The following is a 57,671-nucleotide window of genomic DNA, read 5'->3' as shown; positions in this document are numbered from 1 at the left end:
GTCCACAGGATCGATAACTGTAGCACCTTGCTCACGCAGAACATTAATGGCGAATTCCATGATGGAAAGTCTTTCTTTATCCAAAGACCGATAGTAATGTCTAGGAATCCCAATTCGAGTTTTACACAGAAAGTCTCGGTCTAGATAAGTTGTGTAGTCATGAAAAGTACGATGTGTGCTAGTCCAAGTTGCCTTATCGTTTTCGTCAATCCCGACGATTGCCCCAAGTAGAATCGCTGCATCAGTGACTGTCTTTGAAATCGGTCCTGGCGTATCCTGACTTATAGAGATTGGGATAATTCCGCTGCGACTCGCAAGCCCTACAGTAGGTTTTATTCCGACGAGAAAGTGTTGGCTGGCCGGCCCAATAATCGAACCTGCGGTTTCTGTTCCGATCGCTGCTGCTGTCAGGTTCGCCGCTACGGCTGCAGCCGATCCTGAACTTGATCCGCTGACGAAGATCTTGCCAGGTCCATATGGATTCAACACATATCCTCCTCTGGAACTGTATCCAGCTGGCATACGATTGGACATAAAGTTCGACCACTCGGTCATATTGGCCTTACCTAGAAGAACAGCGCCAGCAGCCCGGAGCTTTGCGGCTACGAACGCATCTTCAGGAGCAAACGACTCAGCCAATGCGATTGAACCAGCGCTCGTATGCATCCGGTCGTACGTATCGATGTTATCCTTTAGCAGGATTGGAATTCCGTGCAGCGGCCCCCTACTACCTGTTGTATTTCGCTCAAGGTCAAGATTCCTTGCTATTTCAAGAGCATCTGGATTGATCTCTAATACGGCATTGATCAGAGGATTATACCTATGAATGCGTTCGATATATGCAAGGACGAGGGCTTCGGATGTACATTCACCCGAAGACATTGCCTTTTTCATGCTCACCAAATCGGCTTCCTGAATCCAATCTTGTAAGTTAATGCTCATATATTAAAATACCCCCGGTACTGGTAAATTTTCGGACAACAGTAATATGGTAACATGCTGCCTTGCCAAGGGTATAGGTAAAGTTTTGATTAGATAAGAATGTATCGGTTGGGCATCGCAGTAGAGCTTGTATTTTCCCGAAGGTTAATGTTGTATCTAAAGTAATCTGCTCTTGTCCCCCGACAGCATCTTATACGATTCTGCAGATCACCGGGGATCCCTTCCCGCTGCCGGTCAAAATCGTGCTGCCGTAGGTATAGCTGCAGCACAAAAGGCCCCTCTTTCCGCTCTGAAGAATGAACTTCAGGCGGCAAGAGAGGCCTCTTTTACCAATTTAATTGCTTGAGGAAAGATAGTATGTCTTCATGAATTAATTTCTGGTCACTTCCTAGTGTCATCAAATGCTCAGAATTAGGATAACCGTGAATTGATTTATTATTTGTAGACACTCTATCATGTATATAATGTGCACTTTCTTTATACAAAGATTCGTCTAACTCTCCGTACAAGATCCTTATTGGTTGATTAATTCTATCTAACTCTTTCATGGTCTTGTCAATATAACTTTTAAAATGGATTAAACATGGAGTTGAAGACTTTTCCAATTCGTCCACTTCTCTGGATATTTCTTTTTCATCTTTTCCTTCAAATTGCTTAAAAGCTCTTGCGTATTTGATTAGCCGATCTTTTAACGAACTCATTTCTTTTTTATATGGTACAGACATGGTTACGATACCATTAACATTGAATGTTTTTCCTACGTCTAAAGCAAGTATTCCCCCTAAAGATATACCTATAACCGCAATTTGCGCATGACCCTCCTTGATCAAGAAGTGATACCCTTTTTCTACACTCCTCCACCATTCCAACGGACTGGTGGAAATTAATTCTTCAGGAGTTAAACCATGACCTTCATAAACAGGGGCATAACATGAAAAATCATGAAGGTTTAAGAATTTCCCCAGTTCTTTTACATCACGAGTATTGCTTGTAAAAGAATGTAATAATAATACCGCTTGATCTCCTCCTTTTAGGAAGAAGGACTTGGGTTGAACTATCTTCATCACGGTCTTGTCACATCCAATATCTCATGGTTTACCTCTATCTTACCACTTACCATACCTCTTGGCGGCCATCTTTATTAATTATATACTAGTCGATCCAAAAGTCCCTGACAAGGGGGCACGGTTCAACTTAATATATGGAATGACTGATTTATAATTTAACTGAACTGGAAAACTGCTCATGGTTTTTTTATTCTTCTGTAAGGGATGTGTCGATAGATGATAACCTTTAGAGACAAAACATATCGCTGCACCTCGGAAATTATACTAGGCTTAGTTAGCGGTAAAAATTACGCTATCCTGCCAAGTTCTTGTCCCTCGACTCGGGACAAGAACTTGTACCGATAAAACAAAAAAGTCGCTAAATTAGCGACTTTCAATGGGACTATGTTCTTGTCCCCCGACACATCGCTTGGAATGTTGATTCCCGCGGCTATTAAATCCAATACAAAAAGCTCAATGGAACAGTTGTAGTGTTCTTCCGCTGTTCCATTGAGCTTTTTTGTGATTTCCTGTCTCCTCCTACTCAATGAGCTCAGGCTTCACATTGAGGACGATCCCCATCAAACCAGGGAATAGTTGTTCTAGCTCCTCCATACGGATCGAATAGAAATGTTGTGTCCCATCGATCCTCAGTTTAGTCACACCTGCCTCCCGAAGGATTTTGAGATGATGAGTTAATGTGGATTTTGGCATTAAATCTTTAAAAACTGCACAGTTCTGCTCGCCGAGATCATTTAGCGTTAAAACCATTTGTATACGCCGAGGGTCACTTAGCGCATTCAAGACCGGCAACAATCGAATATCGCTCACATTAGGTTGATAAGGTTTTCTCATAGACAAATCATATCACAGGAAGATCTTATTATCAATATCCTAAAAGATTAGTACAATAGTTTTTTGTTGACAACAAGCATGCCATTATGTTTTATTTCTATTGTACTAATATATTGGTACATAAATACAAAACATAGGAGTGGGAACATGTCTCGTTACAAATCATTTATTATCTTCATTCTTGCATTCGGTGTATTTGGTATCATTAACACCGAAATGGGCTTTATTGGTATTCTGCCTCAGCTGGCTAACCGTTTTGACATTCCATTATCGCAAGCGGGATTACTCGTCAGCTTATTTGCTCTGGCGGTGGCGATTTCCGGACTGTTTATGCCTTTGCTTCTCTCGGGAATAAACAGCAAAACGTCCATGTTACTCGTCATGGGACTATTTTCAATTGCTGGGTTTGTTTCCGTTTATGCACCGACCTTCGAGGTGCTCCTCATCGCGAGAATTATCCCGGCTTTTTTGCACCCCGTATTCTTCTCTGTTGCTTTCGTTGCTGCGGCTAATTCCGTAAGCAAAGAGTACGTTACGCGCGCAAACTCCAGAATATTCATGGGTGTCACTGCCGGAATGGTCATCGGATCTCCCATCGCTACTTTGCTCGCGGACGTTCTAACACTGCAAGCATCCCTTTATTTCTTTGCCATCATTAATGCGATTACGTTTATTGCCATACTGATCTTTATTCCGTCTATGCCTGTAAAAGAAAAACTGACGTATGGTTCTCAATTAGGGGTATTACGTAAACCTGTTGTATGGATCAGTATCATCACCATGATTATATTAAATGCCGGAATGTACGCGACTTTCAGCTTTTTTGCAGAGTTTCTAGACGGAATCACTGGCATGTCCGGAAAACAAATCAGCCTTATGCTGCTGGTTTTTGGAGCAACGGGATTCATTGGAAATATATTATCGGGCGTCTTGCTGCACAAACGCGCGATGCTAACGGCATTGGTTTACCCGATTATCTTCGGGATCCTCTACCTGCTGATCTATGTGTTAGGAGATTACTCTATCCCAATGACCCTATTGATTGCCGTATGGGGAATGTTGTATACGCTGGGGCTCAACCTCTGCCAGAATTCGATTACTACCGCAGCATACGAAGCGCCCACATTTGCGAACGGCCTCTTCATAGCGTTCGGGAATCTTGGAATATCTTTCGGTACTTTTGTTGGCGCGGCATTCATCAACGATTTCGGGACGAGATCGATTATCTGGGCAGGTATCTTGTTCATGGTTCTAAGTTTTGTGTTTATCGCTGTCCGTGCAGTTCGTTACAGCCCAAAGAAAGCACAGGCCTAGATGTTATTCAATGATTCTGCAATCCGCGAAGGAGGAGTAAGTCGATGAGCGTATTCCATGAGGGTGAACGTATGGTTCAGCAAAGAATTGGTGTGCAGGCGACCGCCGATTCGATTGGGAGAATGGTTCAACCTTTTATTCCTCAAGGATTCGATTTGTTTTTGGAGCAGCAATCTATTGTGGTTATAGCGTCAACGGACTCGACAGGTTCATTGTGGGCGTCTCTGATCACTGGATACCCGGGCATGATCCAAGTGAAGGATCCGAAGACGATAGAGATTTGTACCCAATTTGTGCTCCAAGATCCATTTATCTCAAACATTAAACACAATGGCAATGTAGGTCTCATCGTTATTGACTTTGAACACCAAATTCGGGTTCGAGTTAACGGGAATGCCGAGTTTACGGATGAAAATGCTCTACGAGTTGATGTCGAACAAATTTATGGAAATTGTCCGAAACATATTCAAATGAGGAGCCTGACACCGATTGATCGTCGACTCGGACCTGTGCAAACATTCGGAAGACTGGGGATACTGACCCCGGAACAAAACCGATGGATTCGCGAAGCAGATACGTTTTTTATTGCCAGCAGCGGCCCCGAAGGAAAAACGGATGCTTCGCATCGCGGGGGCAATCCGGGCTTTATAAAAATGTTGGATGATGACGCATTGGTTTTTCCCGACTACAGAGGGAACATGTTGTTCAATACGCTTGGCAATATTCAGATTAATCCCAATACAGGAATCTTGTTTCTCGATTTCAATATGGGCAGAACGCTCCAACTTACTGGACGATCATCAATTGTTTGGGAGGTTAGTGGGGAAGAAAAGTTGAGATTTCCTGGAGCACAGCGTCTGGTCGAATTTCGAATTAATGGCGTGATCCAAACTGAAAATGTCATTCCTTTTGACTGGAACTTCTTAGGCTACTCTCCCTACAACCCAAGCAGCCCCATCATATAGACAGCAAAAAGCCTATCAAGAAATAAATCGAATGCTGTGCTGTACCACGGTAATTACAATTAAAAAAGCCTGCTTACATCGGTTGGGGACTGACCCCCAATTGTGAGACAGGGATCAAATCACCTTTCAAATTAGGTAGCCAGTCGCCGGAAACCAATCGACGACTGGTGATTTAGGTTCGTTTGTGTGTCTTGTTCCCTCTACAATGACAGGATCAGCACAAAGTACAATCTAGACAATGTTTTCAATTCGCCATCCTCTGTGCTTATTGACGAGCTTATTTTATCCATTTCAAATGGACTACAGTTCCAGTTGATATACTTCCGAGTAGTGAAGCTGGTTTTTTTGATCATAATCCACATTCTGTCCGCTATAAATTGCCCGTTAGTTGAGTAAAGCCTGCCAGTCAAAGTGATCGGCTGGCTTCTTGTTTTTATTGAGCTATCGTATCCCGTTAGCGTAGTGATAATCTGGCATTACATCTCAGAACCTGTCCACATTTCCTTCATTTTACCATCCTCTATTCTCACAAACCACATAACTCGTGATGTGGATTCTCTCTCAACGATGCCACGTACTGCCACAAGGTCTCCTTCGCTCAATATGCTTTCAATTGTAATTCGGAATTCCGGGTATACTTCTCGAACTTTCAGCACTGCTTGTTTGACACTTTTTGTTCCAATTACTTCTGGATGCGCATGATCCATCCATTTAGGGGAAAGAACTTCGTCGGCGATCGTCACATCCCCCGTATTCCACATCTTCAAGTAACGTTTTACAAGTGCTTTATTGACATCTATGTTCATTTCGACACCTCTAATATTTGTTTGTTTAAATAAAGTACCAGATATTGGGAATACATGAACATTTTTTGTTTGAATCCTGCCCGTTAGCCTCCCCTGCCCTGCTGGGCACCATAGATGATGAAAATTAGACTCATATAGCCTGTGTCATGGAACTATCGTCTCCGTCGTAACCCTACAGCAATACGCTATCCGCGCTAGGAAGAAGTCATCCCTAGACCGAGAGCGCGATCGGCAATATTAGCGGGCGAACTTCCCCGCTCCCGAATTGCATTCCGCGCAACCTCACGGTCGTCGAAATGGATCGTTCTGTCCTTCGTGATCTGGAACGTTTTAAATATGAGATTCCTCGCTAAACTGCTGTCTCCAATTATCGTTGTATTCTGTAACCACAACATTCATCAAAACAACCTCCCCAGCGAAATATTTATTGCGACCAATAAAATGAAGCGTTAAAAGCAGCTGCCGAAGCAACCGCTCATTACGAAAAAGTATCCGATAGTTCAACTATGGATTATTTTAATGAACTCATAACATCATTTAAATTACAAACATAAACACCAATATTCTTCATTTCTTGAATACCCTTTTCGTAAACTTGTGACATGGAATCTGCTACCATCACAACACGAAAATCACGTTCACTGGCTTCGTAAATTGATGTTCGTGGACAGTTAGGAAAGTTACACCCTGTAAATACAATGGTGTCGATATTACGCTGTTTGAGGAAACCTTCCAGGTCTGTTTTGTAAAAAGCACCCCAACGTGATTTATACATAACCCATTCATTTTCCCCAATCGACTGAAACTCGCCATTCAACAGCTTGTCAGCATCCAAAGAATTATAGTTTAATGGGCGGATTTCACTGACTAACTCGGCACCATCTGAATTTGGAGCGACAAACTTGGCACCTTCCTCAACCATTTTTTTTCTGCAAATATCGACGTTTGAACCATCTTCTTTATACAAACGAATTACATGGACAATCGGTAGTCCTTTTTCACGATACTTTTCTAGCAAAGACCTCATTTTCGGTAACACTTCAATAGTACCCTTAATTTGGGCAGGAGCATTCGGCAATGTAAAGTCGTTTTGCGTATCAATGGTAATGAGTACGGATGTGTTCCAATTCGGACTTATATAATTCATAGACAAGATCACCTCATTTAGATCTTATTTTTACAATTTTCCTAGCAATTGAGAAGAACACTGCTTTCATTCGGTACGTCGCAAATCTGCCCTTTAGTTCAGCGGAGCCTTTAGCCCTAGAAATACCGCCTATATCCCGCCGACGGTCCACGCGTAACTGAGCGTAGATCTGTGTCGTTGATGCCTTCTCGTGATCCCAACATTCCTTGAATAAAATCTAATAGGCACCATTATCAAGTAAATGGCAAGCATATGTATGACGAAAGCGATGAGGATAAACGTTAACCGAACCTCTCCACGAGCTGCAAGCTTCTTAACCGCATAACGTATAAGTTGGTGTGGCCATTCGTCTTCTCTCAATTGGAACAGCAACACCATCGTTATCATTTGAATCGGTTACTCGGGCTGCACAATTTTTTTAGTTCAATTATCGCGTTCCCCATTGCGATCGGAAATCCGCCCTCCGCTTTACCACTATTTGTGATACGGTCTTCCGCACTGTCTGTAACGGCAACTTTTAGAGCCCCCCTTTACGAGAGGGCTCTATGTTAAACCGCTAAATTTCTTGTTGATGGTATACATCAGAAGATGCAGAGCGGAGCGTTTGACTTTAATAACAAACGTGCCTCTTTTACATCTATACGTGACTTCCAGCTCTTCATTCGAACAGTGACGTTCTCATGATCCCGAAATGTCGACTGATGTGAGTTCTACAGAAAGATTCCACAATCGCAAAGCCTCCTCAGGATCAATAGCGTAGTCCTTGACACCGTTCGGTACTCCTTCTTGAGCGAGTTCCGCGATATCACAATCCTCGCAATAGACCCCTCCTAGACCTATGAGCTGGAGAGAAGTTGCAGCCCATACTTGTGTAGCAGCGCCTTGCTGAGGTGTCTTGAAGCTTGGATCCGCAGGCGCTCCATGCTCGTCAATCCAGCCGAACGAGACCAATTCATCCTTCGAAAAATGGCGCTGGAGGGGAGTCAGAATGGACCCTGGATGAACCGCAAAGGCACGAACCCCTTGACTTGCACCGCGCTTGTCGAGTTCAACGGCGAACAAGATGTTGGCGGTTTTGGATTGCCCGTACGCCTGCCACCTGTCATAACCTTGCTCGAACTGAACGTCATGCCATCGGATCGGGGTAATGTGATGGGCGCCCGATGACACGGATACAACACGCGCTCCTCCTTCGGCAACTAACGCTGGCCATATCGAGTTGATTAAGGCGAAGTGCCCGAGATGGTTGATCGCGAATTGCGCCTCCCAGCCGAGTCCTACTCTCGTTTCTGGACAAGCCATGATCCCGGCGCTAAGAATAGCCATGTCCAGACCCCGGTCCCTGCCGAGAATCCGACGACTGAACGCTTGGACGCTTGCAAGATCCGAGAGGTCCAACTCCTCGATCTCTACGTTTTGTAAGCCAGAGAGAGCTTGTTCTGCGGTGTCCGCCCTGCGAGCTGGCACGATGACGCGCGCTCCTGCCTTGACAAGCGCCCGCGTCGTTTCCAAGCCCAACCCCGAATATCCCCCAGTCACAAGTGCCGTATGCCCCGATAAATCGAGATTGAGCAGCGCCTCTTCAGCGGTGCTGCGATAGCCGAATCCTGAGCCGATTGAATGCTGCGCCGTTCTTGAATCCTGTTGTTGATTAATGGTTACCATTCCTTTCTTAACTTGACATATCTGGATCGTACAACTTAGAGCGAACTCTATGTCAAGAGTCAATCCAGATCAAGCATCAGAAGGCGCATCATCCGAATCACTTCCAGTCCAAAGGTGCTGCGCGGTGCCTTGCTTGAGATGTTCTTCGTAAACACCGACTTTCCAGTTTATGAGATCCAGGCAGTCCTTTAATTGATCCATTTGAGCGACTACCCGCCGTTGGTGCTCCCGAAGGATTTCCAAACGCTGCTGTTCGTTTCCTTGCCCTCGGCGAACCAGTTCTGCGAATCGTTTGATCTGGGCAAGAGGCATTCCTGAAGCTCGAAGCTTGATACAGATGTCGAGCCATTCGACATCTGACTGACTGTAGCGCCTGTGCCCTCTGTCGCCGCGCATAACCTGCGCGGACAGCAGAAGTCCTTCACGCTCATAGAATCGCAGGGCGTGTGGGCTCAGTCCGGTATACTTGGCAACTTGGCTGATACTCAGTTCCTTGTTCGCTTCCATTCGCCGATCACTCATTTCCATATATGATTGAAATAACATTTTAGCTTCAGAGAGGTATACCATGATGTTCCGATGTGGGCAAGTTGTGCTACTTCATCAGGGTAATTGCCTACAGTCCGTTGCTTCAGGGATGCTCTCCGGAACGTACACGACGGACACAAGGTTCGATGAGAAAAAGTGTTCGAAAAAATACTGCTCATCCCACCTGCACGTTCCTAAATTAATTTTGCCTCTGCTATTCTCTTCAATAATTGAAATCATTCATCACGGACTTGCCAATTGTACTGAAAAAGTAATTGCATAAACGTACCCTTTAAATAAATCACCTTTTTATTATTTCTTCACTGATTCTGTGTTGCTGCCACGCAATCCTGCCCGTTAGCTTAATGAGATTGCATGGAAACAATTTTTGATACTTATCTTACCAGTAATCGGCTCATATTCTTGTCCATTACGGCAATCGGTACCAAGTTCTTGTCCTCGACTCGGGACAAGAAGTTGTGCCGATAAAACAAAAAAGCCGCTATAATAGCGACTCTCAATGGGACTATGTTCTTTTCCCCTGACATCTGCATTAGAGCTAAGCGAGAATAGATTCTTAGCTCCTTGGTTTTTTACGAGCAACACCCTATTTTGTTGCTGAGGCTGTTCCAAAGTTTTCTTTGGGACACCCTCTTCATAGTTGAATCAAAGCAGACCTTCGAGCCCTAATTAATTGTAACTTGCCTTGCGGCAAACTCGTGGGTAACCAATTTTACTCAAGATGGTAATTCATTATGGCTTCAAAAGCTCGTGTTGGTGCCCATTCAGCTTGATTTTGTACTGTCCAAACGTTTTTTTTCTTTCATCTGAACTTAGATTTCCAGCGCGTTGGTAACCGAATGTAGAGATCCCATCTTGATCAATGGTCCAATCATAGACCTTGCCTAAGGTATCAAACCCATAATAAAATCCAGGCTTACCTAAATATTCTGAAGACCATTGTCCATTACTGTGTGTTGCATATTTCAAATTGGTTGTTTGATCGGCATTTAGCAAGCCACGTTGATACTGAGTTAGATAATAGACATTGCCTAAATATGTTTTTACCGACTTTATAGGCACATTTTCAGTAGCTACTCTTGAAATCGACTCTCCATTTACCTGATATAAAATAAATTTTTGCGTTGTATTGAAGTCATAATTCAGATAGAAGTCACTCTTCTCCGTTTTGAACCAAATATCTCCAAGATGAACTGTGTTCTTGTCGTCATTTGTTACATGATAACTAAAGTCGTCGAAGTCATAGAAATTATTGCTTACCCGTAATTTATTGTTCTCTTTTATTACAACCAAATATTTATCACTATAAATAACATTCTTACCTTCGTAGGTCAGCCCATAGACGCGAATTAGTTTGGACTCTTCAATCGTTGAAGTATTGACATCCCTTATAATAATAAGTCTATATGGCTGAGTTTCAGTGCTTTTTTGATATACTACTTTTTTGTTCAGAGCCTCCCCAATGTATCTTAGAGGAATATAGGTTGTGCCATTGTAGATGTTTGCAGGTACATCCATAGCAACGGTTTTACCGTCTATAGTGATGTTTTTATTTTTTATTTTCATTAAAATTGTTTTATTTGAATACTGAATGCGAATGGACTGACTTTTTGTATTGAAATCTACTACTGCACCAAATCCTTCAGATATCAAACGAAGTGGCACTAATGTTCTGCCATCTTTAACAATCGGTTTTACAGCCGATTCCTTTTGACCATTGATTAATGCCACGGAACTGTCCAGGGAAAGAACCATCGTGTTTTTAAAATCAGTACTCGTATCATTTTTAGTTTGAATACTCTCTGCGTCAATCGTACCCATTAAGGAAAAAAATAATGTGAAAGAAACAATAGTTAATAAAAGCTTTGACTTCATAAACACACCTCTCTTTTTGTATATTAGCTTTAAGTTAACAATATATGTATAAGCATTCTTAAGGGATTCCGGCTTGCTCCATAGCTTGTTTTTGGATCGGTGCCGGCGATGTATAAGGAAATAAACCTATCACGTAATAGGATTGCAGCTGAAAGAATTTATCAATGGTTTCATCATCCCATGCAGGAAAAACGATTTTAAGTACGTCATTTGCCGCTGGACAGCCCTCCTTCCACAATAATGTAGTTTCTCCTTGATTGTACATCGAAGTTGCATATCATACCGGCATCTTCGATCCAGATGACGATGCCATTGCTCATTTTGACTAACTAAATTTCTTCAATTCATTTCCATTATCCTGCCCGTTAGTTGAGAAAAAGGCAGCCTACCAAAAACCGGCTACCTTCAATAACTTCATTGAGCTATCGTTTCCCGTTAGCATAATGTCGTAATTCCAACGGGCACTTAGACATAGAACACATCTCGCTTGTAATGCCACATTTTAGCTTGACAATTTGGTGGAAATTTCTTATGGTTTTTTCATACCGACTAAATGTATGAAAGGACGAAATGTTGATGGCAAGGAATAAATATCCCGAAGAAACACTAAAGCAGATTTTAAGTGTTTCACTAAATCTGTTTTTAACAAACGGCTATGAACACACAACATTACAGGATATCACTGGGGCGCTTGGGGGGCTTTCAAGGGGTGCGATTTACCACCATTTCAAATCTAAAGAAGATATTATGATTGCGGTTCTCAAACAGCTCTACAAAGATGTCGAAGAGACATTGGCTGCTGTCCGGGATGACAAGCAACTATCCGGACTTGAGAAGCTGCGCAAAATCATTAGTGTTTCTTTGAATCACGACCCCGCGCAGCTAGAGATGATGTCGACAGCACCAAACCTCTTGAAAAATCCGAAGATATTAGCTGCTCAATTACAAAGTATAATCGAGGATGCTGTGCCTATCTATATACAGCCTATCGTTGAGGAAGGGATATTGGATGGGACAATCAAAACTGAGTTTCCAAAGGAGCTTAGCGAAATGGTGATGCTTCTCAGTAACCTTTGGTTAAGTCCCATGATATTCGAGGCTTCACCCGAGATCATGCTGCGTAGGTGCCGGTTCATACAGGAGCTACTAAAAGGAATTGGGGTTGACCTACTAGACGAGCCAACCATCCGACGTTATGAGGAGTATTATCGTTTGTATAGCGAGAATCACTGAAATATTGAAATGAGACTATAAAATTTTTTTAAACTTATTCATACCGTTAGTCGGTATCAAAAAAACGAAGGAGGAAATCTATTTATGAAAATTACGACGAAAACCTTTGATCCGGATGACTGGCTAAAACGATTGAATGAGCTGTGCAAAACCAATGACGTACCGGGAGCATCTCTGGCTGTGCTCATCGGTGGACAAATTCATAAGTTAGCCTGTGGACTTCTGCATCTAGGGACAGGTGTAGAGGCGACAAGCGATTCGTTGTTCCAGATCGGCTCTATTTCAAAAGTGTACACAGCTGCGCTGGTGATGCAGCTTGTAGATTCTGGCGAATTGACTTTGGACTCAACGGTAAAGGAGATTCTTCCCGAGCTATCCATCCCCGGAACCGAAGCGATAACCATTCGTCATTTACTGAGCCACAGTAGCGGTTTGACGAGCGATTTTACGATCGACACCGGACGGGGAGATGACTGCTTGGCTCGTTACATCGAGGCTTGCAATGAGCTAAGATTGGAAAGTTCCCCCGGAACGGTTGTTTCTTACAGCGGTGTGGGATATAACGTCTTGGGCCGCATCATTGAGGTCCTGACTAACCAGACGTGGGACGATGCCTTAAGAGATCGGCTTCTCGTTCCGCTTGGACTCGCCGAAACGGTAACACTGCCAGAGGAAGTATTGCGGTTTCGGGCTGCGATGGGGCACTTGGCCGGCGAAGTAGGTCGGAATCCTGAACCTGCTCCTTTCTGGAATCTACTGCCGCGCTCGTCTGGTCCCAGCGGCGGAGCTTTATGCGCAACGGCTGCTGACCTCATCCGGTTTGCCCAGGTGCATCTTAATGGAGGACTTACGCCGGACAATAACCGCTTGTTAACTTCTAAGTCGGTAGCCGCTATGCAACATCTGGCAGCCGAAACACCTGATAAGTGGACATCTGGCAACATCGGATGGGGACTGGGTTGGATGATTTATGACTGGAACGGAGTTCCTGTGTTTGGGCATGACGGTGCTACGATCGGACAAAACGGGTATCTGCGTGTTGTCCCCGGATGCGGCGTAGCCGTTGCCTTGTTGACCAACGGCGGAAACACAGATCTGCTCCAGTCTGTTCTGTTTCGGGAACTATTCGAGGAATTGGCGGGCGCAAAAATGCCGGACACCGTATTCGAGCCGGCACCACACCCACTTGTGATTGATATTAAGCCGTTCGTTGGTGTCTATAAGCGGCAAGGAGTCGTCATGACGGTTACGGAAAGAAACGGAATGCTGCATATGTTATACGAAATTTTTGATGGCAGGCAAATCCCTTCTCCACCGCTGGAAATAACCCTCAGCCCCGTGTCCGAGACGGTATTTGCGGGGGCGATTCCAGGCCAAGACTGGATGCCCGTGATTTTCTCAACACTGATGAACGGCACAGTATATTGCTACATCGGCATGCGGGCCGCACCGAAAATCGCGTAAGCGGTAAATCTTCTTCATCATCACTCTGCGGGTAGTGTCAACTTCACTGGTACTACCCCAGTAATACTCTCTCGGAACTAAAACTAATTTCCTATATATGTTACTGGTAACTGGCAACTCGTACTAACAGTTGAGTAAACATCTATTCCACCTGACTGTCCTTTAGCTGAAGGGCGTACGCCTTAAAACAGCAGCGGGCTGGATAGTTCAATATTAGAATCGGTTGACCTTATCATGAATATGGCGAAATAGTTTATGACAAGGTATGTCACTAATAAGGAATACAATAGATCTTGAGCCCGGCATAACAGTCCGAGCTAAACTAAACAAGAAGGAGTTGTTATATCGTGACGTTTCAAATTACACCTTTTATCATGCTGAACGGAAATGCCAGGGAAGCAATTCGATTCTACGAATCCGCGCTGGAGGCCAAAGTTGTATTCATGGAAACCTTCGGAGAAGGCCCTGAGGATCAGTCGCACCCACTGCCCACACACTCAAAGGATTGGGTAGCACACGCTGTTCTAAAAATCGGAGAGGCGGAATTATTTGTTGCCGATACAATTTCGGACAAGCCGAATGAGACCGGCAATCGCCTGCAGATCTGCATCACAACCCCCGATACCGAAACATCTGCCCGCTTCTATAATGCTCTCCTGGATGGCGGCCAAGTGGTGATGCCTTTGCAAGAAGTGTATTTCAGCCCCGCTTTAGGTATCGTGACGGACCGATTTGGCATAACGATCCAAGTCTATACCCCAGGAAACAAAGCGAAGGACGGGACGGTGCAATAACTAAGATGATGCCTCCTTCATCCCTATCCCTGATCTTCTCAAGCAGCTCGATTAGCCTTGCTAGCTTATCCAATGGCACCGTTTTTTTTAACTGTGTTTGAATTCCTTAATGTTAGTTCAATCTTTTCTGTAGTAAAGATATTAACAACAGTGGCTCTTTAGGATCATTAGAATGTGCTTGGAATTCTACTAATATTTATTTATTAAGTCAGCTGAAAAGCCTGCCGGTTCCGATCGGTAGGCTAAGTAGTATCACACTCTCGCAACAAACATTTACAGGATTTTGCGAACATGTGTAATGAAAGACAGCCGGACGACAGTATTACCACAATCTGTTCTCGATGATATTCATCGGATCCGGTGGGTACGCGAATTTCAATGTTGTAAGTAAGGCCCAATGTTAAAAGAAGTTACACTATCCTGCCCGTTAGCTAAATGAATTAGTGTAGTGAAATGTAGTTTGATGGTTAGCTAATTGGTAATCGGATTATGTTCTTGGTATTCGTCAGTTTTAAATTATCGAAGTACGAAGCAATGCCATATTGGGCTTGTTTGATTGGCACCGTTTCGAGTCCCACTTTACGATTTCCTGAATCGACTGCCGTGAATGTCCCTAACGATCGGTCCGTTTGCGTATACCGAGCCCGTAATATTGCCGCCATATGGATTAGACCCGCCATTATACGTATTGTTATTCGAGAATCTGATCGAATTGGCGCCTTTCTTCAATTCCACGTCTATCGTTTGAGTAGCAAATTGCTGCCAGGATATTGTGTTTTTGAAGAATACGGTCTCCGCCTCGCCGCCATTGACGCTAATTTACGCGTAGCGTATCTCTCCACAACATCGTTGTTATAGGCATGCGTTCCCGCGCTTTCCCCATTGGCATATCGGACAACCAACTTGTAGATTCCGTCCTCGGGTACTACGATATCGTCAATTTCGAGATATCTTTCCGCACCGTCGGAAGAGTTCATTCCGTTGACATACTTCCCGTTTGATGCATATTTCGCGAACGCGTCGTCACGAATCAACGGAAGCTCGGCTCCTGCCGGAGTACCCGCGACAACGGCGTCCTCCGCTTCAATAGAGAAGATGGCGCCATAGCCGGACGTGTAACAAATCGTCCCGCCATACATACCATCGTCAAGCACGCTGACAACGAAGCGAGTATTAGCGTCGGCATTCGTGCCGTAGCCCGTCACATATCCCGCACCCTCGAAGCCTGCCATGCTATTCCCCCGAAACAAAGACGGGGGCTATTATGAGGACAGCGGAAGCAGCCGGTCTCCTATATTAAAGGATACGAATACTGCTCTATTCCTGGAATCGTATAAACTCTGCTATAACCTGCATCTATAAGGGCTTGTGCCGCTATAGAACTTTTATACCCCATTTGACAGTAAAGGATTAATGGAGTATCCTTTCGCACGCATACCGAGAACGGGTTATTGGAGATATCCTGTAACGGTATACCAATGCTTCCCCGGATATGCCCTGTTCGATAATCCTCATTCGTCCGCACATCTACTAGCATAGCCGTAGGGTCATTCACCATAAGCTCCCATGCTTCATCGGGGGTCAGATGTTTACTTTGAAATACTCTGCCCCCTGTGTGAGGCATACGCTGCTCCCTATTAAGCATTCTCGCAACAACTTCTTCGGCTTCCACACGATTTAAGCTGCCCGCTGTATCGAACAGGTACGGGTCACGTCCGTGCATTATACCTTTTACATACATCTGCGCGATATGCATGACGCAGGTACGGCAGGAATACAAGTCCCTAAGATATTCTGCCGCCGACCAATCATGCTCGTCTCTTTCTCCGAATTCTGTCAGCAGGGTTTCGTGAACGATTCTTGCAGCGGAACGGCGCTCAATGGGTTTGCTTATGTTGGTTAGATCATAGTCCTCGATTATTCCCTTATACAACGCGTAATCCATATAGCCTGACGACCATCTGCCGCGCGTTGGCTCTATATGGCCTTTTATGCTTCTAATGACCATGGTCACAAACTGTTCGGTAGTAACAAGATCCTCAATCATCAGCTTACTATACAGGGGTAACTCTTAGGGTAACATTGTCATAGGCGTCAATGCCTGTAACAGAAAAGGTCTCTGATATCCTCGTAGTAACCTCGCCTGTCCATAAATCTTTTAGGCAATAGCTTGCTGCATGTTTGAATTTTTCAGCATCAACCATTTTATGCCCAAGATAATCGATAATGCGGCTTACATCAACGGAGTGCATTTTCGTATCTTTCGAGTCGCTGAGATTGATAAAGGATATGGCCATATCTCCGTTCGCAAGAGGCTTTGCAAGAATATCAACCCGGTTGATATTCGCAATATAGGCCGTATCGGGATTGTCATAGTCGATAGAGCAGTAAATTCTTTTGGCCTGGACACCGAGGGGATCCTGATTCAAGGCGATGACCTCTTTGTTCGCAATAATCCTCCATAGCTCGTCGCCCTTTGCAATCCGTCTTAAATCCATTCCAAGCATAATCGGAGAATTCATCATGCACCACATCGTCATATGCGTTTTGCTCATGGTCGTCGTGATCCCGTTCATACCGATGACAAGCATATCGGGATCGTTCCACCCCTTATCAAGCCTGGCAAACTCATCCATAATGACCGCCTTGCTATATTGCGAGGTTATACTTGCGGTATGGTTTGAACTCCATTCGGCGGAGCCCGGATTGCCATCGGAGCCGACGCTGAAGGTTATATCGTTAAGAATGCGCCAGGAGTCTCCAACCTTATATCCCCAGTTTTGCGGCTGCGTTTTCCCCCATTCGCAGATGGAGAATACAATATCATGGTTAGGGTCAACCTTGTTCAAGCCTTCCAGCAAAACTGCATAGGAATTAAGGGTATTTTCCTGCCTTCTATGGTTCATAAGACGGATGATGTTTTCTCCCTCATTTAGGGAAACCGTTATTTTTTCCGAATCTGCAAAGGCAGCCGTACTTTCGGTAAGAGGAAGCAAATCATCAAAATATCGGGTTTCATTCTCTGCGCTTCCAACCGCAAGCTGAAGCCAGCGTCCCATGCCATTCTCCTCGCCGCTTGCGTAATTGACGGTTATGGCGTAGTTTCCGCCAGCTGGCGCGTTCACGGTAAACGCCAGCTCTCCCCAACGGTCGCCCACAGGTGTTGTCCCCACGTTTGTTCCATCGAAGGTACCGATGTTTGTTACATAGTCGCCACTGTTTTTGTATGCGCCCTGGCCTAGAAGCACACCGTCCTTCACCGCATTAAAAGTAATATTCAGTTTTTCGCCCATAACCGTTATGCTTCTGATATTCGGGGCATAGGAATATTTGGCATTTGCCGAGTCCGAGAACGTGGCGTTATCCCAAAGGTAGTAGCAATTGTCAACCTTGATAAAGTCAACCCCCCATTCTATATAAGACCTCGTGTCGACATCCTCAAAGCCGCAAGTGCCTACCGCGGAGCCTGCGCAAAGATGTGTCCCTATATCGTTGTACATACCGAATTTAAGTCCCTTGCCGTGGATGTAATCGGATAGCGCCTTAAAGCCGCTTGGAAATTTAATCGATTCGTTAGAAAGCAATCCGTTGACGCGTTCGGACTTATAGCAGCCGTCATCGAGCACGACATACTTGTATCCCAACTCCGCAAGTCCCAAATCGACGATCGCGTCCGCCATCGTCTTTGTGAGAGCCTCGTTGTTCTTGCTGCCGAAGGCATTCCAGCTGTTCCAGCCCATGGCAGGGAGGCGTCCTTGCTTTTTATTCAGAAGCACCTTGCCGTTCGAGAAAGCCGGAAACATGTAGTCGGGATCCGTGATCTTGTCCGGCGCTGTCCTTGATGTAACCTTAGCTGATACTTTCTCCATAAGAAATCCTCCTCGCAAGTTGCATTTTTATTGTTATGATAGGATAAATAGTGGAGTAGATAAATGTGTTTTTATCGAGTGATTATGGGGAAATGTGATATAGTAGTTCCGGGAGCTGAATGTAATGAAACTCTATTATGCTAAAAGTCCTTTAATCTCATCCGATATTTATCCCATGCAATATGGGGAACAGCAGTGCGATAACGGATATTCCTTCGGGCCCGCGGCGCGTAACTTCTATCTCATCCATTACATTTACAGCGGGCATGGTGAGTTGCATATTAATAAAAAAGTTTATCAAGTACACGCGGGACAGTTTTTCCTGATCTATCCGAAACAAACGGCTTATTATAAAGCGGATGACCATGATCCGTGGCTGTATCGCTGGATAGAGTTTGACGGCAGCTTCTCGGAGAAGATGATGTCCGTGACAGGCTTCTCGAACGAGAACCACGTCATCAATGATGATAACGGCGTCGGAAACGCGCTGAAGAATATAATCGATTTAGGCTGGACCGACTATGAAACGATCATGAGCCATTTTTGGCCGTTTATCGCGGCGCTTACGAAGGGCAAATTATTGACGAAAGATGAGAATACGGCAGAAACCTATGTCTCTTATGCCAAAAACTATATAAGAAGCAATGTGCACAAACGGATAGCCGTTTCCGAAATTGCCCATTTTTTAAACATAGACCGCAGTCACCTGGCACGCATCTTCAAAAGCATTTGCGGCATAAGTACGCAGCAATTTATTATTTCTCTTAAAATGGAGATGGCTTCGCAATCTCTCAAAAAGAGCAGCATGACCATAAAAGAAGTTGCCAATAGTGTCGGATATGACAATCAGATGGAATTTTCAAAGCAGTTTAAAAAACACTTTAATATGACCCCCACGCAATGGAGAGAACGTGTTTTCTATCAACAGTCCATAAATAACTACGAATGAAAACGTAAATGACGCACGATTGGTGCGTCATTTTTTTGTGCACACTAGTGTCTATTTCGTGCTATTCCATGACTTGATAACCATGGTTCACAATGAAAGCGTGCTCTATAATTTAATGTGATAGTATTGGGATATAGGGGTGGATATGAATTGAGAATGGGTGTTGACTATTATCCGGAGCACTGGGAGCGGTCGATGTGGGAGCAGGATGCAAGGCTAATGCGGGATACGGGAGTCCGCCTGAGCTATCGTTACCCGTTAGCTTAACAATTCAGAACGAATCGTTGAACGTATCGCTACCAGCGATGTGTGCTCTGACACGTCTGTCTAATAAAATAATAGATTCAAGCGTTATCCGAATTGGTAAAAAATTCTGCATTCTCCTTAACCCACTCTGCGAACGTATACGGTTTGTGTCCTGTTACTTTCTCCACTGTCGACATAACGGTATAAGCAGATTTAGGCGGATTAAGGTGCCAACGAATCACATAATCTATTGCATCCTCCTGTACACCCATTTTCCTCATCTGTTCACGTTCTTCTTCTTCAGAGCTTTCGATAAATTGAATTTCACGTCCAATAACCTCACTGATTATCCGAACTTTATCTTGAACCGATAAACTCTCAGGCCCTGTTAATGTATAGATTTGACCTGCATGACCTTCCCCAGTTAGTGCAACTGCTGCGACTCTTCCAATATCGGCTTCATGAACAGGAGCAATCCGTGATCCTCCGAACAGGTCTCGAACAACCCCCTCGGAGCGTATAGAGTTCGCCCATTTCCGTGCGTTTGCCATAAATTCAAAAGCTTGAAGCTGAGTCCACTCCAGACTGCTTGACTCAACCGCCTTCTCAAAAGGGCCCTTCTCTCCGTTCCACAAAACTGTAACCCTTCGCACCCCGGCCTTCTCAGCAAGCTCAACGATTTCTGGTCCTGTTTGTAACGGGGCATATTCGGCACCTGTTGTAATTAAATGCATGCCGCTGATGCCAACCAACGCAGAAACTAGCGTACTTGGATCACTTAAATCTCCCGCGACAACCTCTACACCATGAGGAAGATTGGCTTGCTGCGGATTACGTGTCAATGCACGTACCTTTTGTCCCCTTTGAAGGAGTTGATCCACGACATGCCGCCCTACGGTTCCCGTTGCCCCAGCAACTAATATCGTCATTTATTATCCTCCTCCCGTTTTTGCACCATCTGATCGATTTTTTCAGCCAAATTGAACTTCGCTTTGGTTAAAGCATCTAATTGTTGGTCAATCTCGTGCATTTTCGACTGATACATAAGCAGCAATTCCTCACAATAGACGTCTTTCTCTTTATGCTCTTGTTGCTCAGGAAATCTACAGAAGATAATGTCCCGAATTTGGTCAGTTGTCAGTCCTAATCCTAAATAAAGTTGAATTGTGTTAATGGATTCGATTGTCTTTTCGTCATATTCTCTATAATTATTTTCTTGACGAGATGTTTTGATCAATCCTTTCTCCTCATAATAACGAATCGAACGGGCACTAACTCCAGTTATTTTTCTTACTTTTCCGATCTTCAAAACAATCACCTCATCGATTGGGAACGTTAGCTTAATTATAAAGCTTCACATTAATGTAAAGGTCAAGAAAAAAGATTTAATAAAAAGAGCCCCTTAGGGAATGGCAATTAATCTAGTCATAACTCGCAGGACGTTGTCCGGTTTCGTAATATTTGCTGTGATAAACTGCCCGTTAGCTTTATGAATGAGTGCAGTGAAATGTAGTTTGATGCTTATCTAATCGGTAATCGGTACAAGTTCTTGTCTTGGGTTGCATTAGGTTCCAAGTTTACTTTTGGGACACCCTTTCATTATGACTTCAAAAGCTCGTGTTGGTGCCCACTCAGCTTGATTTTGTACTGTCCAAGTTTTTCCCTTTCATCTGAACTTAGATTTCCAGCGCGTTGATAACCGAATGTAGAGATCCCATCTTTATCAATGGTCCTTTTCACCTGCTTCTGATAACTACCCATTAGTTGAGAAAAGACAGCCGATCTAAGTAACCGGCTGCCTTCAAATTCTTTATTGAGCTATCGTTTCCCGTTACGTAAGTGGATGATGCTATTCGTATCGGGGTGCACTGATGTATCGGGTTGTCCTTGAGCGCCCGTAAGTTACTGTCGTTGGCGTTCATTTACTCGATTTGACGGAGGATTTCGTCAACGACGTGCGCAATCGGTGCGGTGGCGTCGATTATAATCCCGTTTGTAGGAACGCCTTCTTTCGTTTGATGCAAGCGCGCACTTATTTCCCGTTCTTCTGGTCTGCCACCCCAGTCAGTTGGGTCCAGCGCCACTCGCTCATCAATCCGCCGGAGAGAGGTTTCCAGGTCGACCTCAAGGACAAACACGCCGTCGAAGAGGTTGATAAATTTGGGGTAATTCCGCGAACCACCGCAGAAAAATGTTACCGCCTCATCCTGATTGTCGACCAATGCTTTTACTTTATCAACATGCCAAATGTGGTGTTCGGGTTTAAAGCCATCCGTCGGGGTACCCGTTTCCGGATCGCCTTGATAAGCCAATTCACGGTCACCATGAATAGCATGGTAGCCGCGCCGCTGCAATTCGTTGCAGACCGTAGTTTTGCCAGCGCCGGAAACGCCTCCAATCAGATAATTCCTAATGCCCATGGCAGACCCTCCATTCAACTGTATAAGCACAATATATTAAACTGCTCGTTAGCTTAATAAAGCTGCCGCTCAGCATCGGCAGCCTTCTCCCTGATCGTTTATTCAGCTATCGTTTCCCGTTAGCTTAATGATTTACTGTGATACGGTTCACCGCACTGTCTGTAAAGGCAAGTTTTAGGGCTATCCTTTGAGGGATGGCCATTTGATCTTGTTTTTACAATCCCGTTAGTGAAGCCAACGTGAAAACAATGAGATCAATGAGATACGATTAGTCTTTTCACAGCAAAGCCCTAAATTGTCCATCTCTCTAAAGTTCACGCTTGTTCCAAACAATTTCTTCTCCATTCTCTTTCCAGGTACTATGTTGCCGCTCAAAGCCTAGTTTTTCGAGAACCCGGAAGGATGCAGCATTCCATGCACCCACAGTAGACCAGAGCCGACTGCGCTTGGTGGCTATCGCGGCGTCCAAGACCGCGGACGCTGCTTCAGTCGCATAGCCTTTACCGTGAGCACTGCGGAACAGTTCGTATGCGATCTCAGGCTCTTCAAGTGTAGTACGACCGATAATAAGGCCACAGTATCCGATGAAATCGCCCTCGTCACGGCGGCGAATAGTGAGCAGGGAAATCCCATTTTCGAGTGCTTTCTTGCGCATATCGATGATTAGGCTTCGAGTGGCTTCGAGTGTAGGCATGTCCACTCCACGCTCACGAATAAGATGCCTCAGCCAGTCTGCATCGGTTTCCTCCCACATATTCAGATCGAGTCGTTCAGTTTTCAACTGGAATGCCATAGGTGTATACTCATTTCCCAAAGCAGAACCTCCTTTACACATTTAACTTTGCAAGCGTACCTATGCTGACATTTCGACAGCCAGTTGCCTAATCCAAACCCATGCCAGTTGACACGCTTGTAAAGTTCCTTGCATGTTTCCACCAAAAAACTTACCGGATCTTAGGTGCTTCCTCTAGGCTTGTGAGCTGAATGCTTCTCTTTTGAATACCGTATCACATCGTTTCGAAAGCGATTTCACACAAATATTATATTATTATTTTGATTCGTATTGTTTCATGTATTGTTACAAGTGTTTGTAATTTGTCACTACGCCGCCCGTTAGCTAAGAACCGGTTCAAGCCATTTTTCGCATATTCCTCTCTGGCGCCGCTGGTCGTCCGTGAAATTTTTTACCGGATCATGAGGGGAAGCCAAGGCGGAGCCTTTAAGCAGCTTGCCCTCGCCGGCAGCGGTACGTGTCGGATCGCCAAAGTCATCGCCCGCATCAAGTTGGAGGATGCCCAGCCGCTTCATATCGATGATCTCGCGAGAACGGCCCATATGGGACCCTCGTCGCTGCATCGTTACTTCAAGCAATTGACTGCACTGAGCCCGCTGCAGTACCTGAAACGAATTCGCCTTCAAGAGGCGCGCCGTCTGCTATTCAGCCGAATCCCCCGATGCCGCCGAGGCGGCTTATCGTGTCGGTTACGAGAGCCCTGCGCATTTCAGCCGTGTGTTTCCTCAACTCTTCCATTGCTGGTTCGCCAATAGCCGCACATACACCGCTCGGTGGATGGACGGCAGCCGGCGCAACGGTCCACATGCGCCTAATAAGCTTTGAAAGCGACGAAAATCGAACCGATCATTACGACAATGCCGCCGACCTTGCTAATGAAATAGTAGAAGTCACTCGGTTCGGGGTTCTCGTACATGAGCCGCTGTGGAGATAGACAGAACATTAAATTCTGGAAGGCTTGGTACCGGAAGCTGCACCAACCAAAGATCAACAAGCCGAGGGCAAGAACCAGAAACCCTGGCATGCCTCGTTTGACATGATAATCGGAGTAAGCCGCGCTTACGAGCGCCGACGGCGGAAAATCTTCTTCCCCTTCCTCCTTGATCCGCTCGCCGTTGACGTACGTCTGAATAACCATGACGATATTGCCTTTGTCATCGTAGCTCAAGAGCATGCCGTTATTATCCTCGACGCTGTAGACATGGCCGTTCGGATAGGTCACGCGGAACTTGGTCGAGTAAGGGACGCTTTTATCCGCAATCGCATAGGACTGCTCGCCGATGATCAAAGTGCGATGCAACTCGTCGTCGGTGCGTACTTGGATGGGACCGGCTGTGCTGCTATGATAGGTGACTAGACTGTCTTGCTCCCTTGAGAATTTGTATGTATCCTCATTCAAGTAGAAAACGCGGTCCGTGAAATAGGGTCTAGAAAAGAAGCCCGTCAAGACGGACACGAGGAGCACGGAGACGAAGAAAATAGAACTAGGTGTTATCATTTTTCGGAATAAAACCGCTCGGGTAGAAATGTGCGCTCCTCCTTTCTGCTTCTGACCATCATGCTAGCTGCCATCTTAAATAAATGTCTCCTGATAGCGTAACATAAAGGGTTATGGCAACTGACAACTAATTGTTCTGCTACCCTTTGTATAACTAATCAATGAGGATCATCACAATATGTATTATTGTGATGATTGCGGAAAACTGAATGGATTTTACAAAACTCATATCCACAAAGTAATAACTCATAAGAAATATCGCACAAACATAAATACCCCAACTAAGAATTGGTTTCATTACTCAACTCAGCATCCTTCTAAACGAATTGTACCATTAACCTCAACTTCTGGATTCGGCATAACTGCCCGTTAGTGCAATGAAGGCAGCTGGTCAATTGACCTGCTGCCTTTCTTGTCATGATTGAGCTATCGTTTCCCGTTAGCGCAGCTGCTAATGAAAATTAATCACCATTGCTGTCTTGTCGTCCGATTTCTTAAAGCGGATATGTTGAATACACTCAGGATCGCATTCTTCAAGTTCTATTAATTCTTGAGTATATAGTTTTATACCTTTATTCAACATGCTTCGCGCAACAAAGCTCCAATACGAACTCTGTTCGGGCACGATATTTGTTGGTAAAAACATCCCATCAGTCAACAAAATGATATGTTTTAAACACGTCAGATTAATTTTTCCGTATTCGAAAAAATGAACTGCATCCTTTTCCCCATTTAAGACGCCGTAACCACCATCTGTATTAGCGCGATATCGGTTCTTTTTTATTGTATCAATAACGGTTTCATGAAGCTCTGTCTGGCTATTTAAGCCTTTAGTGATTCCTTCCTGCCATTTAGCGAATGCTGGAGCTTCTAAGTGAGAAACTTGTTTCCATGTTAATGGGCGAACCTCCCCATCTTCATATACAGCCAGAATCATGCAATCCCCTGTCTGTATAAACTCCACACCATTATCCTGAATACGAACGATTGCCAATGCTGCTCCCCATAGTTCTTCCTTTTTCCTCAGATCAATATTGGCGAACACCATTTGTTCCCTAAGAAGATCATTCACCTCAATCATGTGGTCCATTAAACTTCTAGGATCAGTAACAGATTCGAAGTAGTTTTTTACCAGATTCGCGGCAATAAAACCGCCTGTTTCCTTTTTGGTGTTTAGATAGGGTACCAAGGAAGATACACCGTCCAAAGCTCCATACAAATTTACTTTCGGATTTGTAATAATGGCATCCTCATTTAGTACCCCAACGCCTTTCCTGGTGATCTCCTCATAAGTAACAAACAAGTTGTTCACTCCTTACTCAAATTGTTTTGTAATATCCGTAACCTATTTTACCAATTTTTCTATTACCAAGTATTGTAACGATCCTGCCCGTTAGCTTAATGAATGAGTGTAGTGAAATGTAGTTTGATGCTTATCTAATCGATAATCGGACTATGTTCTTGTCCCTCGACAATAAACTCTGTCCTGTTGTTAAAACTAAAAAATCCGCTGTTACGCGGCTATTAAGCTTGTATGTTCTTGTCGTCTAATGAACAGAAACCATAGTTCTGAAAAAGTAAAAATGGCCTTTAAAAATTGAAATGACGGGTGCCGATCATGCACTCCTTATGATCGGCACCCGTCACCAGGTTACATAACTTGTGGTTATTCCAGAAGCCCAGCCTCCCTGGCTTTTTGTACCGCTTCCTCGCGGTTGCGGACCCCCAGCTTCAAATAAGCCGATGACGCATAGTTTCGAACCGTACCATCGGATAAATACAAATTGGAAGCAATGCTTTTATATCGCAGCCCTTTGGACACGAACTGTAAAATTTCAAGCTCCCGCGACGTTAAATCATAGGCCGAGGACGCTTTGATTGACGAAGGATCATCCCCGCTATTGTCCGCTTCCAGTTGGGCAAATAATTTGTGCGACATGCCCTGTTCGATCAGCGTGCCCCCGCGGTGGACGGTGCGAATTGTTTCAGCCAGCTCTAACGGCTGCATGGACTTCAACAGGTATCCATCCACCCCGCTTCGCATTGCTTCCAGAGCCTGTTTGGTATCCTCAAACGTAGTGAGAATCAGAATCCGGATGTGGGGCCACGATTCTTTTATCGTACGGGATGCGGAGATTCCATCCACATTCGGCATTTCAACATCCATAAGCACCAGTTGCGGCCTAAGCTGCCTGCACAGCTCGATCGCTTGCTCGCCATCCTCTGCCGTCCCGACAACCTGAAAATCCTGCTGCTCCTCCAGCAAAGTCCGCAAGCTTTCACGGATAACGGGATGGTCATCGACGACCAACAGGCGGATGACTTCATCCTTAAGCTCCGTTTGTCTGGGTAGCGTGCATGTAACGAGAGTGCCTTTTCCTTGCTCCGTATAGACGGCCACATGGCCTTGCAAAATCATCGCCCGCTCCTTCATGGCGCTGAGGCCAAAGCCCTCCCTTCCATGCTCCATCCCGCGGCCGTTATCTTGAATTTCCAGTCTCGTCTGTCGGGGCTCGAATTGCACAGAAACCTTAATCTCTGTCGAGTGTCCATGGCGCACAGCATTCGTCAACGACTCTTGCAGGCAGCGGTAGAGTGCTGTCTTCGCTTGTTTCATTACAGGGTATTCCTCCCCGTAGGCTCGAAAAGTAACCAGCACCTTGGCATGTTCCTGAAATTCCTCCGCCAGCTTCCTCAGAGATTGAAGCAGCGGGAGCCCCTCATGCGGCGATTCGATTTGATGCACATAACCTCTGACTTCCTCCATATTTTGGCGGGCCAGGTTCAATAGGGAATCGAGACTTTCGGTTCCTTTATCCGTTGCCATCTGAGGACGCAACGTTTCCAACCCCATAATGAGCGAAGTGTAGGCATGACCGACGGTATCATGAAGCTCTTTGGACAGACGGCTCCGTTCTTCGGTAAGCGTAATACGCTCGATTTGGGACAGGTACTGCTCCAACACCGCATTTTGCTCGCGAATCGTTTCGCCTTGACGATGATTGAGCACGAGTAAATGGAAGGAGAATCCGAAGATATACGCCATCCCGATATGAACGGCCATGACCCAGTATTCACTTTGCTCTGCAAGCTGCTTGATTATGGCGGGCAGGAGCAAGATGGATACTGGCCCTGACCAGAGATAGGTTCTATGAGAGCTGTGGGCAGCAATGAAAAAAGCATACAGCAGGAATGCTATGTAGGCTTGCGGAAAAAATGATGCCAGATACAAACACAACCCGCCCGAGATTACGATTTCGGTAAACAAGTAGTATTTATAATCGAGCTGCAAGCAAAGCCATGGAACGGAAAAAGCAATCAGCTGCCATAGGACAACGACCACAATCGGCAGCGTGAAATATTGTTGCAGTCCTATGGTCGTAAACGCGAGAGAAATGCTGGATAACAGGCGGATTATGAACATGAGCCAGTCGTACCAGTACCATTGCTTGACCATATCGAACAAAACCATCATCCCCTAAAGACTTTCATTATGACATTACGTAACTAGTATAAAGTAAACTGCTATCGAGTGAACAATCCCCCGACGACCTACGAGGCGAAACCGGCATTCGTCTACCGGTTCACATGCTTGATCATCAGACGCGTGTAGCCGCCTATCCAGCGAGCTAACCGGTCCGCAAGCCTGCAGCTCACCATCATCAGTACAACCCCTGTGGCCGATACCATCACGGCTTTGGCAACCGTGTCTACCTTTGCATCCATAAAGGAAAGGCTGATAAACGGATAGAGGAACGGGGCCACAATCAATACAAGCGGCGCCACGTAGAGCAAAGTCGCACTGATCAGACTTATAATCCCTACCGGAAACTTCAACATCAGCCAGCCAATAGCGTTCCAGTTGCGTCGGTTCATCAGCTCCTTTTTCACTTGAAGCCAGTTGGACACATTCGGGTTGGCGGCTTTAACACATGGCTCGGTGGTGATATCCATATAGATCTTGGTTTGTACTCGTTCGAATTGCAGGAAGGCAGTCGTTGTTCGCAAAACGTTAGCCAGGAGAGGAACGCCCGCGACAGTAAACGAAAGACTCAAACCCAGAATAATGGCAACCAGATAAAAGCAGAAGTAAAACAATCCGGTGACGAAAGTAAACAGCAGGAAATAGCCGTTTTGAACAAAACAGGTGACAGTTCTTGCCATCAAAGAGCTCACATCCTTTGCAAGTAGTAAACGTATCCTACTGCTCTTGATGTCAAATCTGCCAGTGTCATAATGTCATATGACACAAAATGAATGGAGCGTGAGTTACGGTCATGCCCAACTTCACAATAGAATTGTTCAAACTCAGGATGATCCCTGTGTGCTAGTGATACATGTACAAACCGCAACTCACTATGTCTTTTCTTATACGATGCTATTACGCTACTCTTACGAGAGCCATACGCTCCAGATACAGCTACATTAACAAAAGTCCCCCTCCATCTATTAGGTGTAGAAATTACTTAGACGTTATACGTTCAATATTGGAATTATTTTTTCAGGATATCAAATAACAAGAATAAATCCGTATATATGTACAATCCCCAAGTATTCTCTAACTATCTTACAAGGAAAAAAGTAAATAAGCACTATGCTCAAAACAAAAAAGCCGCCACTAAGCGACTTTTAAGATTGCATAATTTATTTAAGATTTTATTGATTCAGTTGAGATGGCTTCACTTTCTGAATATGAATGATGATGTCGAATGATTGACCTAATGATAGATCAACAGTTGTTGGGATATCTGGACCTACCGTTGTTACTCCAGCAAAAATGGGATGTTGCTCGTTTAGCCAAGTTTTAGTCACTCCGCTTGCCTTACGTAAATCAACAAAAAACTGGTCGTATTTGACTTGTCCAAACGTATAATTAAAATTGTTCGGGTCATCTAATTTTAAGATTCCATAGGGCCCGAATTGTTGGCTGGTGTTATAAACATTGTAACGTCCCTCGAAAACAGATGTTCCAATGGTTACATACCGTTTGCCATAATGTTCTGCTAAGTGCTGCCCAGCCATTTTAGGGTATACGAAAGGGAGCATATTTGTTTTCGAAACGTGCCCATTATGGCCCCAGACGATTGTTTTTCCTACATGTTCTTCTGTCCATTTCGCATTCTCATACATGGCAATATCGTGTTTCAAATAAAAGTCTTCCAGGTTATCAGGATATGCGGCTGTCATTGTCGTAAATTGCTCAATAATACGGGCATTTTGTTTGATCCATGCGAACTCTGGGGATTTTCCATTCAGTTTATTTTTATTTTGCTCTAATAAAGCGCTGATTTGTTTCGCATCTGAAACATACCGTGCTTTCGTTTCTTTCTTAAGACCGCCAAAGGTATCTAAATCCTTGGTTACAGGAATAAGGCCTTTCATCTTTTGATCGAACCGAGTGACAAGTTTTGGATCGTATTTCTTTACATACGCTCGGATATTGTTATAAACACTCTCGTTTACGGTTTGGATATCCATCCCGATGATCCGTATTTTGGATTTGTGCTTTGGATCAGCATTATATTGACGTATCCATTGAAGCAGATCTATGATTTCTTTCGTGTTAAATACAGGACTTAGATATTGGCTTGGGTCCCCTTTACCCGTAAGAACATAGCGATCGAGTCCCAATGCTCTGTCCCATCCCTCTTCTAACACTAAGGCCTTAAAGCCCATTTCAGCTGTCAAATAATTAACAATGCGATGCTTCATGGTAAAAACTTCGTGAGCTCCATGCGTCGCTTCGCCTAAACCAACAATTGTAGCTGATCCGATCATATCCTTAAGCGGTCTTAAATCCTGAAGCGATGCTGTTGGATCCGTTGACTTTAATGGCATGGCATGCTTTTCTAACCATTTTATCTGCTCGGCTTTTTGATTTGTGTTGTAGGGAGCTATAAGAGAAGCACCTACTTCCGAAGCTGCATGAATATTTCCTGTAAAACCAGCCAGTGTGATCATCGAAGCAGCAATTGCGATCCCCATTTTCTTTTTCATAAAATCCTCTCCTTAAATACTTTGTGATTTGGTCTGATGAGATATATTCTAGTTCCCAGAACTCTCATCTGTATCCTACTGCACTCGATGTTATGTACAACAGTGTCAAAATGTCATATGACACGCCTTTCCCCCTAAACTTAATAAATAGACGTCTGCTGGCTCGATGAAATCAAATCGGGAATATAACAAAGTTCTTGTCACTGGATTTTGACAATAACTTGATAGCCTAAATAAAAAAGCCGCATAATCAGCGGCTTCTAATGTTACTATGTTTCTGTCACCCGACAGTTTTTACTAATGCACTGCCTTTGATGTTGTTGTGCTATATTATCCGTTAGCTTAACGGGCTACCTATCACCCCCACCACTTTCCCCTCAATTTTATCTGCGGGTAATGGGCCGAACAATCTGCTATCATTACTGCGGATCCAATCATCACCTACGTGCTCTTCTAAGTCAACACGCTCTAAAGCTTTTTTTTAAACTTTCAAGATCATCACCCAGTCGACGTGCTTCTTCGTAAAAGGCATCAAGCAATTTGCCGTTAATATCGGTAATCGGCTCAAGTTCTTGTCCATTACGGTAATCGGGACAAGAACTTGTTCCGATAAAACAAAAAAAGCCGCTAAAATAGCGACTTTCCATGGGACTATGTTCTTGTCCTTCGACAATAAAAAAACTAAGTTCAAGGAGCAAAATCGCCTGTTGGCGATCTTGCTTCTTGTGTTTTGTTGTTTTGGAACTGGATTGGAACTGGATGATCACATGGCCGGCTGCCGCGACTGCACATACAACTAATCGTCTCCCGATAGTTGAATACTATTTGCTAATCCTGGTTAGCTTTCCATGGCATATCTTCAAGGTTAACGCCAAACTTCTTTTCTACCTCAAGAATAATCGCCCCATCATCATTTTCCGTAATTTTATGACCTAGCAATACAGGGAATTTTTCGCTTGAGAATTTTTTTACCAACGATTCAGCTTCTTCCCGGCTAGGAACTTCAAATGTTTCAACGGTTTTAAGCAATTTCATGTTATTATTTCCTCCTTCTATTCCTAATAAATAGTCTGTTGTAATACGGAAATACCTCGCAATTAAGGGCAGCATTTCTAAGCTGATGATCGAACCAATCTTCATGTTTGCACCCCTAAAGCGAATTTCTTACGTTACATTTAGATTCTACTGTTCAAGGAAATGTATAACCAGCACTTAAACCGAGAACAAACTTAACAAGTATGTTATGTTGAGTCTTTTATTTGAATTAATCGGCTCGTTATCGCAACGAGGCAGCCGATCTTTGTGGTCGGCTGTCTTTGGGTCATCATTAAGCTATATTTCACCCGTTGTTGATGAAATGGCGAACTTCTCAAGCTCTACGCATTCGAACTCCCATCGCCCGTACTGTTCGGAAAAGGGCGCAGCCGCGGGGTGGATCGCCGTTATTTATCGCAGGCCGTTCACTCGAGGTTCGCCTTCCGCTCACGGTATTGCCCCGGTGTAACGCCCACCAGCTTCTTGAACAGCCGGTTCAAATAAGAGGGTTGATAGCCGATCTGCAAGGCAATCTCGCCAACCTTCATGTCGGTGTCGTCCAGCAGCTCCTTCGCCTTCTCGATCCGCAGCTGGATCAAGTAATCGATAAAATTGATGTCGGCGATATGTTTGAACGCCTTGCTCAGCGTGAACGGGCTTGTCCCCAAATCCTCGGCGCAGCGCTCCAGCGAGACGTCTGAGTCGTAATTTTCTTTGACGTACTCCATCGCCCGCTCGACGAGCCGTCGCTGATGCAAAGCCTTGTCGCAGGCCAGCGCTTTCCCGTATGGTTTGATTACGCGGACACGAAACCATTCGGTCATCCTCTCGGGATCCCGCATTCCGCGAAGCTCGGCGTACAGATCATCGTCCCCGTACAGTCCGCGCGGCTGATAGCCGGCTTCCAGAATCGCGTGCTGGATGCTGCCGAGCAGTTGGAGCGCGCCGTCCTGGACGAACATTTCCTTGCCTCCCTCCTGCACGAGAATTTCCACGAAAGACTGTACGGCGGCGGCCGCCTCCTCGGGGAGCCCCATCCGGATTGCCTGCTTCACCTCCTTCTCCGCGCCAAACGGATACGGCACCGCCTCCCTTCCCATGCTGGGAAGAAGGTCCTCCAGGGAAAGAATCTGCGTCTCCTCCTGAACATCGCGGTAGCGGGCGGCTTGCCGAAGGTGCCGCAATGATTCCGGCAAATCCGCAATTCTCGGCAGAGGCCGACCTATCAGGATTGTGCTTTGCACCTTCAGCACGGCGCAGATCGTCTCCGCGAGCGAAGCCGCCAGCTGGAAGGCGCTGCCTCGTACCGCCTCCTCCGGCTCCTCCCGCCCGAAGGACAACAGGATGCCTACGGATAGATCCTGGAAATTGACGATATCCGCCTGTTCGCCGCGAGCGGCGGTCAACTCCTGCGCAATATTCGCTGCCGCGAAGGAGACGAGCTGAGCATCGCCGTCCGTGAAGCGCCCCTGCAGCCGACTGAGCCCAGTAACCTGGAGGAGCACGAGCAGAAACCGCTTGCCGTCCATGCTCCAGCCGTAGGCGTTCATCCTCTCTCGCAGTTCCTCTTCCGTGAAGGAATAATAATGTCCCTGTATGAGATGAAGCAAAAAGCTTGACCGCATCCAGGGCTGCGCCTGCTCCAGCTTCTCCCGCAGCTCGCGGCTTTCCCGGTTCAGGTGGCGCCACTGCTTCTCGAGAAAGCCGATCTCGTCGCTGGGCGGATCGGGCGCACGCCTCTCGTCATGGAACAAACCGACGAGCCGGTGGATTGGATGATAGATCCGCTTGGAGGCAAGCCAGGACAGAAGAAGCGCAACGACAAAGCCGAACAGACTGACACCGACAATCATTCTAGACATCATTTTGACCGGAGCCGTCATCGAGGAAAGCGAAGCGGCAGTGACGTAGGTCCAGTGCAGACCCAGCCGGGTAAAATCGCCGAACGTAACGGTATATGTTTCGCCCTGAAAGTTGTACAGGAACGTGCCGGAACCCGTTTCATGCCGCTTGATTTCGGCAGCCAGCGCAGTCTCGAACGGCGTTCCTTCGGGAAGGCCCGCCCCTTTTTCGGTCACGACGAAGCGGCCCTTCTCGTCGATAATGAAGGAGCTGCCGGCCTTGCCGAGCGACAGCTCATGCACCAGGCTTACGAGCTTATCCCGGTCCAGATAGAAAATCAGGGTACCGTAAGGCTGACCGATGCCTGGAACCTTATGTACGAGCGCCACCGTATGATCGTCCGACCGATTGACCCGTGGGAAGCCGTTCAGCCAGAACGCGCCTTGCTTGCTGGACATGACCGCCCGGTAGCCGGCGAGATCGTCTGGGCTGGAGACGGCTTCGATCCCGTCGAAGTCGGAGACAACGACGGGCGACTTGCCGTCGACGAACAGATGCACCTGATCGACCAGCGGATAGAAGCCCTTCATAACCGTCAAGGTGCGGTACAGGTTTTGAGTAACGGTATATTGGTCCTTCAGATCGACGTTCCTGAGACTTCCGTCGAACCGCGGGTCGAACGCCCACTGCGTCGCCGTCAGTTCGAGCTGGTTCAAATCGCCGTTAATGCGCTTTACCGCATTCAGGAGTAGCGCCTCGTTCGAGCTCGTCACCTCCTTGCCGATATGTGAGCTGCCGAGTAGATAGAGTGTTATTCCAATAATTGCCGTCGGTAGGCATGTGATACTCAGCACGATCAATAGGCTTTTTCGGTAGAAACGGCCTTTGATCGCCGGCGGCCGATCCGGCCAGTCCCTTTGGACGAAATGGTTCATGACGCTCCCTGCCTTTCTTTTTTTCAATAGCTGCCCGGACCGTGGTCCGATAACCTTCCCTTGCCGACTGAAACGCCTTAACTGGCCTACTCCCGAAAATAAACGGTTCTCGCGGGATGAACGGGAAAAACCCTCTTTTTCCAAATTAGAAAAAAGAGGGTGGTGCTTTCCAAACCTTTATTCGGAGCTGGATATCCGCTGCTGATAGGACGCATTGATTTCCTCGGTGATTTTAAGCAGGTCGGGATCGTTCTTAAGTTCTCCAACGAATCTGTCCCACTCTTCGATCGGCGCTTTCCCCAAAATGACCTTCGTCTTCATGTCCTGAATTTTCTTGCCCAGCTCGGTGCCGACCTTGGTATTCGTATCGGAATTGAGACCGACCGCAACCTCCGGCACGCTCAGCTTGGCCCGCTCGTCAATAATTTGCTTGTTCCGCTCCAGTATGTCGCTTGGCATACCCGAACGGTAAGCGCGCAAATACTTGTCGTATTTGATGAAAATTTGGCCGAGCGCCTGCTGTGCGACAATATCGGTCTTAGCCTGTTCGGTCGGCACCTTCACGCCGTTCTCTTCCTTGTAATGTACGTCCTTGATGCCGAAGCTTGCCAAATCACTGCCTTCGTCAGAAGCGCCGTAGTCCATCAGCTCGAGCAGCTTTTTCATCTTCGCTTCGGGCACGGTCTTCGGAATCGCGTACATTCCGAAGAAGCCGGAATCTCGGTTGACGTAGCCGTTCAGAGAGACAAGCGGAAGGAAGTCCGCCTTCGGATCGGTCTTCCGCAGCTCCTCCGTCGGTTCCCAGGCAGCTTCGACCGTATCCTGGAAGCCTCCCGCCCGGCCCGCCTTGAGCAAATCCTTCGCCTGCGAATTTTTTAGCGTCGCGAGATCTTCGGGAAGGAGCTTCTCCCGATACGCCTTGTTCATCCAGACGAGAGCGTCTCGGACACCAGGTAGCAGATTGACGTTCACAAGCTTGCCGTCTACCAGCGACCAATCACCGTTCGTCTTTGTGAAGACGTTCTGCAGCTGGCCAAGGGAGGCCATGCCGGATTGGTCGACGAAGCTGGCGTACCCGATCGTGTCGTCCTTGCCGTTGCCGTCCGGATCCTTTTCAACGAATGCTTTAAGGACGTCGTAAAATTCGTCGATTGTTTTTGGAACCTCGAGATTCAGCTTGTCCATCCAGTCCTTGCGTAGGTAAACGAAGCCGCCGCCTTCGACCGGACGGACCCGGGGAATTCCGTAGTTTTTGCCGTCAGCCTGCTTTGTGTTGGTCCAGGTTTCCTTCGGAAATTTCATCAAATTTGGGTAGTCCTTAATATATGGGGTGAGATCCCACAACGCCCCCTGCGCCACCATCGTCCGAACCTGGGCGGTGAAGGCGTTATCCAGCAGCATCAGGTCGGGAATGTCCCCCGAGGCGAGCGTTACGTTCACCTTGTCGGCATAGTTGTTCGGCGAGACCCATGTAATGTTCAGCTTGGTGTTGGTCCGCTTCTCGATTTCCTTGACGACGACGTTATCCTTGCCCGGTGGCTCCGGCGTGTAATACATCGTCATGATGCTGACGTTCAGCGGACCGTCGCCGGAAGCTCCTCCCCCGCCTCCTCCGCCGCTGCAGCCGACCAGCAGGGCTGCGATGAGCAGCACGGAAACGGCAATCTTCGTTTTATCAAGCTTGAACCTTCTTTTTCGCATACGCGAACCTCCCCTTTTTATTTTGCTTCTAGTAGTCTAGCCTTCGTCTATTCCTTGACGGAACCGACCAAGGCTCCTTTCGCGAAATGCTTCTGCAAGAAAGGATAGACGAGTAGGATAGGTACCGTGGCGATGACGACGGCGGCCATCTTGAGCGTCTCTGGCGGAATGCGCTGCTCCGACATCATTTCAGCCGCGGCCGAGCCTCCCGCCGCGGTGGATGCGTCGATCAGCATGTTCTGCAGCAGCACCTGCAGCGGATGCTTCGCGAAATCGTTAATATACAGTAGCGCCGTGAAGAAGGTGTTCCAGTACGCGACGGCGTAGAACAGTCCGAACGCCGCCATGGAGGGAAGCGACAGTGGCAGGATGACCCGGTACCAGACGCTGAGATCGTTGCAGCCGTCAATCCGCGCTGCTTCCTCCAGGCTGGACGGGATACTGTCGAAGAAGCCTTTCATCAGCAGCACGTACCAGCCGCTTGTCAGCACCGGCAAGATAAGCGACCAGATACTGTTGATCAGATGCAGGTCCCGCACAAGCAGATACGGTGGAATGATGCCCGGATTGAATAGTGTTGTCAGCAGGATGGCCAGCATGATGAACCGCCTTCCCTGCAGCCTTCTGCGGGATATCGCGTAGGATAGTCCTGAAGTAACGATGAGGCTCAGCGCGGTGCCGACGATCGCCAAGAACGCGCTGTTCCCGATAGCTCTCATGAAAGCATCGGTGGAGAGCAAATATTTGTAGGATACGAGGCTCCAATGCTGCGGAAACAGCACCAGCCCTCTCCGGATAAATTCCGACGGATCGGTGAATGACACGACGAATACATAATAGAACGGGAAGAAAGTGATCAGGCTGATTAAGCCGAGCGCGATGACGTTGATGACACCGAACGCGCGATCTCCCAAGCTTTCTCTCATTGTAACGTTCGCCTCCAGCAGGTGAAATGGGTTAGTAGACGCCTTCCTCGCCGAACTTCTTGGCCAATCGGTTGGCGCCGATGACGAGGAGCAGGCCGACGACGGACTTGAACAAGCCGACGGCGGTGCTGAAGCTGAACTGGCCCTGCCGGACACCGAGACGGTATACGTAGGTATCAAAGACGTCCGCGACATCGGAGACGGCGCCGTTCATCATCAGAAACACCTGCTCGAAGCCGACGTCCATCATATGACCGATCCGCAGAATGAGCAGAATAACGATGACGGGACGGATGGCCGTCAGCGTCACGTGCCAGATTTGCCTAAGTCGGCTCGCTCCGTCCATCTTGGCTGCTTCGTACAACTGCGGATCGACTCCCGCGATGGCAGCAAGGAAAATGATCGTGCCCCATCCTGCGTCCTTCCAGATGGACTGGAGCGTCAGCAGTCCCCAGAAATAGTTCTTGTTCGTTAGAAAATCGACCTTATCGAAGCCGAAGGCGACGAGCAGCTTGTTCACGACGCCGTCGCCGGTGGACAGAAGCAGAAACGTGATGCCGACGATGATGACCCAGGACAGGAAATGAGGTAAATAAATGATCGATTGCACGACTTTTTTGTAAGACGAAACGCGAATTTCGTTTAGTAGCACGGCGAGCAGAATCGGCAGCGGGAAGAAAAAGATCAGGCTTAGCAGATTGATCGCCATCGTATTGCGGAACAGCAGAAGGAAATCCGGATTCGAGAAAAACCGTTCGAAATGATCGAACCCGACCCACGGGCTGTTTAGGACTCCTTGATAGGGTGAATACTCCTGGAATGAAATGATCACCCCCCACATCGGCACGTACCGGAAAACGATGAAATAAATCAGTCCCGGAAGTGCCAGCAAATACAAATACTTGTCTCTCTTCAGGCCCCCCCAGACGAGGCTGGGCGGGGAGCCGGCGGCTTTTTTGCCCTCGGCGGCCGCGGTAACCTTATCCGCAGGCACGTCCATCATGGATTCCTCCTTCGAATCGGTGATTGTCAACGCTTTCATGCGTCTTAAGGCAAGGGTACATGCCCTGTCCATTTCTGGCAAATGCCCATTCTTGTCCGCCCGTTTCCTGGCGTTGACCATTCTTGCGGGGGCCCGAAAAGCCCTATGCGGCGGACTATTCGGCAAAAAAAACAGCCGGCGCGCAGCTGGCTGTTTTTTTGAAGGAAACGGCGCCTCGCTGCGCCACCCGGTCGGGGAACTTGGCTTCCTAATCAATTTGAGATCGATCTCATTTGTATTAACCTGCCCGTTAGCTTAACAAAAACAGCAGCCGATTACTTGCCGGCTGCTGTGAGTTGTTTTGAACTATTGTATTCCGTTAGCTTAACAGAATATGGTATTATCTAAATATTCCCTAACAAATCGGACATATTCTTTTGATTTTCAGCAAGCCAAATCATTTCCTTTGCGAAGCGAGCGGGAGGTATACTATGTTCATCCATGTTAGCATTTATCCACCAGGTGCTTTCCATATACCACAACAACTTTAATGAGTTTGTTAAGTAACCCTTTACTACGGTGTGTTCTTCGTTGTATCCTTCCATAAATGCTGAGGCTAGGGAGACATCTAAATTATCATCTAACGCACATGATATAACAGCACGAGCAACATCTAACTGCGGATAGTCATATTTTAGCCGATCAAAATCAAGGATTGCAGTTAGTCGACTATCATTAAATAATAGATTATCGACCCAAAGGTCACGATGAGCCCACCCTGATTGAAGTAATTCGAGTATATCTATATCTATATCTTCAGTTGCCCTTCGTTGAGTCTCTATATCAGAAAACAATTCAGTTTTACCAGCTTCCTTTGTCTGTTCCCAAACTGAGTTCCAATGTGCTAAGCGTTCCTCACGCCTTGGAGGGATAAATTGTGGTTTATTTTGAATACTAAGTGTCCCATCGTTTAATAATCGATGCATTTTTCCTGTTTCTCGACCTAAATCGTATATTTGATGTACATTAGCTTTACCTGGTGGAATTAGTTTGCCCTGGCAATATTCCATCACCGTGAAGAGTTCTCCGTTATCAGATTCAAGTAATATACTTTTATGGTGTGATAACAAATTGGGACACGCAAGACCTTTGTCAAATAATCTAACCTGTTGAGAGAATGCAAGCAATAGCTCCTCTGGTTTATACATCTTATATCTTTTTTTGTTGTATTGTTTAAGTAGAAATTGACCTGAATCAGTTGTAACTTTCCATTTTAAGTTTAACCAACCTCGTCTTATTGCAGTAGATTCAAGCACATCCAAATCGAAAAGGCGTTGAAATGTTTTTATTAAGTCATCTCGGATCATTTCTTCTGATAACATCGTCTCCATCTGACCAACTCCAAAATTTACGGTATGTACGTTATATTCCTCATGATGTCCTATATAACCTGCTTTTGCGTTATCCTGCCCGTTAGCGTAACCCCCCCACTTTGTATAGATCTCAATGCAGGCACTTGGCAAAGCGTTCCGTTATTTGTATCCCTCTGTGCCAATCCGTTCCTCCGTTTTCAATCGTCCAGCACGCCTCAAGCACGCCTCGCGCCACACCCCACATTGCGATTCGGTGAGGGTCCAGGTCAAGACGATCGGCTATGATTGCAATCCGGCTCCGCAGAACCTGCTCGCAGTCACCACCTCGATCCTCATAATTTAGCAGATACTGGATAGTATCAAAATGGATGTCACCCATGATGCCTTTGGGATCAATGACAGCCCATTGTTCCTCGCCATGGCGAAGGATGTTTTCATGATGCAGATCGCCGTGCAGTAGAAGATTCTCACTCGTGGTCGATATGAGATACAACAGACATTCTTCAGCATTTTCCACCCAGTTCTTAGGCAGTGGCCCGGCAATGTTCACGTCGCTGAATCGCTCGCGGTATCGCTCGATTGCCGCAAAATGCTCCCTCATGGATGGGTACCGACTACTGGTTGGTGCAGGAAGATGAAGGCGGCGAAATACTTCGCAAAAGAGACCCGTCGCAAGCGCATCATCCTCAATTGATGACAACGGTGTGCCAGGGTCGGCACCTTCTAGCAGGGCCACGCCCCATTCATCGTCTGCATCTAGGACATCAATCGCCCCCCGGCCCTCATAAGCCCGAAGCACACTAACTTCCCTAGAAAGCTCGTCTTTCCTGAAAGATGATTTGAGGACGGCGGGCTTCCCATTGCTGCGCTTTACACGGATCACGAAGTTATAGGATAAATCGGAAAATGGAGCTTCTGGGATAAAGTCGAAACGGCTTGCACAGTCGGCAATCAATCCAGGCAACGCTTCTGCCCATGCTACGCCTTGCTTACCGTGGAGTTCGTGCATTCTTTTAATAAACGTATCAGGGATTACAATCATACCAAATGACTCCTTTCAGAAAGTAGTCTACTTCCTCTCTTATTCGACATAAGGTGTTGTAAAGCCCTGTTTCCTGCTCTAGGGAATAGTGGATCCGATGTCCGCCAAGCCCACGATACCTGATGAAATTTGGAATGATACGGCCTCATAAGCCGTGAGCAAAACAATGGAGCAATAACGCCAGTAAGCCAGTTTCATTGATCATTTAGGTTTTGAATATCATGTTTATCCATCATTATTTTTTCAGTTGACCAGTTACTCATATCGCTCGTTTCTGATTAAACAAGCCAAACGAACTTGTTCAGGATCTCGAATCGTTGATTTTTCATCAAGCCGACTTTTGCGCACATGTCAGGGATGAATATTCAACATTCGGGCGGATTTTGGAGGGAATGCTAAAAAAACATAGGATTTCATCTGGCAAGTGTAGAATACAGTGGGGACACCCTCGGCAAGAATCTGCTCAGCGGGTCGCCGGGCAATCCCCGGAATGCTGTCCAGTCGATCCAGGTCATGCAAAAAAGGGACATGCCGTTTGGCTACCTCCAAATGTGTGAGCATGGTTTTTGAATCATACGTTGGGTGGGAACTCATACAAGCCACTTTGAACATGAAGATTAAAGTGATAGGAATCGTGTGCAATGATCATAACGACCATATTGGAGGTGTCTCTCATCATGAGCAGAAGTTTTCTGCTATTGTATGGGGTCGGCGGCAGTGACCCCGATCATTGGCAAACTTGGTTACATCAAGAGCTAGTAAAACGAGGTGAAACCGTCCGATTTCCTGACTTTCCAGACAAAGATCAACCTGACAGGGATGTTTGGCTCGATCATTTATCTTCTGTCTTTGAAGAAATTCCAAACGATGAAGAAGTCATCGTCGTGGCTCATAGTCTAGCGTGCATCATGTGGTTCCACTACGCGGCTTCAACTCCGAAACGAAAAATTCAGCGAGCCATTCTTATAGCCCCACCCTCGCCATTTTTGGAATATGAACCAGTGATGACTTTTTTTCCTGTACCGGAAAACATGCATGAGATCGGAATGGTTGCGGAAAAAACGTTGTTGGTTTTATCGTCAACAGATCCTTATTGCTCGGTGAAAGATGCTTCACAGTACTTTGACCTAGGGGTTCCTTGCGTGATGTTGCCTAAAATGGGACATATCAACGTTGAAGCGGGCTACGGTCCGTGGCCATGGATTCTTGATGTATGCTTGAACGAGCAAATTACATTATGATTCGATAACGGCAAACAAAAAAGCCGCTATAATAACGACTCTCAATGGGACTATGATAACGTTTTGTATTGACGACGTCCTGGCCCCTTAGAGTCGCTGCTTATCGTTGTGAGGCTTGCCGAACACCTAATGCAGTGACGTCCAGACGGGCTCAGGGGACTGGATGGGGTCACTCACTTCTCAGAGTGACCAGGAGCGTCAATATCATGATAGTCGAAGGAGGTTCTGGAAGCAGCCATTGCATTTAACGCGTTCTCAAAATAGCTATATACTTCATCTGCAATTCCCAGAAACTCTTCAACAAGTACATTATTACTATCCAAGTAACAAGCATACAGATAATCAACTAAAGCAGAGTCAATCTCACAATAGTTTAATATGGGATTCTTCATCTTACTAATGTCATCTTGCCATACACCTGTATCTTCTAAAACCAAAGAGTATAATGCACGAATTAATCTCTTAGAGTAACCTTTAATATATCTATTCTTCATTATGTTATCACTAGCATTAGAAAGTGAACGATGTACACGATCTACTTCCTTCTTGGTCTCTGTATTTAAATCTAAAATGAACTCTGGAGAAATCATAATCGGTGGTACTTTTTCACCAACGTCATCACCATATATGCAAACACAAATGATCTTTACCCAAAAACCCCACTCATTTGGTTTACTTAATACATCGTCAATCGAGCAAATAGTCGTATCAATCTTAGTTACTACGGGATATTCTTCTAAAAGCCTGTCTTTCATATTTGACAATCTTTCGTAATCAATATCTTCAGGATTTGCACATACAATAGTAAAGTCTGCATCTGACTTAAAAGGTGTAGCCGTTCCTTTGGGAATCGAGCCACACATATAAATGCTATGAATCTTATCTTTAAATTCGTTAAGGATATTATCTATGTACTTATCAACAAAATCCTTATATTCACTTTGTATTTCAATTCTATTTATAACTTTTTCTAATATCATATAGACTCCTCCTAAACTAAGAACTTCTTTCGGTTAACGTTCAGGCGTTCACGAACCCTCACCGACTTAAGTGACCGAAGGGAACGGCCGCGATGCGGTTAATCGGTGCAGGGTTGTCCGCCTGATATTCGTTAGTTCAAGAAAGTCTTCTATCTTCCAATTGTTTAAATAATGTATTTAAACTTTCTTCTACAGTTTGATGAGCTGTATCTATGACTATGTGGTCCCGATCCCAAACATCATACTCTCTATTTCTGACCTGCTCCCACGTCGGAAGTATAAAACCTGGAATATCAGCTGTACGCATTTCGATTCGATTCCTGTGCTCGATATAATCAGAGCAAAGTACTTCAATTTCCACATAAGGTATTCCAAGAGAATCGGCCACGTTGCGCCATGCCTGGCGCGTAATTTTGATAGGGTTAACTGTATCTGCAATCACATCTAAGCCCAGTTGAAGATTCTGTGATGCAATTGCATAACACACAATGTAACCCTCAGGCCCTTCGATGGTCTTTCCAGCATCTCGCATAGCCTGCTCCACGACATCGACCCGAAGATACGTAGCCTTTAGTTCTCTTGCTAAAGCCGATGATAAAGTGGTTTTTCCGGTGCCCGGCAGTCCACTAAATATGTAAAGCATTAAGCTCATCTCCTTCGGGAAAAGCACCTTGGTTATTCGTCTTTGCGCTGATTTCTTATAACGTCTAATCTAGGAACTTCGTAAATAACTTCATATGTACAGTATTCGTGAAATCAATAAACTCCCCTGCCTGTTAGCTTAATAAATTTAATTAATAGTTCAATGCTTATCTAATCGGTAATCGGATCAAACAAGCCGCTATAATAGCGACTCTCAATGGGGCTATGTTCTTGTCCTTCGACAAAAAAACAATCAACTCGGTGACCTTTATTCAAAAGTTTCGTTGCTGATTTTAAAACAGTTCGTGACCTGAGGCATTTCGAACAGCTGGCGTATCAACCGTAACACACACAATTACCTGCTTCTGCCCTAGTCGATCAGATTATCCAATCGATTCCCGGAATAGGTAGCAAAATCGCTACAACGATTTTGTCTGAAATCGGGGAAATCCATCGGTTTAATCTTTTTTTTTTGCTAAAAGGATAATACTCCATGCTGCTGGATGAATATCTGTGCCTCGAAACTGAGAGACCATTTTTCTTTTTTATTCCCGCTGAATTTTATGTCCATTGGTTCCATGCTGTTTCAAACATCTTACTTGAGTTTAATAACGTGACGGTATATGGATCCCTCTCTGCTTCGTCATAGAGCGCAGAAGTACTGAAAAGTTCAACCTGTTTTCCCTCTTTCAAAACCATAATATTCGAACATAGTCCTGGTAACAGCGTGAGGTCATGAGTAATGAACAGAAGAGCTAAGCCTTGTTCCTTCTGAATGGATATGAGCAGCTCAATCATCTGCTGTTGTAATAAGACGTCGAGGTTGGAGACCATTTCGTCACAGATTAACAGTTTGGGACGAGTTAACAAAGCTTTGGCCAGACAAGCTCTTTGATATTGCCCACCACTCAGTTTTCCGGGGCGATTTCGAAGAAGGGTCTCATTCAGGCCTACTTTTCCCCAATATTCAAGGACTTTATGCTTGCGCTCGGCTCTATTATAACGGGTAAAATTAATTAATGGTTCTTCCAGACACTGAAACAAGCTCATTGCGGGATTTAATGTGGAGCCAGTATTCTGAAAAACAATCTGTATATCGCGATACCATTCTCTATATGATAAAATTCCTTTGCTGGGCAAGGGCCGCCCGTCAAAGAAAATATGGCCGGAGGTTGGTTGTTTTAAAGCCATGATAAGCTGGGCAAGCGTGGATTTACCACTACCACTCTCCCCCACAATAGCCAGAGATTCTCCATCTTCTATTCCAAAATGAATATCTTGCAGAATGGGTCTTCCGTGAATTTCCTTATACAGTCGCTGGATTTCAAGCATAAGGTATTTCTCCTTTTCCAAGAAATCTTTGAGAGCAATGCCCGCATAACTCTTGGGTGTATTCATGTTCAGGTGCGCTTAAAATGTTCACCTTACTGCCCTGCTCTATTATTTTCCCTTCCCGCATAACACCAATCGTGTCCGCAAGATAGCCGGATATAAGTAAGTCGTGGGTAATAAACAACATGCTCATATCCGTGTCCAGAATGAGCTCTTTCAGAAGGAATATGATCTCAGCCTGTGTTTTGACATCAAGTGCACTCGTTGGCTCGTCGGCTATCAGGATTTTCGGCTTTAACAGAAGCGCCATCGCAATCATGACACGTTGATTCATTCCACCGCTTAACTCATGAGCATAACTGCTCATCACATGGGACGAGTCCTTTAAGAGAACTTGGGACAACATTTTTTTTGCTTGCTTCTCAGCCTCATATATTGAAACAGGCAAGTGACTGCGCATCAGATCAACGAATTGCCTACCAATCGGAATCGACGGATGCAAGGCCTGTTCCGGATGCTGGAAGATGGCACCAATCTGGCCCCCTCTGATGCTGCGCCAGCGCTTCCTTGATAATTGCTGCAGATGTTCACCCTGTAGCACGATGTCACCTGACATCTGCAGATGAGCAGGCAGCATATCCAAGATAGCCTTACTTGTCAGCGTTTTACCGCTGCCACTTTCTCCAATCAATGCATATGTTTTCCCAATCTCCAGAGAAAAGCTGCTATCATGCACAAGCGATTGACCTTCCTTATTTCTGATATTTAGATTTTTGACTTCGAGCAAAGTCGTCATTTAGTGTTCCCTCCTCAGTCGCTCGCCTATAATTTGGAACGAAGCAGCAGTCAGAAATATCATAAAGCCTGGAAAGAAGCCCATCCATGGGGCGACCTGCAAATAATTTTTTCCGTCCAGTAGCATGACACCCCATTCTGGAGAAGGAGGCTGTGCACCAATACCCAAAAAGGATAAACCGGATAAAGTCAGGATCACCTTACTCACATCCAGAATGAGCATCGTTCCAATCTGAGGCATGATATTCGGAATCATATGTCTGGTTATTATTCTAAGTCCAAATGCCCCGCTTACCCTGCTGGCGGTAATATAAGGTTCCTTTTTCACATCATGAATTAGCCCTCTTATGATTCGTACGTACTTGGCCCACCAGGAGAGGATCACCGCAAAATATACATTTTCCATGCCAAAGCCAAGGAAACCAACGACCACAATGGTAAGTAGCATACTCGGTAATGCGGTGAAAATGTCGGTTAAGCTCATCATAAGCATGTCCAGCTTGTTCCCCAAAAAAGCACTCCATGTCCCCACCAGAAGACCAATCAACATCACAACACTAAGGACAATAAAAACAGGAAATACCGATTCACTAATCCCGTGTATGACCCGGCTTAACAGGTCTCTTCCCAAATAATCCGTTCCAAATGGATGAGCAACGCTGGGAGGAAGAAGCTTCTGTTGATGATTGGTATGGAACGGATCATCAGGTGAAATCCACGGGGCCGCAAGTCCTGTAATAATAAGTAGGATGATATATAACAACGCTGCCGTTGGCAGTTTATTCGCTCGGATGATACTGATCAAACTTCCCACCTCTGTTTGTCAAGATGAACACGAGGGTCCGCAAGGAAGTACAACAGGTCGGTCATAAAATTAAAAACAAAAATAAATGCTGCCACGAAGAGTGCGCTCCCTTGAATGACTGGAAAATCACGGCGAAAAATAGCTTCAAGCATGTATTTACTGAATCCCGGAAAACTGAAAATCGTCTCGGTGATCATCGAAGCCCCAAAAAAGCTGGGTAGACTCGTCGTGATTAATGTCAGAATTGGGATGAACATGGAGCGCAGTAAATAAGACGGATAAAAGATGCTCGGCCGCAATCCCCTAGCTTTTGCAGCCTCAATGTACGAGAACTTGCTGTACTGGATCGTATAGGATCGAACCATCCGAATAAAGTAAACACTTTGCACCAGCGTCATGGCAGTTACCGGCAAAATATAATGCCGTATGGTCGAACTGCCTACAACAGGCAGGACGGGCCATAACACGCCTAAGCCATACATAAGAAGAATAGCAAGCCAATATAAAGGGATCGACAACCCCAAAATGGTCATTGAATAAACCACTCGATCTGCCATTGTGCCTTCATTCAATCCCATCCAGATTCCAATCGGTATGGATATGAAGAGGGTTAATACAAAAGAGCTTGCAATGAGTTTCGACGTTGGGCCTAAACGTTCAATCATTTCACTTAATACGGGTTCTCCGGAAGAAAAGGAATGCCCTAGCTCTCCTTGAAATACGTAATGTGCCCATGCTAAATATTGCTGAATGAACGATTGATCCAGTCCCCATTGTTTCTGTAAATCAGCTACGATGGATTGCTCCGGTACGGTTCCGATTTCCAGCAGCAGCATCGACGCCGGATCACCCGGCGCCAAACGCATTAATGTAAAAACAAACAAGGAAAATAAAACAAACGTGACTATCAACATGAACAGACGATGAATCATAGAGCGGAGCATTACTTCGCTTCTTTCTTCAGGTAATGCCACTTCAACGGGTTGTCCTCAATAGCATTGAACCTAAAATCAACCACTTGGCTTGAATGAACAAAGGTTTGCTTGGCGTAGTATATCGGAACAGACATGGCCTCCTCATGCATGCGGAGGAACACCTGATTGAACAGCTTTTGCTGCTGCTGAGTGGAAACCGTAGCCGTGATTTGATCCAGCAAATCGGATAAAGGCTTGTCCTGATACGCAACTCCCGGTGAAGATGGCGAATCATAGAATAAGGAGGACAGGAATCGATAAGGTAATTGAGCATCAGTGTATGTCCGATACATAAGCAGATCATATTCCTTCGTGCTCCACAGGGTATCGTAGTAAGCTGCCCGTTCCTGATTCACAATATGGATTTGAATGCCGATCTGTTTCATGTTGTCTTGAAAAATTTCAGCCATCTCTTTCCATTCCGGATATTCCTCTGATTGAATCACCAGACGAAGTTGCAGTACTTGTCCATCTTTTTCATAGAGCTGCTTGTTCTTATTCCATTGGTAGCCCGACGCTTCAATCAGCTGTTTGGCTTTTTCGGGATTATACGGATACGAAGGCTGATTACTGTCGGATATAAATGCAACCTTCTCTTGGAACAATCCTCTGACAGGGTCCCCGCTACCACCTGCATACTTGCTCGTATCATTGCCATAATTGATAGCTTGGCGGATATTCTTATCAGCTAGAGAAGTATTGTGTTGGTTGATAACCATAAAGTAGGACATTGTACTGCTTCCGGTTTCGATTACGTAGTTGTCGTTGTTCTGAAATACAGGGAGACTTTCCATGGGGATATTACCAAGTTCCCCGCCCGCAAGATCCACCTCTCCAGATTGCAATGCCATTACCCTCGCCTGAGGATCTGTAATGACTTTGAATACAAGTGAATAGTCGGATGGCTGTTCTAACCAATAATGATCATTCGGGATTAGAACAGTCTGAATCCCTGATTGATACTCTCCTATTTTCCAAGCACCCGTTCCGATTGCTTTTTGAAAAGTACCATTCACATCTCCCTTAGGGGTTACCGAGTTCGGACTCATAATTCGATATGGTCTTGCCTGACTAAGCTCGTACAACACTTGCGTTGCTGTATCCTTAAAGGAAAGGACGACTGTTTGATCATCAGGCGCTTCAACTTTTTGCAATAAACGGGAGATTTCAAGCGAAGCATTCTCTTCCCTGCTTACCGCTCTTTCCAAAGAAAACTTCACGGCTGCTGAATTCAGTGGACTGCCATCCGAGAACATGACCTGATTTTGCAGATGTAAAATGTAAGTCCTGCCATCATCGGATATCTCCCATGACTCCGCCAGGCTGGGCGCAAATTCACCTTTTCCTGAATAGTCTACAAGGGCATCATATATAGCCGCATGCGTATGTCTGGAACCATGGTAAGTCGAGGCGTCAAGCTTGTCTGCTTCAGTATCCTGCGTGACTGCGACCACAATGTTCTTGTCCTCCTCTGCTGGAGACGGTGAGCTCACATGTTGTGAACACCCCATAATGAACAACAATAAGACAACAGCAATTACTCCAAATCCAGATCTTCCAAACATCCCTACTCCTCCTATTCCTCTTTTAAGCTGTATACGATTGCATAGCTGTTATTCTCATGAATACTTGCTAGATGAACAATCTTTGTATATTATTAATCGTAATCATTACGATTAGCAAGGATTTTTTTACATAACAAGGAGTCGATGTTAGTGAGTAAGCATAAACTTGTACAACAATATCGGGATTATTGGGACAAAGGAGCAGCTGTCTACGATGAAATTGTGGATGCCGAATTTGCGTCCAACCGATATGATCAATGGAAGGGAATTCTGAGTCATTTTTTGTCCGGGAAAAGTAATTTAAAAGTGCTCGATGTAGGTACGGGGCCTGGTTTCTTCGCGGTTCTGCTCAGCCAGATGGGGCATCAGGTTACTGCTATTGATTCTTCTCCGGAGATGGTGGCTAGGGCTAAACAAAACGCCCATAAATATAATTGCAGTATCCAGGTTATTGAGACAGATATTATAGAATATAAGACAGAAGAAAAATATGATATCATCATTTCACGAAATGTGACCTGGTTCCTGTACAATCCTGTAGCTGCATATCAAAATTGGCATGGAATGCTTAATGACGGAGGCCAGGTTATTATTTTTGATGCGAATTGGAATTTATTTTTATCTGATCCGAAGGAGGCAGAGCTTTTTCAAAAAGACAAGGAGGAGGCTGCCGCAAAAGGGTACGTGCCGTACCGCTCAGAGAAGGATGTCGAAGAAGGAGACCAACTGGCACTTACTTTGCCATTGAGCTATGTAAGGAGACCTGAATGGGACAGCGAAATGCTTCGTTCAATTGGCTTTGCCCAAATCCAAATTCATCAAGGATTCGATGGTGAACTGTATCATATAGGTGAACAAATTCTGAATCGACACAGACCGATGTTTGCGATCGTTGCCAATAAATAACTCAACATTCGCAGCCTCGATCACTTTATAACTCCGTTTATGCGGCATCAGCTTTACGCACTCGGTTCTTCTTTCGACCCTGCTCAACCACGTATTATAAAATGTTAAAAACTACATTTGTAATGAGAATAATTATCAACAAGAGAAAATACCTGCCCCTCTCCCGGGCAGGTATTAAAGGTGATTCGTATGAATGGCTTACCAACAATCGATCACTAAATATTAGTCCAGAAGGCTGTAGATTTGAATGCCTTCCACCTTGGCATTCTTGATATGAAACGACATCACATCTACATAATTGGATGGCTCGTAACGGAATTCATCCTCCTCATTAGGGGCTCCATCACCAAGCAGTTTCCCCTCAGGGTAGGCGTTTTTGAGTGTATCCAGGCTATCTCCTGCTTTAATGTTTCGCACTGTCGCGTACTTAGGATCTGTCATTTCGATATGAAAGATGGAGTCTTGTTTCCCCTCCGGTATACTGATTGTTTTAATCTCCAGACCAGGATACGTATACACCTTTTCTGTAAAACCGATTAACGTATCCATGTTTGTTCCATCGCCGGCACTGTACGTATGAGATTTCAGGTTATCCGGTTTGCCCAGCATCTGTTCCATCTGATCTTCATTCGCTGTATCCGAAATCGCAATGGTGTGCTCATTATAGACAAAAGCAAGCTCCTTCAGCACCACATTGCCTTCCTTCTCCATCGAACCTTCCTTAATAGCTTCAGCACTCTGTCCTCCCGAATTTCCTGAAGCAGGCGCAGTAGAATTTGATGCTCCTTCGCCTTCGGCCTGTTCGTTCGACGGGTTTTTTTCAGCCGAGTTCTGCGCCGTTTCTGGCGACTTAGCACCATTGGACTGACAGCCCGTCAGTGTCAGCGTTAGTAAAATACTCAGCAGGATACCAGCTGCAGCTTTATTTATCCATTTCATCATGATCCCTCCATAAATGTGTGATTTCTTCTTATGAAGTGATTATAAAAAAGGCATTTGTTAGTCTCATAACAGAATTGTATCAATCTTGTAACGTAACTATTTACGCGCGTTTTTACGCACGGGGTAACACAATCGTAACGGTCGTTCCTTCCCCGATTTGACTTTCCATGTCGATATATCCATTAAACCGCTCTACAATCTCTTTGCAAATCGAAAGTCCAAGACCTGAACCGTTCGCTGTGCTTGCATTTTTCGCCCGGTAAAAGCGTTCCTGCACTCTCTCCAGCTCATCACCCGCAATACCGATACCTTGATCACGTATTCGTATAACGACCTCGCTTGGCGTATGTTCCAACTTCAATTCGATTAGCGAAGGACTTCCTGAATATTTGATGGCATTGTCCACAAGGTTGGCGATCGCATGGGACATCAGCATGGGATTCACGTTGGCGTGGACTCTCGTCAGAAGCTTATCCTCCGGTTCCGCTTCCGCCTCCCTGAACATAATCTCGATTCCTTTGTCTTTGGCCTTGGCACCCATACTCATTGCGACTTGCTGAATCAGTCCGTTCATTTCTGTCCTCTCGACTTCCAGTTCGTTAGAACCAGCCTTGTCGAATCGGGATAGCAACAACAGTTCATTAATCAAGCGCGTCAGCCGATCCGATTCCTGAAGCAGATGAGCATAGATTTTTTGCAGCTCCTTGTTCTCGTTCTCCCCTTCAACCAAGTATTGAGAGAAACCACGAATGGCTGCCAATGGTGTTTTTAACTCGTGAGATACGTTGGAGACAAATTGTTTCTGGTACTGAATGTAATCATGAAGCTGCCGACCCATGGAATCCAGCCCATCTGCCAGCATGCCCAGCTCATCCTTCCGATTTAGATGAACTCTCCGAAACTCCTGTCTAGAGAAACTTTGCGCAGCGCCAAGCAACAGCTTAATCGGCTTGGTTGTGTTGCGGGCAATCCACAGACTGGATAACGTAATCAGTACAATAAATCCGCCTGCACCCGCAAACAGGATATAACGGATTTGATCCATAATCGCATAGAAGTAGGAAATATCCTCCACGAACTCATACACATAAGCGTTTTGGTAGTATTGATCCTGAATGGGCGTGGCAAAATAAAGCAGATGATTTTCCGTTACGGTGTAGGCGTAACTGCCGCTCAGGGCTTTCTCAATATTCTTTTCAAAAATAAGAGGTTTGTCATCATGAATAATGATGCCATCCGCAGCCAAGCCCAGCAACTTCTTGGAGCTGTCATATATACGTACTTCCTTGCCTGAAGCTTTCAGCTTCTCCAGAGCAAGTCTGACGATTTCTTTTGTCTGCGGCTCTCCTGTCGATGATCTATGCTGTGCCAACACCTCACGAAAGGACAACTCGGACAGATCCGCCTTCTCCATCATCTGTTTTTCAATGGTAATGAAGCTGTAGTAATCGATGGCTTTATTCACCGCAAAAATGATGATGCCAAAGGACAGCACGGAGAAAAATAAATAATTCAGCAGTAACCGGGTTGCATACTTCAGGCCTCGCCACCTCCAAGCTGATAGCCAAATCCATAGATCGTCCTGACATATTTCGGTTCGTCAGCGTTATCCTCCAGCTTCTTCCGTAATCGCATGATGGTCATATCCACACTTCGACTGTCTCCCATAAAGTCATATCCCCATCCGATCTGCAGCAGCTCATCCCGGGTAAAGATTTTGTCTGGTCTTTTGAGTAACGTTTCCAGAATTTTAAACTCTTTGGCCGTTAAAGACACGGGTACACCGTTTTTCAGCACCCTTCGGCTTTCCAGATCAAATGTCAGCTCTTCATGAATGATGCGTGTAGCTTTCACTTCTGTTCCTTCACTTGATTCCTCCCTGCTCTCGTTTCTTCTCAGAATCACCTTGATCCGAGCGAGCAATTCACGATTGTCAAAGGGTTTGGTCATGTAATCTTCCGCCCCTAGCTCTAGTCCCAACACCTTGTCGATTACTTCATTTTTGGCAGAGAGCATGATCACAGGAACAGCACGTTTCCTGGTGATTTCCTTGCACAGGTCATATCCGGAGCAGTCAGGCAGCATCAAGTCAAGCACCACCAGGTCCGGCCCAAAAGCATCGAGCAGCTGCAGGGCTACTTTACCATTTTCAGCCGTTTGAACGACGTAGTTTTCTCTTCTCAGTACGAGCTCAATTAAATCTCTGATTGCGACTTCATCGTCAATGACAAGTATTTTCTTCACTGTACACCCCTTCTAGCCTTGTTCCCTAGCTTGAATCATAATTACCCTCATCTTAGCACAGACACTTTAGATTCCTCCATCAAACGGATGATGAGGTATATTGTCAATGGACATACACGTCTCCTCACGCACCTCTCTCGAAATGCAAACAAATCTACAATATATTCAATCTGTTGGAACGCAGCCCAGATAAAGCTAAGTAACTCCGTCAGCGCGGACAGCAGCTTATCGCTGTTGGTTCTTCTTTCGCCCTGCTCAGCCACGCATATTTGGAAGCTTAGAACTATCCCCCAATACCTGCACGAAATAACCCATTGCCTTATGCCTTATATTTCTGGTAACCGAACAACGTTCATTTAAAACAAACAAAGCCGCTGTTACGCGGCTTTAAGCGTGCATGTTCTTGTCATCTTACAGTAAATTTGCGTCTAGCTATGCATTTTGACAAAAGATGGCGTTCAAACTTTGCAGTCTGAACGCCTGGCATGTTGAACGTTTTTGACTCCCTTGCTCATATCAGAACATCACTTTTTATAGCACCCATTTTCAATTTCTTCGAGCAGCGCAGTCCCTTTCGGATTCCATCCCAGCATTTTTCGTGCTTTTGTCGAACGAATGCGGCTATTGGAACCGAAAGCAAAATGAGCAGCTTCAGGGCCCCATTGCTTAATCGCCTCATCAAGACTCATCATTGCTGTTTCCGGCCCTAATTCGAATGCCCGATTGATCGCCTCACCAACCTCTTTCATGGAGGCTTCGCCGTGCTCGGCAAAAAAGAAAGAACCGGCTGGCGCGCGCTCTATCGCTAATAGATAAAGCTCGACAAGGTCGTCGATGTGAACGTTCGACCAGACATTCTCGCCTTTTCCGATATGACACGCTGCCTCACGCTTTAATGCAAGCTCGATCAGCCAAGGAACTTGTATGCTATCCTTATGGATACCATGACCTGTGCCATAAATCAGCGAGGGGCAAATGACCATCGAACGTATGCCGCGATTGGCGGCCGCGAGCACTGTCCGGTCGATCGTGACGCGCGCCAATTTTTCGGGGAGTGGTTCGATGATTTCTTCATGATACACCTTACTGGTGTATTCTCCCGCCGCTTTATCCCCGACAATACTGGAACCGCTCGTATGAACGAACGTTTTCCCGCTTCCTTCAAGCGCCGTTAATAGCGTCGTCACCGCGAAGATGTTATCCGAGTCCGCAGCGTTAACCACGATGTCAGCTTCCTTTGCCGCCTGTATGAGTGGTTCGAAATCGTTCAGAGTGCCGATATATGGTGAAATACCTAATTCCCTTAACTTGGCAGCTCCCTCGTCTGTTCGGGTCAACCCTGTTACTTGAAAACCTGCCTGACGCAACTTGAGCGCGACCGACCCGCCGATATAGCCCGTCGCACCGGTCACGAACACCTTCTTGTTCATTTGAGAAGCCTCCCTATATAATAAAAAATAAAATTAATTTCAATCCTTACCATAAAGGGAACATGCATGCTTGTTAAGTAGGCACTTTTAATTGCGTTAGTTTCCAATAAGAAAGTAATAAACAGGAGGGAGAACCGTGAAAAACGAAGAAAACGACTATGCCGCTTATGTCACACTGAACATGATCGGCGGCAAATGGAGTCTACTGATTTTGTGTCATTTACGAAAAAGGACTGTCCGTTTTTGCGAATTTCCGAAGCTTATTCCCGGACTTACACAAAAAATATTGACAAAGCACCTGCGTGAGTTGGAAAATCACGGACTCGTTCACCGGACCGTCTTTCCGGAAATTCCGCCTAAGGTTGAATACTCACTTACAGATCATGGGAAAAGTCTTGGACCCGTTCTGGATTGTCTCGAACAATGGGGAAAAGATCATTTAAACCGAGCGTGATCCTTAAACAGGTGTGTCAACAACTCCGCAGATTAACTCATTTTCGTCAAGACGCGTTCAACTACAGCCCTTCCAAGCGTACCATTTCGGCAAAAGCCGCAAACGCTTTGCTGCTGAAACGGTCGTTTCGGCGAACGAGACTCGTGCTCGTAAAGCGAAGGCGCTCCGGTATCTGGTAAGCCCCTAACGACCGGTACTCCCCTTTAAGGACGGATGCCGGCAGCAGTGTGCAGGCAAGCCCCGACTTGACACAGCTCATCAGCGTTTCCAGCGAACCAATTTCAATGAAGTTCTTTCGCAAAATTCCCGCACTGTCAAGCCACTCCTCAAGCACCCTTCGGAAAGGGCAACCTATTGGAGAAACCGCCCATCTTGCGCTCGATAAATCAGGGTACGCGCCAGCCATCCCGCTGGTCAAAAGCATAATTTCATCTTTTACCGTATATTCGAAAATCAACTGCGATGGCGCTATATCGCCCGTCACGAATGCTCCGTCAAGCCTGCGGTCCATCACCATTGACAGCAGCTCAGATGAGGATCCGGTTACCAATGACAACGACACTTCAGGATAGCAGGATTGAAAATCCGACAACACATTCATGAAATTGCCGCAGGTCACGGTTTCCACCACCCCAATAACAAGAGGTCCACTGGGATGCGACTTCTCCTGCACCGCTCTAATTGCTTCGTCGGCAAGGCTCAAGATCGCGAGCGCATAATCGCGAAACTGGGCACCTTTTTCCGTCAGTCGGACCCCTTTGGGATATCTATGGAATAAATCGGCTCCGATTTCCGACTCCAGCTTCTGAATCCGGGCCGTCACGTTAGACTGGACATAATCCAGTTTTTTCGCCGCGCGGGAAATCCCGCCTTCCTCTGCCACGCTTATGAACACTTTAAGGTCCATCATTTCCATATCTATATTCCTCCGAAAGCCCATCAATATTAAAGATGGATATATCAATACCAATCATTATACGGTATGGATTATTTAGATTACAATTTGCTTATGGAAAATGACTTTACACCCGGAGGTGGAAAGGAGTAAAAGATGACTTCAACGACAGAGAATCAAAAGGTGCTTGTTCTTATAGGAAGTCCCCGACGGAACGGCAACTCTTCCGAGCTGGCTGATGCGGTCCGTCGGGGTGCGGAGAAAGCCGGAGCTACGGTGGCAATAAGGTTTATAGACGATTACATTTCGAGTTTTCTACGCGACTGCAGGATATGCCGGAAGCCTGACGGAGAATGTTCAATCACTGACGACTTTCGTTCGTTGTTTATCGACGACTATTTGTCTGCTGACGGAGTCGTGTTCTGCTCCCCGGTTTATTGGTACGGATTATCCGCCCAAACGAAATCATTCTTTGACCGCACGTTTTGTTACAATGCGGCTTCCCATCCCGATTCGGCGCAGATCATCCAGCGCATGTCCGGCAAACGCATTGGACTTGTGTTATCTTCCGAGGAGACGTACCCGGGAGCTACGCTCGGAATCATTCATCAACTTCAGGAATTTTCCCGATACACTCACTCCGAGTTCGTCGGCGTCGTCCGCGGGGTCGGCAATAGCCGTGGAGAAGTGATCCACGATCCGGGTTTACCCCTGCAGGCTGCTGAGCAACTTGGGCGCGACTTATTCGTGCGCAAATATACCGACTACCGCCTTGATATGGAAAGAAGTGGGAAGGTATGGCCGGTCACGGATTGAACGACACGGCTACTGATGCGCATAGTAGGACTATGTACTTGACCGTTATTGCCTCTGGATTTTCCTTCAGAGGCTTTAACCTTAACTCACGATATATTTCAGCATCTTTTGAATCCAAAATTCGAGTCTCCATTTTTCGCCTCGACATACTCACATTTTTAAATCATATCCAATATATATAATAGAAAAAGCAGCAGCTAAGCGGTACTAAAGATGTATGTTTTTGTCGTCTTACAGGATGGTCACCGTTATCTGATGCATCCCCGTCTTTTCTTAAAATAACTGCCATCCTTCTGAATATCGAACATTCTTGAATACTAACTGAAACTGTTCCGCTCGTATTCCTTTTTTTCTAATCGGATTACGTTAGTCGGTAAATCGCAAGGTACATCCAGCTGGATATTTAATTGTACCTGGGTGCTGATCGGCAGCTTCTTCCTGTTCGTTTATTCAACTATCGTTTCCCCTTACTTCAACAAACTGTATTAAGAATTGTGATTGATAGTTCCTCTGAGTACATATGGTGCTGATGATTTACCAATTATAAGTCCCTTTAACTCACTTGGTATATGTATGTATTCCTCTGCTCTTTGTGGTTCCATCCAAGTAAACTTCCTCAATTTCTTCTGGAAACGAGATATTTATTTGTCCACCAATTACATTCCCTCTAAAGGTAAAGAAAATTGTATGATGTTCCCTATCTACAAAAAACGCTTCGCTTACACTGAAAATACCATTTATTTCAATCTCTAAGCCCGTTTCTTCTTTTACCTCACGAATAGCAGCTTCTTCAAGTGTTTCTCCACGTTCTACTGTTCCACCAGGAAGTGTATAGTAGGAAGATTTCATACCCTTGTTTTTGACCATCAATACATTTTTTTCTTGTTCATCAAAGAGAAGCACGTAGGCAACATCTACTCTTTTCATTTAATGAATCCCTTTCTCGAAGAAATGTGAATTATCAACAATTCGTTACTTTATATGAACTATCCTGCCCTTTAGCCTAATGCTGAAGCCATTTTGGCTTTGTAACTCCATTTATGCGGGTATCAGCTTATCGCACTCAGTTTATAAAATGCTTAAAACTACATCTGTAATGAGGAATCATCTATAGGAGGAATCATCTATAGAGTGAAAAGAAAAGGCACCTAATTAAGTGCCTTTCACGAGCCCTCTATTTTAGCTTCCCGCGTCGACGTATGGAACGCCCGCACGACGCTCGCGCCGTTCGTGAGCCGCCGCACACATTCAGTAAATCGTTGTGGAACTTTTACGTTATCCTTTCTTCATTTAATCGAATAGCAAAGACATATCCTGAGATTCATAAATTTGAGCCGCGCACGTATCCAGTAATGATTGAAGCTTCCGATATAAGGCGCCGCCGAGA

Annotated in this window: 55 protein-coding genes and 3 pseudogenes (2 of these 58 only partly in view); 13 read left to right on the top strand and 45 right to left on the bottom strand. The window is 45.6% G+C overall.

Annotated elements, in window-relative coordinates:
- Both K2F33_RS23095 and K2F33_RS23090 read right to left on the bottom strand, forming a co-directional pair.
- Nucleotides 1–942: the 5' portion of an amidase family protein gene (locus tag K2F33_RS23095; protein WP_263878765.1), read on the bottom strand. The gene continues 537 nt to the left of window position 1, outside the view; 942 of the gene's 1,479 nt are visible here — the first part of the coding sequence; it begins with the start codon at nt 940–942; its stop codon lies off the left edge, out of view.
- 326 nt (nt 943–1,268) lie between these two features.
- Entirely contained in the window at nt 1,269–2,006 is a 738-nt protein-coding gene (locus K2F33_RS23090) for an alpha/beta hydrolase (RefSeq protein WP_263882432.1), read from the bottom strand.
- Nucleotides 2,007–2,990: 984 nt separating this feature from the next.
- Between K2F33_RS23090 and K2F33_RS23080 the strand changes: the two genes are divergently transcribed.
- Nucleotides 2,991–4,157 carry an MFS transporter gene (locus K2F33_RS23080; protein WP_263878763.1) on the top strand — a complete coding sequence of 389 codons (1,167 nt, stop codon included), beginning with the start codon at nt 2,991–2,993 and terminating at the stop codon, nt 4,155–4,157.
- A 44-nt stretch (nt 4,158–4,201) separates the two neighbouring features.
- On the top strand, nt 4,202–5,122 hold the full coding sequence (locus K2F33_RS23075; RefSeq protein ID WP_263878762.1) for a pyridoxamine 5'-phosphate oxidase family protein: 921 nt from the start codon (nt 4,202–4,204) through the stop codon (nt 5,120–5,122).
- 476 nt (nt 5,123–5,598) lie between these two features.
- Here the strand turns inward: K2F33_RS23075 and K2F33_RS23070 are convergent, their stop codons facing one another.
- From K2F33_RS23070 to K2F33_RS23045, 6 genes are all read right to left on the bottom strand, one after another.
- The gene (locus K2F33_RS23070; protein WP_263878761.1) at nt 5,599–5,928 is read right to left on the bottom strand and encodes an ester cyclase; all 330 of its coding nucleotides are present in this window, start codon (nt 5,926–5,928) and stop codon (nt 5,599–5,601) included.
- Between the two features lie 511 nt (nt 5,929–6,439).
- On the bottom strand, nt 6,440–7,075 hold the full coding sequence (locus tag K2F33_RS23065; RefSeq protein WP_076165279.1) for a cysteine hydrolase family protein: 636 nt from the start codon (nt 7,073–7,075) through the stop codon (nt 6,440–6,442).
- A 678-nt stretch (nt 7,076–7,753) separates the two neighbouring features.
- A complete protein-coding gene (locus K2F33_RS23060; protein WP_263878760.1) occupies nt 7,754–8,740 on the bottom strand; it encodes an SDR family NAD(P)-dependent oxidoreductase in 987 nt (328 codons plus the stop codon).
- A 69-nt stretch (nt 8,741–8,809) separates the two neighbouring features.
- On the bottom strand, nt 8,810–9,247 hold the full coding sequence (locus K2F33_RS23055; RefSeq protein ID WP_144025325.1) for a MerR family transcriptional regulator: 438 nt from the start codon (nt 9,245–9,247) through the stop codon (nt 8,810–8,812).
- A 774-nt stretch (nt 9,248–10,021) separates the two neighbouring features.
- A complete protein-coding gene (locus K2F33_RS23050) occupies nt 10,022–11,164 on the bottom strand; it encodes a copper amine oxidase N-terminal domain-containing protein (protein ID WP_263878759.1) in 1,143 nt (380 codons plus the stop codon).
- A gap of 58 nt (nt 11,165–11,222) precedes the next feature.
- The gene (locus K2F33_RS23045) at nt 11,223–11,402 is read right to left on the bottom strand and encodes a hypothetical protein (RefSeq protein ID WP_263878758.1); all 180 of its coding nucleotides are present in this window, start codon (nt 11,400–11,402) and stop codon (nt 11,223–11,225) included.
- Between the two features lie 338 nt (nt 11,403–11,740).
- On the opposite strand from K2F33_RS23045, the gene K2F33_RS23040 reads away from it, so the two are divergent.
- From K2F33_RS23040 to K2F33_RS23030, 3 genes are all read left to right on the top strand, one after another.
- Nucleotides 11,741–12,397: a TetR/AcrR family transcriptional regulator gene (locus K2F33_RS23040; RefSeq protein WP_263878757.1), complete on the top strand. Its 657-nt coding sequence runs from the start codon at nt 11,741–11,743 to the stop codon at nt 12,395–12,397.
- A gap of 84 nt (nt 12,398–12,481) precedes the next feature.
- Nucleotides 12,482–13,861, top strand: a complete 1,380-nt coding sequence (locus K2F33_RS23035) for a serine hydrolase domain-containing protein (RefSeq protein ID WP_263878756.1) — start codon at nt 12,482–12,484, stop codon at nt 13,859–13,861.
- Between the two features lie 347 nt (nt 13,862–14,208).
- Nucleotides 14,209–14,655, top strand: coding sequence for a VOC family protein (locus K2F33_RS23030; RefSeq protein ID WP_263878755.1), 447 nt, complete (start codon nt 14,209–14,211; stop codon nt 14,653–14,655).
- Nucleotides 14,656–15,392: 737 nt separating this feature from the next.
- On the opposite strand, the gene K2F33_RS23025 is transcribed toward K2F33_RS23030, so the two are convergent.
- The 3 genes from K2F33_RS23025 to K2F33_RS23015 all read right to left on the bottom strand — a co-directional run bounded on the left by K2F33_RS23025 (nt 15,393) and on the right by K2F33_RS23015 (nt 18,524).
- Nucleotides 15,393–15,887: a carbohydrate-binding protein gene (locus K2F33_RS23025; RefSeq protein WP_263878754.1), complete on the bottom strand. Its 495-nt coding sequence runs from the start codon at nt 15,885–15,887 to the stop codon at nt 15,393–15,395.
- 59 nt (nt 15,888–15,946) lie between these two features.
- On the bottom strand, nt 15,947–16,600 hold the full coding sequence (locus K2F33_RS23020; RefSeq protein WP_263878753.1) for a rhodanese-like domain-containing protein: 654 nt from the start codon (nt 16,598–16,600) through the stop codon (nt 15,947–15,949).
- 109 nt (nt 16,601–16,709) lie between these two features.
- Nucleotides 16,710–18,524, bottom strand: coding sequence for an alpha-galactosidase (locus K2F33_RS23015; RefSeq protein WP_263878752.1), 1,815 nt, complete (start codon nt 18,522–18,524; stop codon nt 16,710–16,712).
- A gap of 124 nt (nt 18,525–18,648) precedes the next feature.
- Here K2F33_RS23015 and K2F33_RS23010 point away from each other — a divergent pair, with 124 nt between their 5' ends.
- A complete protein-coding gene (locus K2F33_RS23010) occupies nt 18,649–19,473 on the top strand; it encodes an AraC family transcriptional regulator (protein ID WP_089547408.1) in 825 nt (274 codons plus the stop codon).
- Nucleotides 19,474–19,629: 156 nt separating this feature from the next.
- Nucleotides 19,630–19,740 (top strand): beta-galactosidase, encoded by a 111-nt coding sequence (locus tag K2F33_RS23005; RefSeq protein ID WP_263882431.1) that lies wholly within the window; start codon nt 19,630–19,632, stop codon nt 19,738–19,740.
- A gap of 77 nt (nt 19,741–19,817) precedes the next feature.
- On the opposite strand, the gene K2F33_RS23000 is transcribed toward K2F33_RS23005, so the two are convergent.
- From K2F33_RS23000 to K2F33_RS22980, 5 genes are all read right to left on the bottom strand, one after another.
- Complete coding sequence (locus K2F33_RS23000) at nt 19,818–20,648, bottom strand: SDR family oxidoreductase (RefSeq protein ID WP_263878751.1); 831 nt, start codon at nt 20,646–20,648, stop codon at nt 19,818–19,820.
- Nucleotides 20,645–21,037, bottom strand: a complete 393-nt coding sequence (locus tag K2F33_RS22995) for a MerR family transcriptional regulator (protein WP_244169140.1) — start codon at nt 21,035–21,037, stop codon at nt 20,645–20,647. The genes K2F33_RS23000 and K2F33_RS22995 overlap by 4 nt, the downstream gene beginning before the upstream one ends.
- Nucleotides 21,038–21,641: 604 nt before the next feature.
- Nucleotides 21,642–22,139: an AAA family ATPase gene (locus K2F33_RS22990; protein ID WP_263878750.1), complete on the bottom strand. Its 498-nt coding sequence runs from the start codon at nt 22,137–22,139 to the stop codon at nt 21,642–21,644.
- 307 nt (nt 22,140–22,446) lie between these two features.
- Complete coding sequence (locus K2F33_RS22985) at nt 22,447–22,932, bottom strand: GNAT family N-acetyltransferase (RefSeq protein ID WP_263882430.1); 486 nt, start codon at nt 22,930–22,932, stop codon at nt 22,447–22,449.
- Nucleotides 22,933–23,252: 320 nt separating this feature from the next.
- A complete protein-coding gene (locus K2F33_RS22980; protein ID WP_263878749.1) occupies nt 23,253–23,474 on the bottom strand; it encodes a hypothetical protein in 222 nt (73 codons plus the stop codon).
- Here K2F33_RS22980 and K2F33_RS33740 point away from each other — a divergent pair, their 5' ends adjacent.
- The gene (locus tag K2F33_RS33740) at nt 23,475–23,687 is read left to right on the top strand and encodes a helix-turn-helix domain-containing protein (protein WP_412974013.1); all 213 of its coding nucleotides are present in this window, start codon (nt 23,475–23,477) and stop codon (nt 23,685–23,687) included.
- Between the two features lie 56 nt (nt 23,688–23,743).
- On the opposite strand, the gene K2F33_RS22975 is transcribed toward K2F33_RS33740, so the two are convergent.
- The 15 genes and pseudogenes from K2F33_RS22975 to K2F33_RS22915 form a co-directional block, all read right to left on the bottom strand.
- Nucleotides 23,744–24,430 carry a DUF6199 family natural product biosynthesis protein gene (locus K2F33_RS22975; RefSeq protein WP_263878748.1) on the bottom strand — a complete coding sequence of 229 codons (687 nt, stop codon included), beginning with the start codon at nt 24,428–24,430 and terminating at the stop codon, nt 23,744–23,746.
- 451 nt (nt 24,431–24,881) lie between these two features.
- Nucleotides 24,882–25,742, bottom strand: coding sequence for a protein phosphatase 2C domain-containing protein (locus K2F33_RS22970; RefSeq protein WP_263878747.1), 861 nt, complete (start codon nt 25,740–25,742; stop codon nt 24,882–24,884).
- 354 nt (nt 25,743–26,096) lie between these two features.
- A complete protein-coding gene (locus tag K2F33_RS22965; RefSeq protein ID WP_263878746.1) occupies nt 26,097–27,896 on the bottom strand; it encodes a helix-turn-helix transcriptional regulator in 1,800 nt (599 codons plus the stop codon).
- Between the two features lie 110 nt (nt 27,897–28,006).
- Complete coding sequence (locus K2F33_RS22960; protein ID WP_263878745.1) at nt 28,007–28,594, bottom strand: sensor domain-containing protein; 588 nt, start codon at nt 28,592–28,594, stop codon at nt 28,007–28,009.
- An 8-nt stretch (nt 28,595–28,602) separates the two neighbouring features.
- Entirely contained in the window at nt 28,603–28,893 is a 291-nt protein-coding gene (locus K2F33_RS33735; RefSeq protein ID WP_412974012.1) for a YobI family P-loop NTPase, read from the bottom strand.
- 193 nt (nt 28,894–29,086) lie between these two features.
- Nucleotides 29,087–30,427 (bottom strand): erythromycin esterase family protein, encoded by a 1,341-nt coding sequence (locus K2F33_RS22955; protein ID WP_263878744.1) that lies wholly within the window; start codon nt 30,425–30,427, stop codon nt 29,087–29,089.
- Nucleotides 30,428–30,764: 337 nt separating this feature from the next.
- Nucleotides 30,765–30,860, bottom strand: a pseudogene (locus tag K2F33_RS33730) (hypothetical protein); the annotation flags it as partial.
- A gap of 25 nt (nt 30,861–30,885) precedes the next feature.
- Nucleotides 30,886–31,194, bottom strand: coding sequence for a hypothetical protein (locus tag K2F33_RS22950; protein ID WP_143811861.1), 309 nt, complete (start codon nt 31,192–31,194; stop codon nt 30,886–30,888).
- A 61-nt stretch (nt 31,195–31,255) separates the two neighbouring features.
- Nucleotides 31,256–31,567: a hypothetical protein gene (locus K2F33_RS22945; protein WP_263878743.1), complete on the bottom strand. Its 312-nt coding sequence runs from the start codon at nt 31,565–31,567 to the stop codon at nt 31,256–31,258.
- 320 nt (nt 31,568–31,887) lie between these two features.
- Entirely contained in the window at nt 31,888–34,239 is a 2,352-nt protein-coding gene (locus tag K2F33_RS22940) for a helix-turn-helix domain-containing protein (RefSeq protein ID WP_263878742.1), read from the bottom strand.
- Nucleotides 34,240–34,416: 177 nt separating this feature from the next.
- Nucleotides 34,417–35,940, bottom strand: coding sequence for an extracellular solute-binding protein (locus K2F33_RS22935; RefSeq protein WP_263878741.1), 1,524 nt, complete (start codon nt 35,938–35,940; stop codon nt 34,417–34,419).
- A gap of 47 nt (nt 35,941–35,987) precedes the next feature.
- A complete protein-coding gene (locus tag K2F33_RS22930) occupies nt 35,988–36,866 on the bottom strand; it encodes a carbohydrate ABC transporter permease (RefSeq protein WP_076165251.1) in 879 nt (292 codons plus the stop codon).
- Nucleotides 36,867–36,897: 31 nt separating this feature from the next.
- Nucleotides 36,898–37,869: an ABC transporter permease gene (locus tag K2F33_RS22925; RefSeq protein WP_263878740.1), complete on the bottom strand. Its 972-nt coding sequence runs from the start codon at nt 37,867–37,869 to the stop codon at nt 36,898–36,900.
- Nucleotides 37,870–38,252: 383 nt separating this feature from the next.
- Nucleotides 38,253–39,239 (bottom strand): phosphotransferase, encoded by a 987-nt coding sequence (locus K2F33_RS22920; protein WP_263878739.1) that lies wholly within the window; start codon nt 39,237–39,239, stop codon nt 38,253–38,255.
- A 112-nt stretch (nt 39,240–39,351) separates the two neighbouring features.
- Nucleotides 39,352–40,263, bottom strand: a complete 912-nt coding sequence (locus tag K2F33_RS22915) for an aminoglycoside phosphotransferase family protein (RefSeq protein WP_263878738.1) — start codon at nt 40,261–40,263, stop codon at nt 39,352–39,354.
- Between the two features lie 677 nt (nt 40,264–40,940).
- Between K2F33_RS22915 and K2F33_RS22910 the strand changes: the two genes are divergently transcribed.
- The gene (locus tag K2F33_RS22910) at nt 40,941–41,504 is read left to right on the top strand and encodes an RBBP9/YdeN family alpha/beta hydrolase (protein ID WP_263878737.1); all 564 of its coding nucleotides are present in this window, start codon (nt 40,941–40,943) and stop codon (nt 41,502–41,504) included.
- Between the two features lie 173 nt (nt 41,505–41,677).
- Here K2F33_RS22910 and K2F33_RS22905 read toward each other — a convergent pair whose 3' ends face one another.
- The gene (locus K2F33_RS22905; protein ID WP_263878736.1) at nt 41,678–42,484 is read right to left on the bottom strand and encodes a nucleotidyltransferase domain-containing protein; all 807 of its coding nucleotides are present in this window, start codon (nt 42,482–42,484) and stop codon (nt 41,678–41,680) included.
- A gap of 136 nt (nt 42,485–42,620) precedes the next feature.
- Entirely contained in the window at nt 42,621–43,127 is a 507-nt protein-coding gene (locus K2F33_RS22900) for a P-loop nucleotide/nucleoside kinase family protein (protein WP_263878735.1), read from the bottom strand.
- 381 nt (nt 43,128–43,508) lie between these two features.
- Here K2F33_RS22900 and K2F33_RS22895 point away from each other — a divergent pair.
- A pseudogene (locus K2F33_RS22895) lies at nt 43,509–43,589 on the top strand (transposase); the annotation flags it as partial.
- 98 nt (nt 43,590–43,687) lie between these two features.
- Here K2F33_RS22895 and K2F33_RS22890 read toward each other — a convergent pair.
- From K2F33_RS22890 to K2F33_RS22870, 5 genes are read right to left on the bottom strand one after another with little or no spacing between them, the layout of a single operon-like run.
- Nucleotides 43,688–44,458 carry an ABC transporter ATP-binding protein gene (locus K2F33_RS22890; protein WP_263878734.1) on the bottom strand — a complete coding sequence of 257 codons (771 nt, stop codon included), beginning with the start codon at nt 44,456–44,458 and terminating at the stop codon, nt 43,688–43,690.
- Complete coding sequence (locus K2F33_RS22885; RefSeq protein ID WP_263878733.1) at nt 44,451–45,254, bottom strand: ABC transporter ATP-binding protein; 804 nt, start codon at nt 45,252–45,254, stop codon at nt 44,451–44,453. Before K2F33_RS22885 ends, K2F33_RS22890 begins: the two co-directional genes overlap by 8 nt.
- Nucleotides 45,255–46,058 (bottom strand): ABC transporter permease, encoded by an 804-nt coding sequence (locus K2F33_RS22880; protein WP_263878732.1) that lies wholly within the window; start codon nt 46,056–46,058, stop codon nt 45,255–45,257. It abuts the gene before it with no gap.
- Nucleotides 46,055–47,032: an ABC transporter permease gene (locus tag K2F33_RS22875; RefSeq protein WP_263878731.1), complete on the bottom strand. Its 978-nt coding sequence runs from the start codon at nt 47,030–47,032 to the stop codon at nt 46,055–46,057. The genes K2F33_RS22880 and K2F33_RS22875 overlap by 4 nt, the downstream gene beginning before the upstream one ends.
- Nucleotides 47,002–48,597 carry an ABC transporter substrate-binding protein gene (locus tag K2F33_RS22870; RefSeq protein WP_263878730.1) on the bottom strand — a complete coding sequence of 532 codons (1,596 nt, stop codon included), beginning with the start codon at nt 48,595–48,597 and terminating at the stop codon, nt 47,002–47,004. Before K2F33_RS22870 ends, K2F33_RS22875 begins: the two co-directional genes overlap by 31 nt.
- 150 nt (nt 48,598–48,747) lie before the next feature.
- Here K2F33_RS22870 and K2F33_RS22865 point away from each other — a divergent pair, with 150 nt between their 5' ends.
- Entirely contained in the window at nt 48,748–49,503 is a 756-nt protein-coding gene (locus tag K2F33_RS22865; protein ID WP_263878729.1) for a class I SAM-dependent methyltransferase, read from the top strand.
- Nucleotides 49,504–49,725: 222 nt separating this feature from the next.
- Here K2F33_RS22865 and K2F33_RS22860 read toward each other — a convergent pair whose 3' ends face one another.
- From K2F33_RS22860 to K2F33_RS22845, 4 genes are all read right to left on the bottom strand, one after another.
- Nucleotides 49,726–50,445, bottom strand: coding sequence for a hypothetical protein (locus K2F33_RS22860; protein ID WP_263878728.1), 720 nt, complete (start codon nt 50,443–50,445; stop codon nt 49,726–49,728).
- A gap of 112 nt (nt 50,446–50,557) precedes the next feature.
- A complete protein-coding gene (locus tag K2F33_RS22855) occupies nt 50,558–51,910 on the bottom strand; it encodes a sensor histidine kinase (RefSeq protein ID WP_263878727.1) in 1,353 nt (450 codons plus the stop codon).
- Between the two features lie 71 nt (nt 51,911–51,981).
- A complete protein-coding gene (locus tag K2F33_RS22850; RefSeq protein WP_263878726.1) occupies nt 51,982–52,689 on the bottom strand; it encodes a response regulator transcription factor in 708 nt (235 codons plus the stop codon).
- 524 nt (nt 52,690–53,213) lie between these two features.
- The gene (locus K2F33_RS22845) at nt 53,214–54,119 is read right to left on the bottom strand and encodes an NAD-dependent epimerase/dehydratase family protein (RefSeq protein ID WP_263878725.1); all 906 of its coding nucleotides are present in this window, start codon (nt 54,117–54,119) and stop codon (nt 53,214–53,216) included.
- Nucleotides 54,120–54,300: 181 nt separating this feature from the next.
- Between K2F33_RS22845 and K2F33_RS22840 the strand changes: the two genes are divergently transcribed.
- Nucleotides 54,301–54,573: a winged helix-turn-helix transcriptional regulator gene (locus K2F33_RS22840; RefSeq protein ID WP_263882429.1), complete on the top strand. Its 273-nt coding sequence runs from the start codon at nt 54,301–54,303 to the stop codon at nt 54,571–54,573.
- 61 nt (nt 54,574–54,634) lie between these two features.
- Here K2F33_RS22840 and K2F33_RS22835 read toward each other — a convergent pair whose 3' ends face one another.
- A complete protein-coding gene (locus K2F33_RS22835; RefSeq protein WP_263878724.1) occupies nt 54,635–55,489 on the bottom strand; it encodes a LysR family transcriptional regulator in 855 nt (284 codons plus the stop codon).
- Between the two features lie 135 nt (nt 55,490–55,624).
- Between K2F33_RS22835 and K2F33_RS22830 the strand changes: the two genes are divergently transcribed.
- Nucleotides 55,625–56,284 carry a flavodoxin family protein gene (locus tag K2F33_RS22830; RefSeq protein ID WP_263878723.1) on the top strand — a complete coding sequence of 220 codons (660 nt, stop codon included), beginning with the start codon at nt 55,625–55,627 and terminating at the stop codon, nt 56,282–56,284.
- Nucleotides 56,285–56,769: 485 nt separating this feature from the next.
- Here the strand turns inward: K2F33_RS22830 and K2F33_RS22825 are convergent.
- A pseudogene (locus K2F33_RS22825) lies at nt 56,770–57,211 on the bottom strand (NUDIX hydrolase).
- A 363-nt stretch (nt 57,212–57,574) separates the two neighbouring features.
- Nucleotides 57,575–57,671, bottom strand: the 3' portion of a protein-coding gene (locus K2F33_RS22820; RefSeq protein ID WP_263878722.1) for an isocitrate lyase/PEP mutase family protein. It continues 671 nt past the right edge of the window; 97 of the gene's 768 nt are visible here — the last part of the coding sequence; its start codon lies beyond the right edge, outside the window; its stop codon occupies nt 57,575–57,577.

It is taken from the genome of Paenibacillus sp. PSB04 (assembly GCF_025809195.1).
GTDB classification, from domain to species: Bacteria; Bacillota; Bacilli; order Paenibacillales; family Paenibacillaceae; genus Paenibacillus_AQ; species Paenibacillus_AQ favisporus.
Note: the sequence above shows the minus strand (reverse complement) of the source record. Positions and strands in the feature narration are given on the sequence as shown.

Excerpts from the sequence above, each read along its gene's own strand:
- K2F33_RS23090 (WP_263882432.1), bottom strand. The coding sequence starts at position 2,006 with ATGAAGATAGTTCAACCCAAGTCCTTCTTCCTAAAAGGAGGAGATCAA.
- K2F33_RS23080 (WP_263878763.1), top strand. The coding sequence starts at position 2,991 with ATGTCTCGTTACAAATCATTTATTATCTTCATTCTTGCATTCGGTGTA.
- K2F33_RS23075 (WP_263878762.1), top strand. The coding sequence starts at position 4,202 with ATGAGCGTATTCCATGAGGGTGAACGTATGGTTCAGCAAAGAATTGGT.
- K2F33_RS23070 (WP_263878761.1), bottom strand. The coding sequence starts at position 5,928 with ATGAACATAGATGTCAATAAAGCACTTGTAAAACGTTACTTGAAGATG.
- K2F33_RS23065 (WP_076165279.1), bottom strand. The coding sequence starts at position 7,075 with ATGAATTATATAAGTCCGAATTGGAACACATCCGTACTCATTACCATT.
- K2F33_RS23060 (WP_263878760.1), bottom strand. The coding sequence starts at position 8,740 with ATGGTAACCATTAATCAACAACAGGATTCAAGAACGGCGCAGCATTCA.
- K2F33_RS23055 (WP_144025325.1), bottom strand. The coding sequence starts at position 9,247 with ATGGAAGCGAACAAGGAACTGAGTATCAGCCAAGTTGCCAAGTATACC.
- K2F33_RS23050 (WP_263878759.1), bottom strand. The coding sequence starts at position 11,164 with ATGAAGTCAAAGCTTTTATTAACTATTGTTTCTTTCACATTATTTTTT.
- K2F33_RS23040 (WP_263878757.1), top strand. The coding sequence starts at position 11,741 with ATGGCAAGGAATAAATATCCCGAAGAAACACTAAAGCAGATTTTAAGT.
- K2F33_RS23035 (WP_263878756.1), top strand. The coding sequence starts at position 12,482 with ATGAAAATTACGACGAAAACCTTTGATCCGGATGACTGGCTAAAACGA.
- K2F33_RS23025 (WP_263878754.1), bottom strand. The coding sequence starts at position 15,887 with ATGGCAGGCTTCGAGGGTGCGGGATATGTGACGGGCTACGGCACGAAT.
- K2F33_RS23020 (WP_263878753.1), bottom strand. The coding sequence starts at position 16,600 with ATGGATTACGCGTTGTATAAGGGAATAATCGAGGACTATGATCTAACC.
- K2F33_RS23015 (WP_263878752.1), bottom strand. The coding sequence starts at position 18,524 with ATGGAGAAAGTATCAGCTAAGGTTACATCAAGGACAGCGCCGGACAAG.
- K2F33_RS23010 (WP_089547408.1), top strand. The coding sequence starts at position 18,649 with ATGAAACTCTATTATGCTAAAAGTCCTTTAATCTCATCCGATATTTAT.
- K2F33_RS23005 (WP_263882431.1), top strand. The coding sequence starts at position 19,630 with ATGGGTGTTGACTATTATCCGGAGCACTGGGAGCGGTCGATGTGGGAG.
- K2F33_RS23000 (WP_263878751.1), bottom strand. The coding sequence starts at position 20,648 with ATGACGATATTAGTTGCTGGGGCAACGGGAACCGTAGGGCGGCATGTC.
- K2F33_RS22990 (WP_263878750.1), bottom strand. The coding sequence starts at position 22,139 with ATGGGCATTAGGAATTATCTGATTGGAGGCGTTTCCGGCGCTGGCAAA.
- K2F33_RS22985 (WP_263882430.1), bottom strand. The coding sequence starts at position 22,932 with ATGGCATTCCAGTTGAAAACTGAACGACTCGATCTGAATATGTGGGAG.
- K2F33_RS22980 (WP_263878749.1), bottom strand. The coding sequence starts at position 23,474 with ATGGGCCGTTCTCGCGAGATCATCGATATGAAGCGGCTGGGCATCCTC.
- K2F33_RS33740 (WP_412974013.1), top strand. The coding sequence starts at position 23,475 with ATGGGACCCTCGTCGCTGCATCGTTACTTCAAGCAATTGACTGCACTG.
- K2F33_RS22975 (WP_263878748.1), bottom strand. The coding sequence starts at position 24,430 with ATGATAACACCTAGTTCTATTTTCTTCGTCTCCGTGCTCCTCGTGTCC.
- K2F33_RS22960 (WP_263878745.1), bottom strand. The coding sequence starts at position 28,594 with ATGGCAAGAACTGTCACCTGTTTTGTTCAAAACGGCTATTTCCTGCTG.
- K2F33_RS22955 (WP_263878744.1), bottom strand. The coding sequence starts at position 30,427 with ATGAAAAAGAAAATGGGGATCGCAATTGCTGCTTCGATGATCACACTG.
- K2F33_RS22945 (WP_263878743.1), bottom strand. The coding sequence starts at position 31,567 with ATGAAGATTGGTTCGATCATCAGCTTAGAAATGCTGCCCTTAATTGCG.
- K2F33_RS22940 (WP_263878742.1), bottom strand. The coding sequence starts at position 34,239 with ATGAACCATTTCGTCCAAAGGGACTGGCCGGATCGGCCGCCGGCGATC.
- K2F33_RS22935 (WP_263878741.1), bottom strand. The coding sequence starts at position 35,940 with ATGCGAAAAAGAAGGTTCAAGCTTGATAAAACGAAGATTGCCGTTTCC.
- K2F33_RS22930 (WP_076165251.1), bottom strand. The coding sequence starts at position 36,866 with ATGAGAGAAAGCTTGGGAGATCGCGCGTTCGGTGTCATCAACGTCATC.
- K2F33_RS22925 (WP_263878740.1), bottom strand. The coding sequence starts at position 37,869 with ATGATGGACGTGCCTGCGGATAAGGTTACCGCGGCCGCCGAGGGCAAA.
- K2F33_RS22920 (WP_263878739.1), bottom strand. The coding sequence starts at position 39,239 with ATGGAGACGATGTTATCAGAAGAAATGATCCGAGATGACTTAATAAAA.
- K2F33_RS22915 (WP_263878738.1), bottom strand. The coding sequence starts at position 40,263 with ATGATTGTAATCCCTGATACGTTTATTAAAAGAATGCACGAACTCCAC.
- K2F33_RS22910 (WP_263878737.1), top strand. The coding sequence starts at position 40,941 with ATGAGCAGAAGTTTTCTGCTATTGTATGGGGTCGGCGGCAGTGACCCC.
- K2F33_RS22905 (WP_263878736.1), bottom strand. The coding sequence starts at position 42,484 with ATGATATTAGAAAAAGTTATAAATAGAATTGAAATACAAAGTGAATAT.
- K2F33_RS22900 (WP_263878735.1), bottom strand. The coding sequence starts at position 43,127 with ATGCTTTACATATTTAGTGGACTGCCGGGCACCGGAAAAACCACTTTA.
- K2F33_RS22890 (WP_263878734.1), bottom strand. The coding sequence starts at position 44,458 with ATGCTTGAAATCCAGCGACTGTATAAGGAAATTCACGGAAGACCCATT.
- K2F33_RS22885 (WP_263878733.1), bottom strand. The coding sequence starts at position 45,254 with ATGACGACTTTGCTCGAAGTCAAAAATCTAAATATCAGAAATAAGGAA.
- K2F33_RS22870 (WP_263878730.1), bottom strand. The coding sequence starts at position 48,597 with ATGTTTGGAAGATCTGGATTTGGAGTAATTGCTGTTGTCTTATTGTTG.
- K2F33_RS22860 (WP_263878728.1), bottom strand. The coding sequence starts at position 50,445 with ATGATGAAATGGATAAATAAAGCTGCAGCTGGTATCCTGCTGAGTATT.
- K2F33_RS22845 (WP_263878725.1), bottom strand. The coding sequence starts at position 54,119 with ATGAACAAGAAGGTGTTCGTGACCGGTGCGACGGGCTATATCGGCGGG.
- K2F33_RS22840 (WP_263882429.1), top strand. The coding sequence starts at position 54,301 with ATGATCGGCGGCAAATGGAGTCTACTGATTTTGTGTCATTTACGAAAA.
- K2F33_RS22835 (WP_263878724.1), bottom strand. The coding sequence starts at position 55,489 with ATGGAAATGATGGACCTTAAAGTGTTCATAAGCGTGGCAGAGGAAGGC.
- K2F33_RS22830 (WP_263878723.1), top strand. The coding sequence starts at position 55,625 with ATGACTTCAACGACAGAGAATCAAAAGGTGCTTGTTCTTATAGGAAGT.